Genomic DNA, 57,671 nt, shown 5'->3' on the forward strand with positions numbered 1-57,671 from the left:
GCAGATAAAAATGCTGATGATATGGATTTTCTTTCCGTTGCCAGAGATAATAAAACCAAGGGCGGTAAGGTCAAATTCGACCTAGACTTACCGGCAGAATCAATGGATGAAGTGATCCTTGAAAGTGATGTGCTGTTGCCTGAATGGGACTACAAAAAACAACTCATGCTAAAAGATTATTGTTCTGTCATAAACTATATGCACAATACGGGGGAAGCGGGTGAGTTACCGGAAAACCTGCGTCGCACAGCAAAAAAACTGCGCCATCAGTTGGAAGCTTTAACCAGTAAACGCGTCTGGCATCGGCATCAAAGTGAAGGCAGTGAATTGGATTTGGATGCCTATATCAATTATGTCGGCGAACGTTTCAGCGGACATAAAGTGGAACAACCGGATTTATATCAGCAATTGCGCTCTTCAGAAAGAGACTTATCGTGTTTATTATTAGCGGATCTTTCATTATCTACCGATACCTGGCTATCCAATGAAGCACGTATTATTGATGTGATCCGAGATTCCTTGTTTTTATTCAGTGAAAGTTTGCGTAATACTGGCGATCAATTTTCTATCTATGGTTTTTCATCCAAAAATCATGGTCATATTCGTTTTAATACCCTGAAAACCTTTAAAGAAAAATACAATGGCATCGTGCGCTCGCGTATCCAGGCGATTAAACCCGGATTTTATACCCGCATGGGAGCCGCAATACGTTATGCTTCGGTGAAATTGGAACAACAAGATACCCAACAGCGCTTATTGCTTATCCTCACTGATGGCAAGCCTAACGATTTAGATCGTTATGAAGGACGCTATGGTGTCGAAGATACTCGCCGTGCTATCCATGAAGCCAAAGCAAAAGGTTTACAAACCTTCTGCATCACCATTGACGATCAGGGTGGGGAATACCTGCCGCACATCTTTGGCACAAATGGTTATACGATTATTAGAAAACCAGAGCATTTACCGCAGAAATTACCGTTATTGTATGCGAATTTAACCACTAATCCCAGCTAGTGCCCATCCGTTTATTGCATTCGATAGAGCTCCCCCTAAAGAAGGGGGGAAGCTAAAAGCGGAATAAACGGATGAACACCAGCTAAGATGTCATTACTTTTTTAGCAATCATGCTAGAAGTAATGAATAATACTTGACTGTTATGGTCAAGTATTATTAAATGTCTCTAAAATTATTATGTTTGATAAAGTTTAGAGACATTTAATGCAAGAAATGAATCCCCAAGAAGTTCAAGAACACCTGAAAAATAGTAGTACCAAACCCTTATTGCTGGATGTACGTGAGCCATGGGAGTATGACGTTTGCCATATCGAAGGCGCACAGCTAGTCCCCATGAATAGTATTCCTGCTCAGATGAGCAAGCTGGATCCTGAACAAGAAATTATCATTATTTGCCATCATGGTGTCCGTAGTCGTATGGTTGGACGCTTTTTAGAAGCAGCAAAATTCAGCAATCTTATTAACCTGACCGGTGGTGTTGCAGCCTGGGCTCAGTCAGTCGATTCTGAAATGGCAACATATTAAGCTAAATAAATCAGTTTGAACCTACTGATTCATTTAGGCTAATGCATGTTTCTTTATTTTGCGCCATAAAGAAACCCTGTCAATGCCTAATATGGCTGCTGCTTTAGTCCGGTTGCCACCACATTTATCCAATACCCACTTAATGTATTCAATTTCTTGTTCATCTAATGTGGGAAGTTTATTTTTATTGAAACGCATCACTGAAATTGAATGTTCGGTCAGAGAAGTAGGAAGTTGACTTAGAGTGATTTTCTTTTCCGTTGACAGCACAATGGCGCGCTCAATGATATTTTCTAGCTCTCGTATATTTCCCGGAAAACCATATTGGTTTAAAATATCCATAACTTGAGGATCAAAATCTTCGATTTTTTTATGCATATTTTGTGTATGCTTTTTTAAAAAATAATAGGCCAGTAGGGGGATGTCATCAATACGTTCCGATAAAGGAGTCAAATGAATTTGAATGACATTGAGGCGATAAAATAAATCCTGGCGGAAATGCCCCTCAGATACTTCGAGTTCTAAATCGCGGTTGGTTGCAGCCAAAAAGCGCACATTAATGGGATAAGTTTTTGTACCACCTAGGCGTTGAATTTCATTTTCCTGTAAGACTCTTAATAATTTAACCTGCATCCCCAAGGACATTTCGGCAATTTCATCAAGAAATAAAGTACCACCTTCTGCTGCTTCAACCAGGCCCTGCTGTGAACTATTTGCGCCGGTATAAGCACCTTTTTCATGACCAAATAATTCATTGGCTAATAACTCTTCTTGCAATGCGCCACAATTAATTGCGACAAAGGGCTTATTGGAACGCTGGCTATGGGTATGAATAAATCGAGCCGCTAATTCTTTGCCAGTACCACTTTCACCGGAGATAATCACCGAACAATCAGATGGTGCAATCTGTTTCATTGTATCGAGAAGACGTAATGTGGGCGGATCCTGAGTAATGATAGGGTGTGAATTATGGTCTTCGATGAGATTCGATTTGAGCTTTTTATTTTCTCGTTTTAAGGTCACTAATTCTAAAGCGTGTTTAACTATTTCCCTGATTTCATCTAATTGATAGGGCTTGCTTAAATAATGATAAGCCCCCATTTTCATGGCTTGTACAACCGAGTCATAAGAGCCATGACCTGTTAGCATGATAACGGGTAGGTCAGGATCAACTGCCTGGGCTTTTTTTAGAATTCCCATGCCATCTACTTTGTCCATTTTCAAATCTGTAATCACGACATCAAAATTTTTCTCTTCAAGCATTTTAAAACCACCCGTTCCGGTACTTCTGGCGGTGACTTGAAAACCCTGTTTGCTAAATAAATGGGTCAGATTTTTTACTGCAATAGGCTCGTCATCAATGATTAATAAATGGGGCATTAATTTATCTTCTTCTTTTGTTGATGTTGATAGGGTCGATGTTGTTGGTGAATTAACTTCTATCATCATGATTGTAATGCTTGGGTGCAGGGTAGGCGAATAATAAATTCTGCTCCCTTATCGGGCTGGCTGATGACGCCAATTTCTCCGGCATGTTCACGAATAATTTCTTGCACAATGTAGAGACCAATTCCCATGCCTTTGCCCGGTGCTTTGGTGGTGTAAAAGGGATCGAATATATGCACAATACTTTGTTCATCAATACCGACACCAGTATCCTTAATACTCAAACTGGTATAGGCCATGTCTGGAATGCTCGCTTGTAAAGGCTTTTTGACATCACCAATGATATAGGCATTATCCGGAAGGGCATTGGAATTGTCCCAGCAGAAACTGGCTTTAAGCTCAATTTGGTTATGTGAATCACCGGCATCGGTAGCATTGTTAATTAGATTAATTAACACTTGCTGAAAACGTTGTCTATCGACATTGATAAATAATTTGTCGGGGATATCCGTTAAAATAGGCGGTAGATGCTTTAATTCATTGGCGAGTAATAATAGTGTATTATCAACTAACTCGACTAATTGAACCGGCTCAATAATAAAATCCCGGTGGCGACCAAAGTCTTTTAAAGCGTTGACAATTTTATGGGCACGCATGGTTTCGCTATCAATTTGTTCTAACCAGCTTATTAATAATTGACGATCAGTACTATCAATTTCTTCTTTTAACAATTGGCAGGAAGAGAGAATGTTTCCCAATGGGTTATTCAGCTCATGGGCTACTCCGGAGATTAAAACGCCTAATGAGGCAAGTTTTTCCGTGTGTAATAATCTTTTTTTTCGTAAATCCAGCTCATAGAGCATTTTATTGAAAGCATTGGTAAAATTGATGATTTCCTGTTCATCGCTGATGATTTCTAATTGTTCAAACTGACCCTGAGCAATAGGCTGTAAGCGATTTTCAAGTTCTCGCAGAGGCCTAACAACCAAGCGGCTCAGTCGGTAGCCGATAACTAAGGTGATTAATGCAGTAATAAATATGGCACTGACTAAGGTCCATTGTGTGGTGTTTAGAGATTGTAAGAGGGATTTTCTTTCTTGTGAGGCAAAATGATCGGCTATCGTTGAGAGTTGATGGCCTAAAGGACGAATTTTCCCCGATAAGTTTTCATTTTTTTGTTGCTCCCATTGAGACCAGTAGCGAGTTAGTAATACTTGGTATTCAGCTAATAAGGTTTGCAAATTATTCAGATCAATTTTTGACCATAGACTGGCATAACTAGCATGGTTTTGTTCGAGGTTATGGATGGCTTCGCGGGTAAAAACGAGGATGCTCTCCAGTTCCTCTTTATTATGATAGAGAAAAAGGTTTTTTTCATGGCGGCGCATTTCAAGAATATCATCTTTAAAATTGCCTATTACCACGCCTTCTCTCACCTGTTGTTGTAAATATAACAAATTAAAAAATGCGAATAGGCAAAGCAATACAATAAAAGTAGCCAATAGATAAAAGGCTCTGGATGTTTTGTGGCGTATGCTATTCATTGATTTATTCGAAAAAGGGTTTGGTGGTGTTTGATGCGTATTGTAACATAAATGAAACATTTGCGATGCAAATTGCAACACTTTGTGAGGCTATGGTATTAGTAGTTTAGAATAAAATTCTATTTATGTGTTGCAATATGTAACGATAGCTATTATTTTGCATTTCTGCTTTCAATAAAATCAATGACTTAGTTGTTATTGTTGTTGGCCTAATTTTTGCTAAAACAAGGGCAATACAATAATTTAGTTATATTCTATATCGTTACATTAGGGTCATTTTAAATGATAGAAAGCTTAAAAAAAGTAATGGATGGTTTGTCAGCACAATATGTGAATGACAACCTGTCAACTGTCAATAAAATAGAAGTGTTGAATCATCGCAAGCCCAGAATCATTAAGCGTCCTGCTAAACTATCCGTTGATCTTAATCTTGAAAAGGATTTACAGCAAAGTCAGCCTACTTTATGCACTAAGAGACATATCGCCTTATTATGTGATGATACGACAAATCATAACGTTTTGAGCTATGTTTTGGGTAATTCAAGTGACTGTAATGTTGATATCCTATATCATGGTGCTCATAAGAATACACAAGCCGATTCTTTCTATAAGCAGGCACGTTTAAGTTTTCTGGAAAATAATGTGGATATCCGTTTAGTTAAACTCATTAATGACTCCATTGCTGAGGTTAAAGACTATTTGGTTCAGCAACGTTCTCTACAATACTTAGTCAGTGATTCCCATGATGCATTAATTAAAGATTTTTTAAATAATAAATTATTTAAAAATCAAATTAATGTGCCTATCGTGTTAATTAACTAGTGTTCATTCGTTTATTCTAGAATTACTTGATAGTTGTGACTGTAGGGTGGGCATGGCTTTATTTGCCCACGCTGAAAGTGTGCATAATAAACTCCTGAGTCAGCGTAGCAAATAAAGCCATGCTCACCCTACTATTTTATGCAGATAAAGAACTCTGACTCACGCTGGTAATGCCAAAGAGTTTAAAACAAAAAAATTTAAAATAAAAGTGGATTAAAAATTTAAAAGAGAGCTCTATGAAAGATAAATTAAAACTACAAAAAAAGAAAATTATTGCCGGGATCATCTTCCTGATTGCGGCATTCTTTATGGCGACTATTGTACCGACGGTGCAAATGTCATGGGTTATGGGCTTGTTGTTACTGACCATATACTTGTTTGCTTTTGAGGTGTTAGAAGTCGATGTAACGGCGATTTCAATTATGGTACTGCTGGGCTTATCGACTTTATTTGCTCCCCTTATGGGTCTGGAAGCGGGGCTGGTTTCAACCGACAGACTCTTTGATGGTTTCTCCAGTAATGCGGTGATGTCAATTATCGCTGTCATGATTATTGGTGCAGGTCTGGATAAAACCGGCATTATGTCAAAAGTAGCTTCTTTTATTCTGGATGTGGGTGGTACATCAGAAAAACGCATTATTCCTATCGTTTCCAGTACTGTCGGCTTTATCTCTTCTTTTATGCAAAACGTTGGTGCAGCAGCCTTGTTTATTCCTGTCGTGAGTCGGATTTCTGCTCGTTCAGGTTTGCCGATGTCGCGCTTATTAATGCCTATGGGCTTTTGTGCGATTTTAGGTGGTACAGTCACCATGGTGGGTTCATCACCTTTGATTCTGTTAAATGACTTGATTCTGACTACCAACCATTCGTTGCCAGAAGCGCAACAGATGGAAACATGGGGCTTGTTCTCAGTGACGCCAGTGGGTATCGCATTAGTCTTAACGGGTATTCTTTACTTTGTAATAGCAGGGCGCTTTGTTTTGCCAAAAGGTACCGGCAAGATTGATGCAAATACTGCAACCAATACCATGGACTATTTCCAAAATATTTATGGCATTGACTATGCAATGTTCGAAGTAGTCGTACCCGCAGACAGTCCTTTGGTGGGTCATGTTCTGAATGATATTGAGCATGAGGGGCATATACGAATCATTGCCGCTATTAAAGGTAATACCAAAGATGTGACCATTGGTGCCAATGGCGTGGCTCGTGACTATACCATTGATGCCAACACTGTATTGGGTATTTTAGGTTCAGAAAAACACATTACGCACTTTGCCGATGATTATAAATTAGACGTTAAAGATGATTTAGAATTTTTTCAGGACACCTTATCTTCAGCCCGTTCAGGTGTTGCAGAAGTGGTTATTCCACCCGGCTCACAATTAATTGATAAGTCAGCCCGTGATGTTTGGCTGAGAAAAACCTATGGTTTGGCCATGGTTGCCTTGCATCGTGATGGTGATACTTTAGGCGCTGGTGAAGGTATTCGTGATTTACCTTTTCAGGCGGGTGATACATTAGTCGTACATACCTTATGGACTAATTTGGATCGCATTACTAAAGACAAAAACTTTGTTGTAGTAACAACAGAATATCCACATGAAGAAACCCGTCCCCATAAACAAGCCGATAAATAAAGGTGTTGATAAATGCGATAAATTAAGCTATTATTCTTGTAAAATCAACATTTAAGGGGATATCTAAATGGATAAAATATCTTCTGATATAAAACAACCAAGAATTCCAGTTGAAATTAACGATATTCAGGTTAATTTTTGCAAAAATCCATTGTGCCAAAATTATGGTGTTCCTGCCAGCACAGAAAGCCAAGTTAAACTCCATAAATCACAAAAAGACTGCTACAAATTATCAAGTGGTAGTCGAAAGCCAGTTACTAAACTGATTTGCAAGTCTTGTAATGAGTTATTCCCAGTTAAGAGCAATCAAGGAATTTGGGATGAATTACAGCGAATTGAAGAATATTTAAAAGAAACTCCAGAGGTGTCATGCCCTGATAATGATGTGTCAACACTTTTCCGGACAGTTTTCTAAATATTTTTTTGGCTGTTTCAAGTGATTTTTGTCATTTTGTATTTCCTATCATTTTAGTTTCTCATGTTAACTTTAAACAGATGAAGAGAAAGGGCTTTGCCCTCTGGAACGATAGAGCCGTTCCATTCACCCAAGGTATTTTCACAACGGTAATGATCCTGTTACAATATCTTCACGGCACAGGCTGAGGAGCCGATGGCCGTCAACGGTAATGGGCGGCATTTATGTCGCCTTTTACCCCTCTTCAATCAATCGATTTAAGCTATTTCCTGCTGTATTTCATAATCGACTGGTGACAAATAATCATTAGCCGAATGAAGTCGCTCCCGATTATAAAATACCTCAATATATTCAAATATTGCCTGCTTTGCTTCTACTCTGGTTTTGAATCGACAATGGTGCGTCAATTCAGTTTTCAAACTATGAAAGAAGCTCTCTGATACAGCATTGTCCCAGCAATTTCCTTTGCGGCTCATAGACTGAATTATGTTATGATCCGACAATATTTTTCTATGACTATCAGAGGCATATTGGCTACCTCGGTCAGTATGCCAAAGCAATCCATCCATTGGTTTACGCTTCCATATGGCCATCAGTAAAGCATCATTGACTAGCTTGGCTTTCATTCGCTCATCCATCGACCAGCCAACAATTTGCCTAGAGAATAAGTCAATGACAACCGCTAAATATAACCAGCCTTCCTTGGTGGCAATATAGGTAATATCACCCACATAGTAGCGATCAGGTTGAGAGACAGTAAACTCTCTTTCCAGTAAATTTGGAGATATACGCTTATTATTATTTGGAATTAGTCGTCGCTTTAAAGCGTCTCTTCGTTTTACAAAACAAACCGGCTTTTTTCATTAATCGACCAATTCTCCGGCGGCTTATATGAACGCCTTTTTCAGCCAGTTTTCTTTTTAAGACGACGGGTTCCATAAGTCTTGCGACTGTCTTCAAACAGTTTTTTAGCTGCTCAGTAAGCGCTTCATTTTCTTTCTCTCTATCCGTTTTAGGAGAGCTAACCCAATCATAATAGCAACTACGGGAAACATCCATAAAACGGCACAGAATCGTTACCGGGTAATCTTTAGCCTGATCAGTTATCCATGCGTACTTCACAAAGTTTCCCTTGCAAAGTACGCTGTGGCCTTTTTAATAAATCACGCTCCTGAATCACTTTTGCCAATTCTTTTTTCAGACGTTTTACTTCATCATAAATGTGTTCATCACTTCTATTGGCTACCGTCTTCACCGGTTTGGAATATTTACTGATCCAGGTATGTAGAGTATTTACATTAACACCTAGCTCCCTGGCAGTCTGAGAAACGGGTTGATCCGTCTCATTAGCTAATTTGACAGCTGATTCTTTAAATTCTGATGTATAGCTTTTATTCGGTTTTTTTGTTTGATCATTCATTTTAGGTCACATTTTTTAGTTATTTTAAGTTGTGTGTCCGGTTAAGTATAGCCACATTATAATTCATGTAAAAATAATCTCATTAGTATTAAGTTAGGAAAAGAATTTTACCAGTCTTTTGGGAAAACAAAATCAGGTTCTAGTCGTTATCGATGCAAGTCTTGTAAGAAAACATTTTCAGTTAAACAATCTACAACTGGTCAAAAACAGCCTCATAAAAACAATCTTATTTTCAAACTTCTAATGAATAAATCCCCTTTAAGGCGAATCTGTGAAGTTGCTGATGTTGGTATGGCGACTGTTTATGCAAAAATTGATTTTCTGCATAAACAGTGCATGACCTTTGTATCAGAAAGAGAACAGAGGTTAATTAAAAGCAATATAAAGCGACTTTATGTTAGCGTGGATAGACAGGAATATATTGTTAATTGGACAAGACGAGAAGATAAACGAAATATTAAACTTTCAGCAATCGGTAGTGCTGACAATGAAACGGGCTACGTATTTCAAAATGAATTTAAACTATGATCCTTGTATTAGCCCTATTGAAATAGAAGAAAATGCTTTATCTGTTAATGATTATAATGCCCAATACGCCTATCGAAAACATGCAAGATTCTGGTTGAATGGTGATTATAAAGAGAGTGTGAAAAATTCAAGATCCAAAAAGACAAATGGATCATCTTTAAGTGCCGATATATCAGCAACATACAAGGATGCAATTTCTCGTGATGATATAGAAGAATCAGAAGCTCTCTATCAAGTACAAAAATTGCCTCAAAATGGAATGCAGATCCATTCTGAATATACGATGTATGGACATTTCTTTTTTATACATAAATTGTTCAGTGGTGTTGAAAAAATCAGATTCTTTTAGATCAAGATTCTGGAATGAGAGCAACCTGCTTAACAGCTTTCCATAACGAAATAAAAAATAGAAGCTGTGATGCTTTTTATGTTCGAATAACAAAGGATTTAACTGTTGATGAAAAGCGGAGAACTTAATGATTCCAGGAACTATTTTTCAGATCAGCAAAAAAGAACACCCTGATTTATCAAAAAATAAAATAAAATTAAAAATAATAAAAGATCGATTAGAAAACATGCAGGAAATTGGAAACTGGAAAGATAAATGGCTTTTACACCCTTTTCCTAATATGTCTGAACCAGAAAAAGCGATTTGTTATCTTACTGATTATGGTGACTATAATGTATATACTTAACCGGACACACAACTTAAAATAACTAAAAGATAAAAAGTGTGACCTAAAATGAATGATCAAACAAAAAAACCGAATAAAAGCTATACATCAGAATTTAAAGAATCAGCTGTCAAATTAGCTAATGAGACGGATCAACCCGTTTCTCAGACTGCCAGGGAGCTAGGTGTTAATGTAAATACTCTACATACCTGGATCAGTAAATATTCCAAACCGGTGAAGACGGTAGCCAATAGAAGTGATGAACACATTTATGATGAAGTAAAACGTCTGAAAAAAGAATTGGCAAAAGTGATTCAGGAGCGTGATTTATTAAAAAGGCCACAGCGTACTTTGCAAGGGAAACTTTGTGAAGTACGCATGGATAACTGATCAGGCTAAAGATTACCCGGTAACGATTCTGTGCCGTTTTATGGATGTTTCCCGTAGTTGCTATTATGATTGGGTTAGCTCTCCTAAAACGGATAGAGAGAAAGAAAATGAAGCGCTTACTGAGCAGCTAAAAAACTGTTTGAAGACAGTCGCAAGACTTATGGAACCCGTCGTCTTAAAAAAAAAACTGGCTGAAAAAGGCGTTCATATAAGCCGCCGGAGAATTGGTCGATTAATGAAAAAAGCCGGTTTGTTTTGTAAAACGAAGAGACGCTTTAAAGCGACGACTAATTCCAAGCATAATAAGCGTATATCTCCAAATTTACTGGAAAGAGAGTTTACTGTCTCTCAACCTGATCGCTACTATGTGGGTGATATTACCTATATTGCCACCAAGGAAGGCTGGTTATATTTAGCGGTTGTCATTGACTTATTCTCTAGGCAAATTGTTGGCTGGTCGATGGATGAGCGAATGAAAGCCAAGCTAGTCAATGATGCTTTACTGATGGCCATATGGAAGCGTAAACCAATGGATGGATTGCTTTGGCATACTGACCGAGGTAGCCAATATGCCTCTGATAGTCATAGAAAAATATTGTCGGATCATAACATAATTCAGTCTATGAGCCGCAAAGGAAATTGCTGGGACAATGCTGTATCAGAGAGCTTCTTTCATAGTTTGAAAACTGAATTGACGCACCATTGTCGATTCAAAACCAGAGTAGAAGCAAAGCAGGCAACATTTGAATATATTGAGGTATTTTATAATCGGGAGCGACTTCATTCGGCTAATGATTATTTGTCACCAGTCGATTATGAAATACAGCAGGAAATAGCTTAAATCGATTGATTGAAGAGGGGTAAAAGGCGACATAAATGCCGCCCATTACCGTTGACGGCCATCGGCTCCTCAGCCTGTGCCGTGAAGATATTGTAACAGGATCATTACCGTTGTGAAAATACCTTGGGTGAATGGAACGGCTCTATCGTTCCAGAGGGCAAAGCCCTTTCTCTTCATCTGTTTAAAGTTAACATGAGAAACTAAAATGATAGGAAATACAAAATGACAAAAATCACTTGAAACAGCCAAAAAATATTTAGAAAACTGTCCGGAAAAGTGTTGACACATCACTATGATGAAGACCATCAGGCATGGTTATATAACAAAGCCTCCATGCATGGGATTGATAATTTTTTTTATGCAGGTTAGACGTAGATTATCATTATTAGAGCGAGTTATTTCATCTGCCAGCAGTTCTGGCAGAAGGTGGTATGGGTATTCTGCTTACAACCCAAAGAACATTGTTAAGTTACTCGATATATTCCGAGTTTATTATAATTATTGTATTGCAGGAAAAGACAAAAAAACACCCGCTATGCGTTTAGGTCTGGCAAAAGGCATTGTTAGTCCAGAAGACATCATTTATTTTTCACCTAATTAACTATGAGCCATTATGAATAAAACAATTTTCAAACAACTTAAGAAAGACAAAGGTAACTGGCTCAATGAAACAGAAGTACGCCAGGGATGGATAAAGATTATTGGTGATGTATAGTGGACCCGAAAACTGGACAATAGGTTAAGATATAAGAGCTAACCTAACGGGGAACAAAAAATGAGCACAAAAAGAAAAACATTCAACAACAAATTTAAAGCAAAAGTAGCCATTGAGGCTTTGAAAGGTCAAAAACAGTCGCAGAAATTGCGTCAGAATTTGAAGTGCACACCACCCAGGTCAATAGCTGGAAAAAGCAGATGCTTGATGGTGCAGCCGATACTTTTTCAAAAAAATTAGAGAATAAAGATGCTGAACATGAAAAGGAAAAAGAACACCTGTACAGCCAAATAGGTCAACTAAAAGTAGAGGCTGACTGGCTGTCAAAAAAGTTGAAGATGTTCAACTGAGTAGAGCAGAAAAGCGGTGTTGCATAGAAAAAGAGCACCCTCAGTTGAGCATCAAAAAACAATGTGAGCTTATCGGCCTGAACCGTTCAAGCTATTACTATCAACCTAAAAAGCCTCTGCAAAATAAAGATTTAACATTAATGAATTTGATGATGAGTTGTACATAAAACATCCATTCTATGGCAGTCGTCAAATTCGTAATGCATTAAGATTGAAATGTTATAAAATTAATCGTAAAAAGTTCAACGGCTTATGCGGATCATGGGATTGGTTTCAGTGGCACCAAAACCCAATACCAGCAAGCCTTGCAAAGTAAATAACCTCTATCCATATTTGCTCAAAGGAATTGATATTAATAGGAATAACCAGGTTTGGTGCACAGATATCACGTATTTACGGATGCCACATGGATTTGTCTACCTAAGTGCTGTTATGGACTGGAGTAGCCGTTTTGTGCTGTCCTGGGAAGTGTCAACCAGCATGGAAGAAAGCTTTTGTATCAGTAGTCTGGAAACAGCACTGCGACGATATGGAAAGCCAGAAATCTTCAATACGGATCAAGGTGCTCAATATACTAGCAGAGCATTTACAGGTGTTCTAAAGGCCAATGATATAAAAATCAGCATGGACGGCAAAGGCAGAGCAATGGAAACATTATGATTGAACGACTCTGGCGAAGTGTAAAATATGAGGAAATTTACCTCAAGGATTACCAAAGTATTGATGAGCTAAAGAGCTCATTAAAGGAATATTTTGAGTTTTACAACCATGAACGACCACACAGTACACACGGTGGAAAAACGCCTGCAGAGATCTATGGCGTGATGAAAGAAGTTGTTCCAGACTTAAAACGGGCAGCATGATGAGAGGATAATCAACTTTACTGGCAACCGCCTTGTCCACATATCCACAGGCCAAGCCAGTAGCCCTGAGATATATCGCAAGCGTCTCTGGACTACTGGCAGACCTGTGGATATGTGGATAAGACTAATACTATAAATAACCAACAGAATTATATCTTAATATTTGAGAAAGCTGTCTTGACAATGGGGTCCACTGTAATGCTTTAAATATTCCTTTTCAAATGGAGAGGCAAAGAGTTGATGCCAGTTATAACAGAGTTATTATTGAATTTAAGGATAAGGGCTTATTTAATGGCAGTACTTCCAGTTCTGCATTTAAAAATGCGGTGTTTGATCGCTTAAAAAATATATCCCGACTCGTGCTAAACTCGAATCCCTCGACAATGAGGATTATATTGGAATAGTTACCGATGCAGAGCATATTGCATTTGCACGGTACAGCCGAGGAAAAATAGTTCATGATGCATTATTACCATTAAGTGAATCCAGTGTATCTTTGATAGTTAAGGCTCTGACTGATTGTAAATGGGTTCCTGTTACATCAGAAAATCTAATCACTGATTTTGGTCATAGTTCTGATGCTGGCTGTAATATGTTACAGGCTTTATCTGACGCATTATCAGAGCGACTGGAAAAGAAAAATAATAATAAAATAAAAATGATCTTTGAAGAGTGGAAAGCTCTTTATGGACAAACATCAAATCTTTCCATCAGCCAAGTGAATGGGATTCTTGATAATATTGGATTTCAAGTCAATTTCTCTGAACAAAAAAAGTCTGAAGAATTGAAGATCCCTGTTGCACTTTTTGTCATACATACTTACAACTCTCTTTTGATAAAAATTCTTGGTGCAGAAGTTGTTGCCGAACATGCACTAACCACTTATAAAGGATTTATCAGAGAAACAGTCAGCCTTGATGGTCAATTATTAATTGACCGAATGGAATATGAAATTGAACAGGGTAATTTCTTTTCTGGTGCTGGAATAAATGGGTTTGGAGAAGAAGTTATTTTCAGTTGGTATCTTGATGTTGCAAGATTGAAACAACATCAAGCCAAAATAATTGATGGATTAAAAGGTATTTTGCTTTCATTCTCCATGTATAGAGCGGATAAATTAACTTCCGCACGTTCAAAAGATGTTCTTAAGTCGTTTTATCAAGATCTCGTGCCAAATGAGCTACGAAAAAGTCTGGGTGAATTTTATACACCAGAATGGTTGGTTGAAGTCACTCTGGATAGAATCAATGTAAAAAATTTTTTAACTCAACGATTTCTTGATCCAACATGTGGTTCAGCTTCTTTCTTACTGGCTTTAATCAGGAAAATAAAAATACAAGCAACAGATGATGGGTGGGGTGATTTAGAAGTGTTAAAACACATCATAAACAATGTCTGGGGCTTTGATTTAAATCCTTTAGCAGTCCAGACTGCCCGAGTGAATATATTAATCGCTATTTCTGATTTATTAGACAATAACAAAGGAACAGATATAGAAATACCGATTCTTTTAGCGGATGCAGTGTATTCCCCAGCTCGAAATCCTAAAAAGATGAATTGATTGTCTCTTATAAAATTGGTAGTGAAGTAGCCGATCTTGAAATTTTATTGCCTTCAGAATTGGCTTTTGATAGAAGTCGTTTAGATTCCGTATTTTTACTAATGGATAATTTAGTTTCAAAAAGTACTCAGTGGCGTGAGACAGAAAAAAAAATTAATACAAAAAAATTAATTACATCCAATGAAATGAAAGAATGGAGATCACCACTCAAGCATACTTATGAAAAAAATTCTGGATTTACATGAAAGAAACTGGAATGGTATCTGGTTTCGTATAGTGCGTAATTTCTTCTGGTCTGCTATTGCAGGAAAGTTTGATGTGGTTGTTGGTAATCCACCTTGGGTCAGATGGTCAAAATTACCCGAATTATACCGTGAACGTATAAAGCCAACCTGTGATCATTATGGAATTTTCTCAAAAACAAAATTTCATGGTGGAAATGAACTTGATATATCAGGAATGATCACCTATACCGTTGCAGATAAATGGCTCAAAGATGAAGACGGAATTTTAGCATTTGTTATCACGCAAACTCATTTTCAATCACCATCTTCAGCAGGTTTTCGATCATTTTATATCGGAAATAATCAGATCATTCAACCTGTAGGGATTGATGATCTAAAAGCTTTAAAGCCATTTCCTGATGCAGCCAATAAAACAGCTATTTTTATTGCTAAAAAATGCAAAGGTAACACAATAAAATATCCTATACCCTATGCTATATGGGAAGCGGCTAAAGGAAATAAAAAAGCAATCCCTGCTCACCTCACAAAACAAGAAGCTCTTGATTCAGTTGACATTGATAAGTGTGAGGCAACCCCTGTTACGGGAGGTGATTCACCATGGGCTATTACACCGAAAGGTGGTTTTAAAGCATTTAAAAGATCACTGGTGCAAGCACTTGGGTTAACGGCAGAAAAGGAGTAACCACAGAATTAAATGGTATTTATTTTGTAAAAATTATTGATACAAATAAAAATAATAATTTGGTGCAAATTGAAACCTGCCCTGACTTTGGAAGAAATGAAAAAGTAAAACCAGCAAGAAAGTTTTGGATAGAACCTGATTTTCTATATCCTTTAGTTAAGGGGGCTGGAGATATACAGGAATGTTATGTCTCAATCAAAAAAGATTTATATGTACTGGTGCCTAATAAGGGGATCACAAAACAGTTATTAGAAGATTGTGAAAATGACATGGAAGACAAACCAAAGTGTGAAGGATTTTTAGCACCTATCAAGACCAGCTTATTTTAAGATCAACATATAGCAAACGAATGACAGAACACGCACCTTATTTCTGTATTTCAAATGTTGGCAGTTATACTTTCGCACCATTTAAAGTGGTATGGCCTGAACAGCCTGGCAATAAATCATTTAGAGCGGCAGTCATTACAAAAGGTAACGATCCTATCAGTGGTCAAAAAGTTTTTGTTCCCGACCACAAATTGTTTTTTGTTGATTTTTATGATTCAGAGCCAGCCTATTATCTTTGTGGTTTACTAAACAGCTCTACAGTACAAGCTTTTATTGATAGTCATAATATTTCAATTCAAGTGGGTAATGTGTTTAAACACATGAATTTACCAGAATTTGATGCAGATAATAAGAAACATAAAGAGTTATCAGCATTAAGTGAAGTAGCACATAATGAAGATAACAAAATCAAAAGACAAGCATTGTTAAAAACTATTTCTAAACTTGGAAATTCATTACTTTGAGCAAATATGGGTGTTTTTATACAAAAATATCAACACCTTTGTTTATCGGCTTGCGATCATTTCTGGGGTTTCTATAGGCGTTGCCTCGACGGTAAACAGCGTAGTGAGTATCTGTTGATTCTTGGGGAATGCCAACGACATAAACAGAATCCCCGGCACCCGCAGCGCTACGATCATCGGTCATGCCCGCGATATAAGGTAAATTGGCAAATTCACCGAAGTTAAGCACTCTATTTTTGGTTAAAAAGGGAGCGATTATATCCAGAGGGATAGTGGGAATGGCATTGTCCAAAGCTTCAATTCGAGTTTCAGGACTTAAACGAACGGTACGTTTGCCATGTTTGTTACGTGTGATATAAGGCTTGCCATCAATATAAACCAGATACAAAACATCTCCGGGATAAATCAGGTGAGGATTTTTAACTTGCGGGTTGATTTGCCAGATTTCTGGCCATAGCCAGGGCTCGCTGAGAAATTTCCCGGAGATGTCCCATAAAGTGTCGCCTTTGACCACGACGTATTCTTCTGGGTGTCCAGGTTTTAGTTTTATTTTTTCTGCCTGAGCGGATACAAATAATGCACTGCTCAATAATAAAATGGCAAGTGTCTGAGTAAGAAAACGTTTATTGTTTTTCATATGAATCCCTAAATTCATTGGAAATATTGATCGAATTAAACAGTCAAACCTGTCATTCAGAGTATTGCGCCCGAAATATTACAGTCTGAACTTGTATCCCTGAGATTATTCTAGTCAAGAGTCTAAAATAAAACCATTAAATTATTAAAAAAATATAATAAAATCCAAAGATTAGCTTAAATTTATAATGTTTATTGTTAAATATAAAGTGTTTTATCAAAAATTACCAACCTGGTTAACACTTTTTCTATCAAAAGAGGGGTATTTTTTGATAAAATCGCTGTTTTAGTACGAAACAGAAGTGAATTATTGGTTTTCAGGCTTCGCGAGGTAACATTGCAAAGCACGGGTATAATAATTTTTAGAAAAAAGAGTTAGATTATATGGCATTATTAGATATTCTTTGTTTTCCTGATGATCGTTTGCGCACAAGGGCAAAAAAAATCAGCAAAATTACGACCAAACATCAGCAATTAATCGATGATATGCTGGAAACCATGTATGCTGCCCCGGGTATTGGCTTGGCGGCCACGCAGGTTGATTTTCATGAGCAAATTATTGTTATTGATATTTCAGAAGATAAAAGTGATCCTTATTGTCTGATCAATCCTCAAGTGATTTCTCATTCGGGCAAGGAAAAAATGGAAGAAGGCTGTCTTTCTGTGCCTGAAACCTATGCCGAAGTCGAACGTGCTGATGCTGTTGTGGTGCAATATCTGGACAGGGATGGCAAAGAAGTTGAACTTGAAGCAGATGGTTTGTTAGCCGTGTGTCTACAGCATGAAATTGACCACCTGCAAGGCAAGTTGTTCGTGGATTACCTGTCTCGTCTCAAGCGTGATCGTATTGGTAAAAAACTCGCTAAACAGCAAAAAATGATGTGATGAGGAACTGATAGTGAAAATAATTTTTGCCGGTACGCCGGAATTTTCGGTCATTGCGTTACAAGCCGTATTAGAATCTGAACATGAAATTGTTGCTGTCTATACTCAACCCGATCGCCCTGCAGGGCGAGGACGCAAGTTAACCGCTAGTCCGGTGAAAGCTTTGGCCTTGGAACACAATGTTCCCGTCTATCAGCCACTTAGTCTCAAAGATGCTGAGGCGCAGGCTGAATTGGCGCAATTACAAGCGGATGTGATGATCGTGGTGGCCTATGGTTTGATTTTGCCCCCGGCAGTTTTAAGTGCACCCAAATACGGTTGCTTAAATATTCATGCTTCGATTTTACCACGCTGGCGCGGTGCTGCCCCGATTCAACGGGCAATTCTGGCCGGTGATGCCCAAAGTGGTGTTACCATCATGCAAATGGATGAAGGTCTGGATACGGGTGATATGCTGAACATAAAAACCTGCCCGATTACTGCCGAAGATACAGGCAGTCGTTTACATGACCGTCTGGCAGACATCGGTGCGCTTGCGCTGATGCAAACCTTGCAGCAAATTGAAAATGATCAATTGGATGCTCGGAAGCAAGATGATTCACTGGCAATCTATGCCCATAAACTCGATAAGAAAGAAGCCAAAATTAATTGGCAGCAAGATGCTGCGACCATTGTGAGAACAATTCAGGCATTTAATAGCTGGCCAGTGGCCTATACTGATTTTAAGGGTAAATCCTTACGTTTATGGCAGGCTCGTCTAATTGCTAAAGATACTAGCGGACTGGTTTGCGGCGAAGTGATAGATGAATCTTCAGCCGGTATTGATATTGTGGCTATTAATGGGGTGGTGCGTATATTAGAGTTGCAAATGCCGGGTAAGAAACGGATCATGGTTAAAGATTTTATTAATGGTCAAAGTTTGCTGGGTGTCTGTTTTTAATCAAGTGAAAAAGTGCCTGTCTATGTCAGTGCTAGGGTGGGCATTTTGTGCCCACGCTGAAAGTGTGAATATAAGGTGTTGAATCAGCGTGGGCAGATAAAGCCGTGCCCACCCTACGGATCTGTCAAAATGTTTTTGGAAAGTCTTGAAGATTCAGCGCATTGGATGCTAGTAGTAGGCCAAGAGATTTATTTAGATTTAAAGTGCCTGTCTGCATCAGTATGTATGAATGAGTGAGTCAATATGAGTGTGAAAATAACAACGACATGAAGCAAAAAAAGCGCCACCAGAGTTCCTCTCAAACAAAATCAAAGCAAGCTCATTCAGGGGCAAGTGACTTATCTTCACGGGCCGTGGCGGTAAAAATAGTGCAGGACTGTATCGAATCAGGTCAGTCATTATCAAACTTGCTACCCCGTTATTTAGAGCCACTCAAGTTAGAAGCACGTCCCTTGGCTCAGGAAATCAGTTTTGGTGTCCTACGTTGGTATTATCGCCTCAACCCTTTATTGGCTTCCATGTTGAGCAAGCCGCTACGAGGAAAAAAGAAGTCGATTCATTATCTTTTATTAGCGGGTCTTTATCAGCTCATTTATCTGGATAAAGTTGACTATGCAATAGTCGATGAAACCGTTAATGCCTGTGATGAATTACAGCAATCCTGGGCCAAAGGCTTGGTCAATGCCATTTTGCGTCGTTTTCTTAGAGAAAAAGACAGTTTGATAGCTGAACTGGATAAGTCCTATGCCAGTCGGTTTGCCTATCCTGACTGGTTGATTAATGCCATCAAGAATTCCTGGAAAAAAAGCATTGCACCGAGCAATATCATGTCCTTAGATGAAATATTGACAGCCGGTAATCAACGTCCCCCCATGACCCTGAGAATTAATCAGCAATTTGATTTGAGTGATTATTTACAGCGCCTTGCTGCTAGTGATATTGCTTTTTCTAGTATGGATTCAGATGCCTATCATCGTCATACTGTGATTTTAGATAAGCCTATTGCCGTTGATAAACTACCCTTGTTTGCCGAGGGGGGAGTCAGTGTTCAAGATGCGGCACCACAATTAGCGGCACAACTCTTATCGCCACAGCCAGGGGATCGTATTCTCGATGCCTGTGCAGCGCCAGGTGGCAAAACCATGCACTTGTTTGAGCAGCAAGCCTTGTTGTCCGAGGTCGTTGCACTGGATGTTAGTCAGGAACGATTAAGCCGCGTGAGCGAAAACAGTCAGCGTCTGAAAGTCCCCGCTGAAAAATTACGCTTAATCAGCGGGGACGCCAGTCAGCAGGATTGGTGGGATGGTGAAATGTTTGAGCGAATTTTATTAGACGCACCCTGTTCAGCCACGGGGGTTATTCGTCGCCATCCAGATATTAAAGTCTTGCGCCGTGAAGAAGACATTGCTGCGTTGGTATTATTACAAGGGCAGATTTTACGCAATCTCTGGTCAATGCTGAAACCTGGGGGGGTGTTACTTTATGCAACCTGCTCTATTTTAAGAGATGAAAATGATCGTCAAATACAGGCTTTTCTTGCCCAGCAGGACGATGCGAGTGAAATAAATATTATTGCTGACTGGGGCTATGCCATGCCGGTAGGTCGGCAAATATTGCCGGATTCTCAGCGTGTGGAAAATAATGATGTTGAAAGTCAGAATATGGATGGTTTTTATTATGCCTTGTTGAGCAAGCAGGCTGAAAAATGATACCTGAACGGACGGAGATTAATAATAATGATGATGCTGAAACTCAACAGCCACTATTGTCTTTATCTGTCAGAGAACGTAGAAAGCGAAAAAGTTGTCCGAAATGTCAGTTTTTTATCGCGCTGAGCTTATTTCTCGTCAGTTCAATCATTCTCTCCTTTTTTTTTAATGTCTTTCCTGGCCTAGTCAATCAAGGGAGTTTTCAAGTGACAAGTGCAAGTTCTTTTAAGCGGGGTGATAGTATTGCCATTGATGCAGATTTAAAAATCAGCTTTCCTGAAGTGGTGGTTGAAGCGTTAGAAAATGGTATTCCATTGACGATTGCAGTCGATGTGCAGGTTTTGCGTGAGAGAAAATGGTGGCGCAATGTCATTATCAAAGAATCGACACAATTATTTGAATTGCGCTATCATCCCTTGACCAATGTGCATGAAATCAAAAATATAGCCAGTGATGATCGATATACCTTCAATAGTCGCCAGGATGCAATGGCCGTTTTGGGCACCATTAGAGGAGCGTATTTGATTGAGCAAAAAGATTTAAGTAAAAATCATCATTACTTAGTGCAGATGCGCCTATTGCTGGATATTAGTCGCTTACCCCCTGCGTTAAGGCAAATTGCCTCGCTCTCTCCCGATTGGCGTTTGGAAAGTGCCTGGTATCGCTGGGATATCCGACAGCAAAACAAACGTCAAGTTGGTCCCGCTATTGATAATGAAAACATAGCAATATCACCTAACTGGGCGCAGACACTGGATAAAATTTTTCAGCAATTGACCAATAAACCCACGCAAGAGTCAGCAAAATGATCAGAAAAATATTTAATGGGCCGGTGGCGATTTTTGTGATGTTACTGGTGTTATTTTTCTCCTTGAAAATGATCAGTAGTTCTACCATGGATGCGGAAGAGTTCCAGCAATTGTATTATTTATTGTTGACTGTGAATCTGGTCATTCTGCTGATGCTGGTATTCCTGATTGCCCGGCAGGCATGGCGCTTATCATCCCAACTACGCCAACATGTAGCTGGTGCCAAACTAACCCTGAGAATGGTGATTATCTTTGTCAGTCTGGCAGTGCTTCCGGCGCTAGTCGTTTACAGTTTTTCCATTCAGTTTATTCATCGAAGTATTGATAGTTGGTTTGATGTCACCGTTGAGCAAGCGCTAGAAGATGCCATGGACTTAAGTCGTTCTGCGGTGGATGAAAAGAAGAAAGCATTATTGCGTCAAATTCGTCGTTTGAGTGATGAGATCCTGACCGATATCAATACAATTTCAGTGGTGTCCTTGAGTGAAATTAGAGAAAAAAGTGGAGTGGATGAAGTCACATTAATGACCTCCAGAGGACGAATTCTGGGTTCTAGTTCCGTTGAAGAGGGGGATATTGTCCCCGACATCCCCAGTTCTGATCTATTATTACCTCTGCAACAAGGGCGTGACCATGTGGTTCTGGACTTAAGTGAAAAATCAGATCGGATGATTCGGGTGCTGGTGCGTATTACCTTTGAGGGTGAAAAAGGCTTCTTAATCTTGCAGGCAATGGTGCCCTTAAGTGGTCGTCAGTATCGTCTGGCAGCCAGTGTGCAACAAGCTTTTTCTGAATACAAAGGTTTGGTCTATCTGCGTAAACCACTCAAAATCAGCTTCACTTTGACCTTATCTCTGGTGTTGTTGTTGGGGATTTTAAGTGCCGTTTGGGCTGCCTTTTATTCAGCACGGCGGATTGCAGCGCCGATTCGTGATTTGGCTGAAGGTACCAAGGCCGTGGCAGAGGGCGAATACCACAAGCCGATCCCCTTGTTAAATGATGATGATTTTGGTTTATTGATCCAGTCATTCAATAAAATGGTGAGGCGTTTATCACAAACCCACAATGCCCTCGAAGAAAGTCACCAACAGGCAAAAAGTCAGCGTGATTACCTTGAGGTGGTGCTGAATAATTTGTCTTCCGGCATTATTAGTTTGACGCAAAACAAAGAAATCCGCACCAGCAACCCAGAAGCCAGTGTTATTTTGGGCGTGAACGTCAATGATTTCCATGGTCTGTCTTTGTTTCAACTCACCAGAGAAAAACCCGAGCTGGAATCATTGATTCGTTGGATTATGACCACCGTGCAAAATAAGGTTAAACACTGGAGTGAAGAAGTGACCCTGATGGAAGCCGATGGGCGAAAAAACTTATTGTGTCGGGGCAATGCTTTGGCTGATGGTGGCTATGTTATTGTCATTGAAAATATCACTTCACTGGTACAGGCACAAAGAGATGCCGCCTGGGGTGAAGTGGCCAGACGGTTGGCACATGAGATAAAAAACCCTTTAACGCCTATTCAACTGTCTGCTGAACGTCTGCGTCATAAATATTTAAAAACTATGAATGCCAAGGATGCAGAAACCATGGATCGATTGACATCGACAATTATTAATCAGGTTGATAGTATGAAAGAAATGGTTAAGGCCTTTTCTGAATATGCGAAAATGCCGGAATTAAGAATGCAGCCCGTTGATATTGAAAAATTATTAATGGACGTGGTCGAATTATATCGTGGTAGTGATAAACTGACGATTTATTCGGAGTTGTCTATTAGCGGCACGATGGTTGAAGCAGATTCCGGCCGCTTGCGTCAGGTGTTTCACAATGTGATTAAAAATGCGGTGGAAGCTTCGGTTGAACAGGAAAAACGCTGTTTTCTAGTGCGAACGCAGTTAATGGAAAGCAATAGTCAGCAATGGTGTGTGTTAATCCTTACCGACAATGGCCCAGGTTTCCCTGAAGATATGCTGGCTAATATTTTTGAGCCTTATGTGACCAATAAACCTAAGGGCACCGGGCTGGGTTTGGCGATTGTGAAAAAAATTATTGAAGAACATGGTGGTACGATTGTGGCAGAAAATGCCGCAGAAGGTGGGGCAAAAGTGGTCATTCAATTGCCAGTAGTGTAATCGCTAAATAATACGATAAGTCCGTATCGATAAAAGCTTAGCTATATAAAAAATTGTTCAGTGAGAGGAAACAAAATGGCGTCAAGCTATATACTTGTTGTTGATGATGAGCCTGATATTCGAGGTTTGGTACAAGAAATCCTTCAAGATGAAGGCTACGAAGTTGAAACCGCTAAAAATGGTGGTACGGCTCGTGACAGTTGCCGTCAAAGACGTCCGGATTTAGTCTTATTAGATATTTGGATGCCGGATATTGATGGCATTAGCCTGCTTAAAGAGTGGAAAGAAAATACTGATAATAGCACCATGGGTAATTTCCCGGTTATTATGATGTCAGGTCATGGCAGTGTCGAAACAGCGGTTGAAGCCACCCGCCTAGGTGCCTATGATTTTCTGGAAAAACCCCTCTCTCTGGCAAAGTTATTATTAACAGTAGAACATGCCTTGCAGGCGCATAAACTGGATAAGGAAAATCAGGGCATGCGTCAGCAATTATCCATTGCCGATGAGCCCGTGGGTAAGAGTCAGGCCAATCAAGATCTGGCACAAGAGATTAAGCAAATTGCCCAGCATGATTCACGGGTATTATTTGTGGGAGAGCCGGGCAGCGGCAAGAGTAAATATTCACGCTTATTACACCGTTTAAGTAAGCGCTCAGAGCAACCCTATATCGAATTAGGCGTCGCCACACTGGATGTAGAAAACTCCGCACGTGAACTCTTTGGCTCGGAAGTCGATGGCAAAATATATTACGGCTTATTAGAACAGGCCGGTTTGGGTACTTTGTATATTGATGATATTGGTGAAATGGATATGGCGACTCAGGGACGTTTGTTAAGCACCCTTGAAACCGGTTGCTTTCATCGTCTGGGTGGCTCAGAATCTATCGATCTCATGTGTCGCATTATTACTGCTACGCATTATTCCATGGAGCAATTAATCGCTCAGGAGCAGTTTAAATCGGAGCTTTATTTTCAATTAAATGTGTTACAGGTCAAATTTCCTCCGCTGCGAGAGCATTGCGAAGATGTGCCTGATTTACTGAATTACTATCGTGACCGTTTTGTGCAACAAGAACAATTTAACTATCGTAACTTTTCCATTGCGGCACTGAACAAATTACGCAATTACCCTTGGCCGGGTAATTTATTAGAATTAAAAAACTTAGTGCAGCGCTTATTGATTGTTTCTGATGAAGAAAATATTACTCTGGAAGAAGTTGAGAGTAGTATCGAATACGAAACACAACGATTAGACAAACAGGATGATTCATTGCCGGGAAATAGTGCTCTAAAAACTTTATTTGAACACCCGCTGAAAGAAGCCCGGGAATTATTTGAAAAAGCTTATCTGGAAGAAAAGCTGATGGCTGTTGGTGGCAGTGTGGGCAAGGTTGCTCAGTTGGCTGGTGTTGAACGCACACACTTGTATCGGAAAATGAAGGTACTTGGCATTGATGCCAAGAAAATTTCTAAAAAGGCAAAAGAGTAATGCATTTTTTTAATCACTTGCTAAACTCTAATGATTCTTTTACATATTTTACATAAGGGTAATATTCCTGCGCTATGAAAATATTAATTTTAGGTGCTGGTCAGGTAGGTTCTTCACTGGCTGAAAATTTGGCCAGTGAAGATAATGATATTACCGTTGTCGATGTTGACGGCCGCAAATTAGCTATTTTACAAGACCGTTTGGATATTCGCACTGTCAGAGGTCGAGGCTCACATCCTGATGTGCTGAACAAGGCTGGCTGTGATGATGCCGACATGATCATTGCGGTCACCAATAGTGATGAAACCAATATGATCGCCTGTCAGGTGGCTTATACTATTTTTCATACCCCCATGAAAATTGCTCGTGTACGCTCCAATCAATACCTGAGTCGCCCGGAACTTTTTTCTCATGAAGCTCTGCCGGTTGATGTACTGATTAGCCCTGAGCAATTAGTGACCGATTATATCAAGCGCTTGATTGCCTACCCCGGTGCCTTACAGGTACTGGATTTTGCTGGTGGTCAAGTGCAGCTCGTTGCAGTGAGAGCTTTTCAGGGCGGCCCTTTATTAGGGCATGAGCTACAAGAATTGCGTGATCACATGCCCAATGTTGATACTCGGGTGGCGGCTATTTATCGCAAGGGCCATCCTATTACACCGATGGGTGATACCATTATTGAGGAAAATGATGAAGTGTTCTTCATTGTTGACCGTCGTAATACCCGCAAGGTGATGTCAGAATTACGCCGGGTTGATAAGCCCTATAAGCGCATTATGATAGCCGGAGGCGGTAATATTGGCCAGCGTTTAGCTCGAGCATTGGAAAACCGTCTGCATGTCAAAATCATCGATCATAATCCTGCCAATGCCCGTATGCTGTCAGAAGAGTTGGAAAAAACCATTGTCCTTTTGGGTGATGCCTCCGATGAAGAATTATTGATTGAAGAAAATATCGAAGGCACCGATGTATTTTGTGCCTTGACCAATGATGATGAGGCTAATATTATGTCGGCCTTACTGGCCAAGCGACTAGGGGCTCGAAAAGTGATGGCGCTGATCAATCGGGCAGCCTATGTTGATTTAGTCGAAAGTGGTGATATTGATATTGCGATTTCACCACAGGAAGCAACCATTGGTAGCTTGCTCGCTCATGTGCGTCGTGGCGATGTTGAGATGGTACATTCACTACGCAAAGGCGCTGCAGAGGCTATTGAAGCCATTGCTCATGGTGATAAAAAGACTTCTAAAGTGGTGGGACGTGCGATTGAAGAAATTTCCCTGCCACCGGGTACCAATATTGGTGCTATTGTTCGTGCGGGTGAAGTTATTATTGCCCATCATGATACGGTGATTGAATCCGATGATCATATTATTTTATTTCTCGTGGACAAGCGTCATATTATTGATGTGGAACGTCTTTTTCAGGTCGCAGTGACCTTTATATAACACCAATACTAATGCCAATACCAATAAAATCAACAAAATATTTAAACTGAGTTAGTTTATGCAACCACTGGTTATTCTTCGCATCGTCGGTCTGCTACTGATGATTTTCAGTTCCACCGTGATACCCTCATTGATTATTTCATGGTGGTATGACGAGGGTGAAACGACCGCATTTTTAAATGCTTTTTTAGTCATTCTCCTGAGTGGCTTTCTCATCTGGATCCCGGTCAAAGATCTTCGACGAGAACTTAGAATCCGAGATGGTTTTATTGTTGTGGTGTTATTCTGGTTTGTCTTTGGCCTCGTCGGTTCATTGCCACTGTATTTATCCCAGAGTCTGGACGCCTCATTTACCGATGCCTTATTTGAATCCATTTCAGCCTTGACTACCACGGGGGCGACCGTCTTCACCGGTCTTGATGACTTGCCCCGCTCAATTCTCTATTACCGACAACAACTACAGTGGCTAGGTGGTATGGGTATTATCGTTTTGGCGGTTGCCGTGTTACCGATGCTGGGCATTGGTGGTATGCAATTGTATCGTGCTGAAACACCCGGGCCGATTAAAGACAATAAACTGACCCCACGTATTACAGAAACCGCCAAGGCACTTTGGTATATTTATTTAGGCCTTACCATTTCTTGTGCCTTGGCTTATTGGATTGCAGGCATGACACCCTTTGATGCCTTGGCACATAGCTTCTCCACTGTTGCTATCGGTGGCTTTTCGACCCATGATGCTTCGATAGGCTTTTTTAATAACCGCTTGATTGAAGTGATTGCGGGCTTTTTCATGCTGCTGTCGGGGATTAATTTTGCGCTACATTTTAGTTCCTTGCGTATGCAAAGCTTAAAACCCTATTGGTTTGATGTTGAGTTTCGTGTGTATTTAGCGATTCTGGGCTTCGCTTCAATGATTTCAGTTCTCTACCTGTATTTTACCGAAACCTTTTTGACCTGGAGTGATGCCTTGCATCATGGTATTTTCCAGACGATTTCAATTGGTACAACTGCCGGCTTTACTACCTCAGATTACTATAACTGGCCGGGCTTTCTCCCGGTCATGTTGTTATTTATTAGTTTTGTTGGTGGCTGTGCTGGCTCGACCGGTGGTGGCATGAAAGTCATTCGCTTTATTTTATTGTTTAAACAAGGCATACGGGAAATTTTCCGTTTGATTCATCCTAGTGCGCAAATTCCCGTTAAAATTGGTGGCAAAGTGATGCCTGAAAATGTCAGTAATGCCATTTGGGGATTTTTCGCCCTCTATGTCGCCAGTTTTAGCGTTATGATGTTATTACTCATGGCATCCGGTCTGGATCAGGTGACGGCGTTTTCAGCATTAGCGGCCTGTTTAAATAACCTAGGCCCAGGCTTAGGTGATGTGGGGGCGAACTATAAGGGGATTAATGACTTTTCCAAATGGGTACTCTGCTTTGCCATGTTGCTAGGGCGTCTGGAGATTTTCACCTTGTTGGTTATCCTAACCCCGGCTTTCTGGCGCAGGTAATAAAGATAATAAAAATATAAAAATGCTGAATTAATAAAAAAGAGATATAGTAAAAACGATGCAAGCAATAAGAAAAAAATGGAACGAGCGTTATGAGCAAGTCTATGCGCCCAATCAAGTCATCGATGTTTTAGAATTAAATGGTCACTTACTACCCAAACAGGGCAAGTCACTCGACCTAGCTTGTGGCTTAGGAGGTAATGCCCTAAGGCTTGCAGAGCTGGGCTTAGAAAGTCATGCCTGGGATATCTCAGATGCAGCCGTTGAAAAAGTGCAAGAGTTTGCCCGTGAACGGCATTTAACAATTGCTACCCGACAATGTGATATTAGCCAATACGATGTTCAGCAAACGCTGCACAATGAAGGCTTTGATGTCATAGTGGTGGGACATTTTTTACTCAGAGGCGTGATCCCCTCATTGATTTCAGCCTTAAAGCCCGGCGGCTTAATTTTTTATCAAACTTTTATAGAAGAACAAATAGACAGCGAGCAGCCTATCCGTAGTGGGCCAACAAATAAAAGCTTTCGCCTCAAAAAAAATGAACTGCTACAATTGTTTCCTGGCCTGACACTGCGTTATTATCGTGAAGACGGTATTTTAGGTAATCAGGATAAAGGTGTGCGCAATGAGGCTTTGCTGGTAGCAGAAAAATAAACCAACTCATCAATGTCCCACTAGAAAAACATAAACGGCATCACAGAATGCTGTAAACAATGATTTTTTTAGGTTTATTACAATATCGTGTGAGTGGTTTTTATGCGGGCTGTGTTCGGCTGGTGAAACAGCAGCCTAAGAATGATTCCGATTTTTTATTTCCTTATGAACAATGTCGCTTTGATTCTATCTATCTTGATGAATTACGTTTTTTTTCCTAATTTTTGTTTCCAGAGCGCTGCTTTTTCAAGCGCATATTTTTGCATATCTTCAACTTTATCCACTTCATCAATAATTTCTCTCCCCAAAAGTGTTTCAATGACATCTTCAAGGGTGACAATGCCGGCATATTGACGATATGAATCATGGACAAGAAATAAATGCTCTTTGCGTTTGATAAATTTATCTACAAGAAAATAAACAGGCATATCTTCCGGTACTCGATAAATTGAGTTCATAAAGTTTTTTATTGGTTCATGGATTTGTTTGTTTTTAGAGGCTGACTTAAGTATCGTCCTAGCATAAACAAGTCCGATTATATTATCGCTGGTATTTTCAAAAACAGGTATACGGGAATAGATGTACAGATCATCATTGAGTAAAACACTTTCAATACTATCTTCTCTATCCAGTGAAAAGACAACACTGCGTGGTGTGAGAATATCTTTAACCTTGATCTGTTTCAATTTAAGTAAGTTTTCAATCAGATGACTTTCATCTTCTTCCAGAATCCCGCTTTCTTCACCTATTTCTGCCATAGCAACAATTTCCGCTCGTGTAGGCCTGTTATCAGAACCCTTTTTAATATGATGAGTGATCAAACTGGAAAACCATAAGAAGGGTAAAAGAATGCGAGTAAGGAATTTAATGATATAAGCAGTAGGTTTAGCGAGTTCACGCCAATAGGTGGCACCGATAGTTTTGGGAATGATTTCTGAGAAATAAAGAATGAGCAGAGTTAAAATGACTGCAATAAGGCTTTGCCACTGGACACCAAAAATTCGAACAGCTTCAGCGCCTACCCCAGCAGCGCCCATAGTATGTGCAATCGTATTTAAGATTAGAATGGATGAAATGGATGTATCTATATCAGATTTGAGTCCACTGAGAATTTTCTTAAAGCGGGAATTATCATCGAGTGAAACAATATAAGTCTGGCTAATCGAAAGCAAAACAGCTTCGAGTACTGAACATAAAAATGACACAAAAAGTGCTAGTGATAGATAGAAAAAGAGTAAACCCATTGACATTTAACCAGAGTGTAAGTTGAGAGATCATTATAAGCAAAATTTTCTGATTTATTCTACTTAATTTGAGTCGAAGACCTTATTGGTCCAATTAACGGCTTCAATACTTTTTTAGTGTCTATCCGTAAATAGTTTTTTTATATAAATAATCGTAGGGTGGGCATGGCTTTATCTGCCCACGCTGACTCAAGCGCTTATTATGTACACTTTCAGCGTGGGCACAAAAAGCGTGCCCACCCTACGGTCAAAATTATCAAATAATTCTAGAATAAACGGATGGACACTAGTTAGGAAATTCAGGTGAGCATGATGGTGTATTTTTAATTATCAGCATTTTTTTAGCGACAGATAGACGGGTAATAATACCTTTGTAATCACAATGAGATTTGTCTACATTATCAGCGCAGTCAGCGACAAAGATGAAGCTGCTATTATGCTGCTCCATCAGTGCAACAGCGCGGATCAATATGGTGTTAGAAGCGACGAAACGAAAAGGTTTTTCGATATAATCATCGACAGGTTTGTGGAGTAAGGTATTAATTTTCTCCATTGCCTGGGTAGTGCAGTTCATATCATTGCTCAGTAGGCCTGCAAGCTCTACTAAATAGTTGGGCAGACAATCTTTGCCCATCACTCGTTTTAGCGAAACAAAACCCTGTATCAGACCTTCTTTATCACGAAAGGGCAGCGCCGGTACATTCGCTTCAATACAGGATTCAAACATATCTTTGACAGTCTCTCCGCTGTTCACGGTTGCTGTGGAGATAATGATCTCTTTAATATCTGTATTTACTATCATTTGCTTATCCTAAAGAAAGCGCCAGGTAATGTAAACATGGCTGATGGCAATACTTACCAGCATCAGAGGGAAAGCATAAGCCATAAATTTTAAAAATGCGATGGGAAAGCCTGCCCGCTCAGCATATCCTGCAACAATCAGGTTGGCACTGGCACCGATCAGGGAGCCATTACCGCCGAGACAAGCACCTAAAGCCAATGACCACCAGAGAGGCATTAATGCCTCTGTTCCGCCAAATGCCGGTGCCATGGACTTAATCATGGGGATCATGGTGGCAACAAAAGGAATGTTGTCTACTAGAGCAGAAATGATGGCTGACATCCATAAGATGGCCAGTGTGGTGGTGTTAAAATCACCCTCGGTTAAGTGCAGCATTTTTTCGGCCAGTAAACTCAGTACACCAGAATGCTCGACACCAGCGACTATAATAAACAGACCGACAAAAAAGAAAATAGTGATCCATTCTGCTTCTTTAAAGCACTTGTCGACATTGATAGTTTGTTCCTCTGAAGTTCGGCCTATATTATCCAGCAACATTAACAGTGCAGCGCCGCCCATGGCAATGGTTGCAGGTTCTAAATTCAGGCTATGGGCATTCATAAACAGTACCAGCACCAGAAATAGAACAAAAAGAGAGCGTTTCAATAATGGAATATCCTGTAAAGCCTTGCGCTCATCAAAGCTCATGACATGCTGGCGTTTGTCGTCAGAGGCAGTTAGTTTTCTTCCCCAGATAAGATAAATCATTCCTAGGTTAATGAGCATGATGAAAATAGTAATAGGTGCCAGATTATAAACAAAATCATTAAAGCCTAAACCAACAGCCGAGCCGATCATTATATTGGGTGGATCGCCAATAAGAGTAGAAGCACCACCAATATTAGAGGCAAAAATTTCAGAAAACAAGAATGGGAAGGGAGGAATCTGAAGTTCCTGAGTGATTAATAGTGTAATGGGTGCGATTAATAAGACGGTGGTGACATTATCAAGCAAGGCTGAAAATATAGCTGTGACCACCGATAACATGAGCATAATGCCCCAGGGGGAGGCTTTGACTTTTTTTGCTGACCAGATGGCAATATACTGAAAAATTCCGCTGCGCTGGGTAATGGCAACAATGACCATCATACCGGTGAGCAAGCCGATGGTATTAAAATCAACACCATTAACCGCTGCTTCCTGGGTCAGTACACCGAGCATTATCATCAGAGAAGCACCCAATAGTGCAATAATTGCACGATTTACTTTTTCACTAATGACAACTAGGTAAGTACCAATAAAGAGGACCGTTGAAACCCAGAAAGGATCCCAGCCAAAAATAACTTGTGATGCCAGTTCTGTTTGATGCATAGCAATACAACTTCTTTTTTTAGAGTTGTTCTAACTATAGGATATTATAGCTAATAATCCTAGAAACCTCAGTTGAATCCTAGCGAGAGCGATCAAAGTGCTGGAGGCTTTTAGTTAAAATAACGAAGTTTGCATTTCCAAGTGTCATGGGTATAGACTTAAATTGTCTTCGGTGGCTGAGTCGCTTGTTGTTGTTTTTGTCGTTGTTGCTCAATTTCCTGATTTAAGTCTTCTAAGGTTTCATTTAAAGAGTGTTCCAATTGTTGTAGTTCATCCTTCACTGATTCGCCCATCACCTTAACGCCTTTATCAATGGTTTCGCGCATAGTGTTGGTCAGTTGATCAATGACCGATTGTAGTTCACTGCCCAGCATTGAATCTCGGGTGGCATTAAAATCGACTAGCCACTGGCCATTTTGATTAAGCAATATCGTGCGCAATGCCGTGGTGTTTTTTTCGGTGCCTTCATGACGGGTTATTTGTGTGAGTATTTCTGCCTTGGAAAGAGTCAGGCTTTGTTCGCCCAGTTCAACGAAATCTTTAGCATCATGTAAAATGATTTTAAAGCTGGCCATACTTTGGGGGGTAATTAACTGTTTGGCTGCTTCAGTATCACCTTTTAAACTAGCAGCCCAAAAGGCTTCGGCAACGGTTTGTGGGGTATTGGGTTTAACCGGCGTGCAGGCAGAAAGCAAAAATACTGCAATCAGGCTAATTAATAATAAAAAATGGCTGAAAATAGCTATTGGTTTCATAAAAAATCTCAAAATAGTTGACGATATAGTGGCTATCATACTACAAAATTTGAGTATAAAAAATTAGACAGAGAGGGAAAAGGTGACCGGGCCATCGTTGACTAAGGAGATTTGCATATCAGCACCAAATTGACCGGCTTCTACATGCTCGTATTGAGTTTTTGCCTGCTTCAATAGATGGTTAAATAAGATTTCAGCTTCAGCAGGTGGTTTTGCAGTACTGAAGCTGGGACGCAGACCTTTTTTGGTATCAGCGGCCAAGGTGAATTGAGGTACCAGGAGCAAGCCACCCTGAATATCGCTGACGCTTAAATTCATTTTATCGTCTGCATCGGCAAAGAGACGATAATTGAGTAGGCGATGTAATAACTTGTCAGCTTGTTCAATTTGATCGTTTTTTTGCATGCCGACCAAAACAAGCAGTCCCTGCTCGATTTGGCCAATGCTTTGCTTATCGACCTGAACTTCTGCCCGGATAACTCGCTGAATAAGGCCTATCATTATGCGCGTATTGCAGTGACATTATTGGGCATTTCTTTCTTATGAGCAACTGCAGGCATCGGGCTATTAATGGTGGTGAGCATCTTATTGACATCAAAGATGTTCTTTTGCAATACCTTGGCTTCTTTCTTAAGTCCGCTAACACGATCGGCAATCGTATCTCTGGACTGTCCGGCCTTTTTCAGTTGTTCAAGGCGTAATTGCAGCTCTTTTTTATGTGCCTTAACCTGACGAATAAGGGGGGTCAGAGCGCGCTTGCCCCAGTCATCCGCATCTTTATTAAGCTGGTAGTAAAGGTTTCTTGCCCGGCTAACCAGTGAAATAAAGAATTTCTTGATCACAAAGCTTTGCTCCGTCATTGTAGAATAAACACTGGTGCGATATTCTTCGGCATCTTCATACAATGTTTCAATTTCCTGCTTATAAGAGGCAATAGAAAATAGCTTGGGTTGCACGTCGGCATCTTCATTTTCATTTTGAAAACGATTATAAATAGACTTAACCAGGCGATTAGTGAGTTCTGTTTGTTTGGCCGCTTCGTTCATGGTGTTGCTGATGCCATCAAACAAAGTTTTCATGGCGCGTTTCATGCCATTGGTGTCCAACTACCTTTCATAGAGTTACGGGCTTCATTGACTTGCTTATCTAAACGATCCAAATCAATAATACTTTTCAGACGATTATGCTGCCCCGAGAGAATTTGTCGGCTGGATTGCAGACTTTCAGCATTGCGATGGAAAACAGTTTGTTCAGCACGCGTGGCTTCTAATAGCTGTTGAATCACATTCTCATTTTTGCCACCCAGACCACTAAAAGCATTGATGGATTTTTTCTTGGCATTAAATTCACTCAATAAAATACTTTTGGATTCCTGCATCATTTCATTGATGTCTGCAATCAGCGTATTGCGCACTAATAATTCTTTTTGCGGCAAAATTTCATTGGAAAGCACATTTTCCATAGCCGCTAGATTACTGGCTTTGACTAGTTTGGGATCGTTTCTAACGCGGCCAATTAAGCCTTTCTGTGCTGATACTGCAAATACGCGTTTATCGGCAATGCCCAGTGTTTTTGCCGTTTCCAGACATTGTCGCTGGATACTGGCTTTGATTTCCTCTTCGCTTTTCAGATCATCCCATAGGGTGTCAATTTTGTTTAGAGCGACAACCAGACCATTATTATGGTTACGGCGAAAGCTTTTTAAGTGGCGACGCCAGATATCCATATCAGAACGAGTCACACCGGTATCGGCTGCGAGTACAAAAATAGCTGCCTGAGCATTGGGTAGCATATTCAGGGTGAGTTCCGGCTCGTTACCAAGAGAATTCAGTCCCGGGGTGTCAAGAATTGTTAAGCCCTGTTCGAGAAAAGGGTGGGGGAAATTAATCAGCGCATGCCGCCACATGGGAATTTCAACAATGGCATCATCGGATATTTCGGTGCCATTATCATCGGTAATAATGTCATAAAGACCTAGGCGTTTAGCTTCAACGGCTTTGACTTTTTTGGTGTTAGTTATTTGTGCAAAGGAGCTGGCCATGCTGGCTGGTGATGAAATATCCAGTTGGATATGGGTCCAATTGACGGTATTTTGCTTGTGCTCAGTAATGCTGGCATCTTCCATACGGCTTTCAATCGGCAGGAGACGCATATAAGAGCGGGGCTCATCAACATCATAAAAGAGTTCGGTGGGACACATGGTGGTGCGACCGGCTTCACTGGGCAATAAACGACGCTTAAACTGAGAGAAAAAGATGGCATTAATGAGTTCAGTTTTACCCCGGGAAAATTCGCCGACAAAAGCGAGGGTAATACGGTCGTGTTTGAGTGTTTGTAGCGTTTCATAGATTTTTAGACTTTGTTCGCTTTCTTCAAGGCCGGTTGTGTCCAGCCAATCCTGAAAGGATTCAATGGCACTGACAAGGTCGCTTTTCCATTTTCCATAGGCGTGGATGTTTTCGAAAAAGTTTTCATTGGTCATAGTCTTATCTTCGTCTTATCTTTTGGTGAAGTGTTTTAGTTCTTAGTTTAAAGTGTCGGGGTATTGCTGTGCTAAATCATCACTTTGAACTAATTTATTTAGAATACTCCTTTATCCAAGTCTAGCAAAAATTATCACAAAAAGTGTGATAGGTGTCCAATTGTTAACCAAATATAACCGGAACAAACATAATTAATAGGTTTAATACGATAAAAACCAGTATGGGCGACAGGTCAAAGCCGGAAAATGGGGGTAATAAACGTCGTGCCGGACGCATAACAGGCTCGGTGATGTGGTGAATCAGTGCTGTAGCCGGGTTATAAGTGCCGGGGTTGATCCAACTTATAATCACTTGCACCAGAATTGCGAAAAAGTAAATATACAAAACCAACGTCAGCAAGGAGCCGATGCTATACCAAAGTAGAAAAATAGGGTTGACGGCAATACCTTTGATGGCAAAGAGTAATATATTTTCAATATACTGTAGCGAATAAGCCAGAATAATGGAGGCAACATCAATCCCGAATAAGCCGGGAATCAGTCGACGCATGGGGTTTAGTACCGGCGTAGTGGCTTTGACAATAAATTGTGACAGCGGATTATAGAAATCAGCACGCACTAATTGTAATAGAAAACGCAGCAATATGATGATGATATACAACCCAAAAACGGTACTGATGACATAAGCACCGGCACTGACTAGAAAATTATCCATCGTTAATTACCTAATATTTTAGCGAGTTCAATCGAGCGATCCCGTGCACCCTCAAGTGCCTTAGCAAAAAGAGTTTCTAACTGACCTTCTTGTAGGATGCCAATGGCTTTTTCAGTCGTGCCGCCGGGAGAGGTGACTTTTTTGCGCAAGGTTTCTGGGGAATCATCACTTTCTAAGGCCATTTTAGAAGCACCAAAAGCGGTTTGAATGGCTAATAGGTGTGCGGTTTTTTCATCCAAACCCAACTGAACCCCGGCTTTTTCCATGGCATCGATGACTAAAAAGAAATAAGCGGGGCCACTGCCGGATAAAGCTGTGACCGCATCCATATCATTCTCATTGTCCAGCCATAGTGTTAGTCCCGCTGCGCGTAAAATGGACTCTGCCAGAGTTTTTTGCTCATCACTGACATGACTATTCGCATAGAGCGCTGTAGCACCACTTTGTACTAAAGAGGGAGTGTTGGGCATACACCGAACCAATGCTAATGCGTTATTTATGGAGTCGTTATTAAGCCAGATTTCAATATCCTTGCTCAATACCCCAGCTGCAATTGAGATCATAAGTGGCTTGTTCTGCTGTACATCCTCGGATATATCTTTGCAGACCTGTGCTAATTGCTGAGGCTTGACTGCGAGTATGACAATATCGACGGATTGCACTAATGCATTATTACTCTGGCAGACATTGACGCCAAAGTTATCAGCCATTTGGGTCATTTTATCGGCACTGGGATCACTGACCCAGATATTTTCCCCAGAGACACCCGTTGCAGTGAGCCCTCCGACTAGACTATAAGCCATATTACCAGCGCCAATAAAGCCAATTTTTTTGTTAATCATTAATTTCCCTATCCCAAGAATTTAATTACATTGTGTTTCTAAGATGAAACTATTATACCCCAGTTTAGAGCTTGCCATAAGCCACTAATATTCTCGTGGACCAAAAAGTGCCGTACCAATACGAATAATGCTTGCACCCTCAGCAATGGCTGCTTCTAAATCACCGGACATGCCCATTGAAAGTGTATCCATCTGGAGATTAAATCGTTGATTTAATTGCTGCATCAACTCCCGTAATTGTTTAAAAGCCAACTTTTGTTCTGCAGGAGCTTTACTCGGCTTGGGGATGGCCATGAGGCCGCGAAGCTTTAAATGGGGCAATGTCATTATTTCTGCTATGGCAGTAAAAATTTCATCAGTGGAAAAACCTGATTTTTGTGGCTCCTGACTAATATTGATTTGTAGACAGATATTCAATGGTTTACTTAGTGTCTCATGCGTTGTTCTCTGTGCACTTAGGCGGCGGGCAATTTTAAGCCGATCAACTGAATGTACCCAGTGAAAATTAGGGGCAATATCCTTGGTTTTATTGGATTGAATAGGGCCAATAAAATGCCAGATAATGTCCTTATGGGGTGATTGCTTCATTTTTTCCAGTGCTTCTTGCACATAACTCTCACCAAATTCCCGCTGTCCCAACTCATAGAGGGCTTGAATTTTGTCCCATGAATGACGCTTACTGACAGCTAATAATGTCACAGGAGAGTCAGCAGAGCGCTGACTATTTTGCATTGCCTCAGCTATACGTTGATTAATGTGATCGAATCGCTTTCTTGTCATGCTCATTTTAGTCTATACTGATTATAAATCGTTGGAAGCACTGGGAAAATCATCAAAAGCTTATATTTCTTTGCAGTAGTAATTGATGCTTTGCCAGACATTATAACAATTGTACTTTTTTAAGCTATTTTCAAGTAGATAAGTATAACTTTATCTTTTAAAAATAGCGTTTAAATAAAACCTGAATTTAAGTAAAGTTTGAATTTAAGTAAAAAGCACAACATAAAAATAGAGAATAGCGATAAACATGGATATAACAGAACTGCTTGCTTTTAGTGCCAAAAATAATGCCTCGGACTTACACCTGTCAGCTGGTTTACCACCGATGATCCGGGTTGATGGTGATATTCGTCGAATCAATGTGCCGCCACTGGAACATCGTGAAGTGCATGACATGGTGTATGACATCATGAACGATAAGCAACGCAAAGACTATGAAGAATTTCTAGAAACTGATTTCTCGTTTGAAGTCCCCGGCCTTGCCCGTTTTCGTGTGAATGCTTTTAACCAGAACCGGGGTGCGGGTGCAGTATTTCGTACCATTCCATCAAATGTTTTATCTCTGGAAGAACTCGGTTGTCCGTCTATTTTTAAAGAAATTTGTGAAAATAAACGTGGCATTGTGTTGGTCACAGGACCAACAGGCTCAGGTAAGTCAACCACATTAGCCGCCATGATGGATCATTTAAACGATACCATTTACGAACATATCCTCACCGTTGAAGACCCTATCGAATTCGTACATGAAAGTAAAAAATGTCTGGTCAACCAACGTGAAGTGCATCGTGATACGCTAGGCTTCAATGAAGCATTACGCTCTGCACTACGTGAAGATCCGGATATTATTCTCGTGGGTGAATTACGTGATTTAGAAACCATTCGTTTAGCGCTGACTGCAGCAGAAACAGGTCACTTAGTTTTCGGTACTCTACATACCAGTTCTGCGGCCAAAACCATTGACCGGATCATCGACGTATTCCCCGCCGCAGAAAAAGATATGGTGCGGGCAATGTTATCAGAATCATTGCGTGCAGTTATTTCCCAGACACTATTAAAGAAAAATGGCGGCGGTCGTATTGCAGCGCATGAAATTATGATTGGTACACCGGCGATTCGAAATCTGATCCGTGAGGCTAAGATTGCGCAAATGTATTCCGCTATTCAGACCGGCCAAAATATTGGTATGCAGACATTGGATCAAAACCTGAAAGTACTGCTCTCTCAGGGCATGATTTCAAAAGCTGATGCCATAAGTTATGCTGCTCAGAAAGAAGATTTCCTATAAGGGCAAGCTATTTAATCGAATCGGTTAATTACACTGAACAGCGACTAATATAACAAGGTAAAAAATAAGATGGACTTTGATTCATTACTGAAATTAATGGTGCACAAAAAAGCATCAGATTTATTTATTACTGTTGGTACTGCGCCATCCATGAAAGTGAATGGTAAAATATCACCAGTAACCAAAAAAGCACTCAACTCAACGCAGGTACATCAAATTGTCACCGGCGTCATGACAGATAAATTGCGTGCCGAATTTGAAGAGGCTCATGAATGTAATTTTGCTATCAGCCGCTCAGGTGTGGGTCGTTTTCGTGTCAGTGCTTTTATGCAACGCAGTCAAGTGGGGATGGTTTTACGCCGTATTGAAACGACTATTCCGACCTATAAGGAATTAAAATTACCAGAAACCATCAAAGATTTGGCGATGACTAAACGTGGTTTAATTATCTTTGTTGGTGCGACGGGATCCGGCAAATCAACCTCATTGGCATCAATGATTGGCTATCGCAATCAAAATGGTAGTGGCCATATTATTACTATCGAAGACCCGATCGAATTTGTGCATAACCATGATGGTTGTATTATTACTCAGCGAGAAGTGGGCATTGATACGGATTCATTTGAAGTGGCACTAAAAAATAGCCTGCGCCAAGCGCCAGATGTTATTTTGATTGGCGAAATTCGTACCCGCGAAACCATGGATCATGCTATCGCTTTTGCTGAAACGGGACATTTATGTTTGGCGACCTTGCATGCCAACAATGCTAACCAAGCATTGGATCGTATTATCAACTTCTTCCCTGAAGATCGTAAACGCCAACTATTAATGGATTTATCCTTAAACGTGCGCGCTTTGGTTGCTCAACAATTAATCCCAACGCCTGATGGTAAGGGGCGCAGAGCCGCAGTAGAAATTCTCCTGAATAGCCCGTTGATTTCAGACTATATTCGTGAAGGTGAAGTACATAAGCTCAAAGAAATCATGAAAAAATCCCGAGAAGAAGGTATGCAGACGTTTGATCAGGCGCTCTATGATCTCTATCGCACCGAAGCCATTACCTATGAAGATGCGTTACACCATGCAGACTCACCCAATGACTTGCGCCTGATGATCAAACTCGGTGATGAAGAAGCATCAGAATCGATGGGCTCATCACTTGAAGGGGTAAGTTTTACTAATACCAATGATGACCGGGATGGTGGTTTTGGTAGTATGGGACTCCGATAAAGCATTAATTATGTAGGAAGAATGTGCGTAGGCTGCGGATTGAGGCACCAAGCGCACTATCAATCCACCAAGGTTTCAGTAGCAAACACCACTTCACCTGACTTAATAGTATAAGTCACCTTACCTTTGAGTTCCCAACCGTGGAAAGGGGTATTTTTCCCCTGACTCAAGAGCTTTTCACGATCAACCACCCAATACGCTTCCGGATCAAAAATACAGACATCAGCATCAGCACCGAGACCTAAAGTCCCTTCGGGTAGATTGAGGGTGTTTGCTGGCTGAACGGTTAAACGTGTAATGACTTCACTCAGACTCATATCATGTGAATCAATCATCTTTAAGGCCAGTGGCAGTAAGGTTTCCACACCACTAATACCAGCCTCTGTTTCTGCGAAGGGGGCAAGTTTAGCATCACTGCTATGAGGCTGGTGATCAGAGACGATACTACTGATAACACCGGACTTAACCGCTTGTCGCAAAGCCTCTTGATCACGCTGAGTTCTAAGTGGGGGCATGACATGACAATTACTGTCAAAATAACCGATATCCATTTCCGTGAGATGCAAGTGATGTGCGGTCACATCCGCACTGACGGGTAAGCCATCTTGTTGAGCTTGCTGAATGAGTTGTACTGCCTTAGCACTGGAAAGCTGGCAAAAATGTGCCTTAGCACCGCTTAATTCAATGAGTTGTAAATCTCTGGCAATGGCAATTGTTTCAGCACTGACGGGGATTCCAGCGAGTCCTAAACGGGTGCTGACAGCGCCCTCATGGGCGCAACCATCACTGAGCCAGGGATCAAAAGCCTGAATAAAGACGGTAATGTCATGACTGGCGGCATATTCCAAAGCGCGGCGCATGACTAGGGTGCTTTTGACTGGCTTTAAGGCATTGGTGGTGCCCACACAGCCAGCATCTTTTAACTCCCGCATTTCACTGAGCTTTTCGCCTTTTAATTGCTGGGTTAAAGCACTTAGGGTATAAACTTTCGCAACCCCTTCGGTTTCAGCCTTAAGACGAATGAGCTTAACCATTGCGGCATTATCAATGATCGGATCGGTATCGGGTGGACAACATAAAGCGGTTACACCACCGGCAACCGCAGCACGGGTTTCTGTGGCAATCGTGCCCCGGGTTTCATAACCCGGCTCGCGCAGGCGAAAGCGCAGATCAATTAAGCCGGGGCAGACAACTTTCCCTTTGGCATCGATCACCTGCTCGGCAATAAAATCATCGGGGGCATTGCCCAGTGCAACAATTTTGCCATTTTTTAGGTGTAGATCCATGTTTTGATCAATGTCATTGGCCGGATCAATCAAGCGGCCATTAATAATGCTGATAGCCGGACTCTTGGCTGCTAAGATAGAGGAAATCTGGTTAATATCAGACATTATGCTGTACCTCCACTGGCGCGACCTAGGGTTTGAGACATGATCGCCATGCGTACAGCGATACCATTGGTGACTTGTTCCAGAATCACGGATTGTGGGCCATCGGCAATACTGGAGGCAATTTCAACACCCCGATTAATCGGTCCTGGATGCATCACAATGGCGTCGGGTTTTGCCAGTGTTAGCTTTTGCTCGGTTAGGCCATACTGATGATAATATTCACTTTCACTGGGTAGCAATGCACCTTGCATACGTTCTTTTTGCAAGCGCAACATGATGATCACATCTGCACCGATAAGTGCGGCACTTAAATCATGATAGACATGCACACCCAAGGTTTCAATTTGAGTGGGAATTAAGGTTTTCGGACCCACCACTCTGACTTCACTGACTCCCAGAGTGGTGAGTGCATGAATTTGTGAACGGGCGACGCGAGAATGTAAAATATCACCGACAATAACGACTTTTAAATCCGCAAAATCTTTTTTATGGCGGCGAATAGTAAACATATCCAACATCGCCTGAGTAGGATGTGAATGGCAACCGTCACCGGCATTAATCACACTGATATGCGGTGATACGTGCTGAGCAATCAAGTGTGCCGCACCACTTTGCTTATGACGCACAATAAACATATCACAGTGCATGGCTTCTAAGTTGTGCAACATATCGAGCAGACTTTCACCCTTAGTGGTGGCTGAGGTATTGATATTAATATTTAACACATCAGCCGAAAGACGTTTAGCGGCGAGTTCAAAGGTGGTGCGGGTTCGGGTACTTGCTTCAAAAAATAAATTAACAATCGTTTTGCCCCGTAGCAAGGGGACTTTTTTTACAGCTTGTTCATGCACATTGGCAAAGGGTTCAGCGGCATCGAGCAAGTTAACCAAATCTTGACGCTTAAAACCTTCAATGGAAAGAAAATGTCTTAAGCGACCCTGCTCGTCAAGTTGAATGTTTTTTGCAATCATGGCTTGGCCTTTATTTTTGTGTAATAAGTGCTGAGAGTATGATGAGTGCTATTTAGCATCGATTTTTTACCAGTTTTAATGGCTCAGGGCCACAGAGCTTGATTTGTTGTCCTGCATCTAAAGTAATTTTTTGCCCAATGATTTCTGCGTGCACAGGTAATTCACGGCCGCCTCGATCCAATAATACCGCAAGGGTGACGGATGCGGGTCGTCCATAATCAAAAATTTCATTTAAGGCGGCACGCACCGTGCGCCCGGTGTAAAGCACATCATCAATTAGAATAATATGCTTATCATCTAGGGCGGTGGGTAAGTGTGAGGGTTTTACTTCAGGGTGCAGACCTATTTTAGTAAAGTCATCACGGTAAAATGAAATGTTCAGACTCCCCAGCGGTGATGGGATATTAAGTCGCTGATAGAGTTTTTCTGCCACCCAGAAACCGCCGGTATGAATGCCGATGACAATCACATCATCTTTGTTCAAGCCCTGAATTTTTCGCGCAATGGCCTGATACATCGTATCCAGTAATTGCTGTAAATCAATTGCGGGAGTGAACTCTTGCGAGCCTGATTCAACGCTACTAGTCGTCGTCATTTATTTGTTTACCTGTATTCGTGCTAAAAATAAGAATATTCTTAAATATTTTCATTCAGCCAGCTCTGTAATATAAGCTGTGCTGCTACCTGATCAATGTCATGACCCTGTTGTTTCTTTTTTTTCACTTTTTTCCCCGGCTTGCTATGTCGTCGAGGAGAAGTCAGACCATCATAGCCCAGTAAATAACTGGCTTCACGGGAAGTCAGTCGTTCATCCATATAATGGATAGGAAGATTGTAACGTTCATTGAGCTGTTTGCCAAAAATTTTTACCGCTGCGGTGGTTTCCTGTTCTTCGCCATCCATGGTTAAAGGTAGACCCACAATAAAAGCCACCGGACGCCATTGTTTTAATAGTTCTTCTATGCCGACCCAGTCAATTTTTTTATTACGAGAAATTAGTGTAGTCAATGAGCTGGCGGTACCCGTTAGACGTTGACCAACGGCGATGCCAATTTTATTTTGACTATAGTCAAAGCCCAGAAAAGTGCTGGCTAAAGGGTAATCAGGCATGACCTACATCACCGGAGATTAAATTAATATCAATACCGAGTTTCATGGCAGCACTTTCCCAACGTAGCTCGTTAGGTGTATGAAAAATAATGTCATCATCGGCCAGTACATTAAGCCAGGAGTTTTCAGTCATCTCATGTTCAATTTGCCCCTTGCTCCAACCGGCATAACCCAGAGTGATGAGAAAGTTGGACGGACCCTCACCATTGGCAATGGCAATTAAAATATCTTTTGAAGAACTGAGGGATAAATTATCATTAATTTTCAGGGTTTGTGACCAGCGAGCAGCGTCACCATCATTTGAATGCAAGATAAAACCATGGCCTATTTCCATTGGACCACCCTGATACACAGGCAGTGAAGCCAAGCTTTTAAGTTGTAAAGGAATGTCGAGCTGTTCGAGTAATTCGGCAAAACTGATGTTTGTTGGACGATTAATGGTCAGACCCATAGCGCCATGTTCATTATGCTGGCAGATATAACTGACGCTTTTTTCAAACAGGGGATCAGCGAGTCCGGGCATGGCAATAATTAAGTTGTTGGTCAGATTCATGGTTTCTTTCCAGCCTGATAAAAATTTTTTAGGCACATTTATTTATGTGAAAAGCCCTTGCCTGTATGGTGTGAAAACTGCCAGGTTCGGGTGATCACTAAGCGATTATTACCCTGTAATACATCCTTGGGAATAGCGGCAAAAGGGGCTGCTAGTTTTACAATACGGATAGCGGCATCATCGAGAATTTTGTGTCCTGATGAAGTCCCGATATGGATATCAATAATATAGCCTTCAGGATTGAGGGCAACGGATAGCACTAATTGGCCTTCTAATTTCCCACGTCGCGCTTTATCCGGGTAGTTGAGATTACCAAAGCGTTCGATTTTCTTTGTCCAGGATTTGAGGTACATGGCATCGGGTGTACGCCGGGTTGATGCGGTAATATAAGTCGCCTTAGGACGCTTGGCATACATTTTGGTTTGTTCATCAAATTCTGCTTCCATATCAATAATCTGCTGTTGCAAATTAGCAATATAATCAGCCGCCATGATGGGGGCTTTTTTCTTCTTCGGTGGTTTTTTCTTGGTGAGCTTTTGGGCTTTATGCTCACTGGGTTTTTGCGCAGATAAGATAGATTTTTTTTCTTTTACTTCAGGCTCGGGCAGGGGGGTTACTTCGGGCTTGTTTTCCAAAGCATTGCCTTCTGTGGGTGTTTCACCGGGATTTTTACTGGTGGGTTTGGCCTTTTCTTTTAAGTTACCACCGCCCATTTGGTCAGCCTGAGCTAGATAATCGGGATCTTCTGGGGCTTTTTCAGCTTCTGTTTTGACTAAAACAATATCTAAAGTTTGTTGACTGGCTGGTTTGGGTGGTGTTGGAATGCCAAAGGTGACACCAAAAATGATGGCACTATGTACCAGCACGGTAATAAAAAATGCAGTGATAAGGCTTTCATTACTCTGCAGTGATGTGGGTGGCATCCTGGTATTGATCGAGTGAGATGTTTGTTTGCTACGTTTTGCCATAGGGCCTTATTATTCCAAAATCACTTGCGAGCATTATCACTTGAGTATCCATTGTTTGTTGATAGTGAATCTGATGATAACGGGCTCGATGATAATTGCTTGATTGTTAGTTGGGTGATTATACCGCTAACAATACCAAGTATCACGGCAAAAGTGATGAAAATGGGCAATAGTTTGAATATTCCCGGATGTGGGATAAAAAAGTACCAGGCGACAATGAATTGTCCCATCATGTGACTCATGGCAGCAATGATTGCATAACCGATTGCTCCGGGTTCATAGTTGTTACGATGGCCTGTTGGCTTATGGGTTAATAGGCTAAGTAAATAGCTTGATAAAGGCTCTCCAATACGAAAAATCTGCTGAACAAAGATAAGGCTAGCCAAACTGAGTAATGCGCCACTGAGACTGAGTAAGAAAGTAGGTGATAAAAACGTACCCAGCAATAAACTGCTGATCACGACTCTCAATAAACTCACTTGTAAGGCTGTTCGCCAGCCATATTGTATAAAGCAAAACAAGGTGATGACATTAGCCAAGCCGGGTTTCACTCCGGGCAGAGGGCTGGGAAAGGCCGATTCAAGGATATGAATACTGATAGCTAAAGCAGCCAATAAAGCGACTTTATGATCTTCTGAGGTGGTCTTAAAGTGAATTTTCATTGCCCACCTGCGATGGCATCATAAGTATTGTTCGAGCCTTTTAATGTCATGCTGATCCGGTTAGGTAAACAGGCTGTGGTATCACCTGTGAGCGTGAGCCAACCATGAAATACACAGAGTTGATTACGACAGGATGAATGGATAAAACGGGCTTTACCCTGTTTGATTTCAATGATACTGGGGCCAAGATGACCATCAATGGTGATGCTTTTACCTTCATCAAGTTCATATTCTGTGGGAGGATTATCTGCATACTGTATCAGTAAGCGTTCCGCTGTACCTTGTTGGGAATTATCAAACCACAATAGAGTATATAGCCAGATGGAAAGGGTGCTGGCGAGTACTAAGATCACAATATCGGCGGGATTAAATAAGGTCGATATTGTTGTTTTGAATTTTTGATTCATGATTTATTTTTAGGGTTTGGTCGTGTCATGTTTCTCTCTAGTGGTAGAAAATCAAAAGATAAAAGCAGCCTTGTTGTTTTTTCTTTTCTCTTACGTGAGATACATACTACTGGTAAGAGGGTGATGAGGTAGTTATTGCTTGTTATGGGGGCTTTTCGAGGCATGGATGCCGAGGGTAGAGCGAGCCCCTTGAAGCGTCCCCTAGAAGAAGTAATAACTATCTCATTAGCCTCTGGATTAAAAAACTCTAATTTGATGATACAAGCCTGTGCTAATTCTGTAAATGAAATCCTTACTCTACAATAATCGGCCTTATATCCGTCAATAACTCAATCCGTTCAGCCATAGCCGGTGTTAAGTAGATTTTATTATCATCCGTCATAAGCATCACATATTGAATGTGCATTTTTTTAGCAATTTCTGACCATAACTCGGGACCAGCAATGAATAGCGCCGTAGAAGCAGCATCTGCCAAAGCGGCATCTTCGCTAAGTACGGTAACAGAGAGTGTACCTTGTGCCGGGTAGCCTGTGCGAGGGTCGATAATATGGTGGTAGTGTTTACCCTGAAACTCAAAAAAACGTTCGTAGCTACCGGAGGTAAATAGTGCTTCATTATTTTTTAATTCAATAGCAGCAATAATCGCTTTAGTGCTTGAATCTTGAGTTTTTAAAGGATTTTTTATGCCGATCCGCCAAGGCTTGCCATTTTTATCACCTAGCACTTTCAGGTCGCCACCGGCATTGATTAAAGCATTTTTTATGGAATTTTTTTTCAATAATTTAATGGCTTTTTCAATGGCCACCCCTTTTGCAAAAGCACCAAAATCCAGTGCGATTTCCATCTTAGTCGCACTGACCTCATTATTGTGAATTTGAATGTTCTGCATTTGAGGTTTGACTGAGACTAATTGTTGTATGGCTTGTGGGTCAGGTAGTTTAAATGCGTGTTTCTCATCTTCAAGTTGATCAAATTGCCAGAGCTGAATCAGTCGGCCAATGGCAGGGTTAAATAAGCCATTACTTTGCTCAGATAATAATTGGCTGTCTTGAATAAGCTTTATAATATCAGGTGTTGTTTGGCTATTGGCTGATTGACTGAAATGTTGATTGAGCAGAGCCAAAGCGCCATAATTCCAAGGATGCCATCGCGTATGTAACTGCTCAAATTCACGACTAATGTCAGCAATGGCTTGTTTGGCATGGTGCTTATCATTGCTGAGAATATTGATGTCAATGAGCGTCCCAAAGCTAAACAGTTGCTGTTGGTACATGGACTGTTGCGGGGTATTAGACGATGGCTGGCAAGCGCTGAGCAAGATGACACTGAGCAGGGCAAAGAGTGGCAATAATAAATACTTGCAATAAAAATCACCATGCAATAAATGAAGTCGCCTGTTCAAACTTAATTTGACTTGTTATCGTGAATAATTGCTTCAATACTATCCATTAATAAAGCACTGATATTCAAGTCATAAAGCGAATCTAATTCTCTGATACAGGTTGGGCTGGTGACATTGATTTCTGTAATATAGTCACCGATCACATCCATGCCAACAAAAATAAGCCCCATTGCTTTTAATTTGGGGGCAACTTGTTCACATAACCAATAATCCCGTTCTGTGAGAGGAATACCGACTCCCTTACCTCCGGCAGCTAAGTTACCCCGTGTTTCGCCTTTGGGTGGAATTCTCGCCAAAGCATAATCAACGGGTATGCCATTAATGATTAAAATACGTTTATCGCCCTGAGTAATTTCCGGGATAAAGCGTTGTGCCATAATATACAGCGTGCCATGTTCAGTCATGGTTTCTAGAATGACGTTTAAATTGGGGTCATTCTCTTTGATACGGAAAATAGAATGACCGCCCATGCCACCCAAAGGTTTGACAATAATATCCTTATGACGAATTAAAAATTGCTTAAATTGTTTAATGTTACGGCTGACTAAAGTGGGTGTTGTGCAATTCGGAAATTGATGGGTAAAGAGTTTTTCATTAGCATCGCGTAGAGAACGTGGCTTATTAACGACCAAAGTACCGGATTGATCGGCCAGTTCCAGAATATAAGTGGCGTAAATATATTCCATATCAAAGGGCGGATCTTTGCGCATTAAAATAACATCAAGATCAGCTAAAAATATTTCTGTTGGTGCTGAGTCACTCACATCAATAAATTCATACCAGTGGGCAGATTTATCAGATACTTTTAATTGTCTGGTATAGGCTTTTGCCTGATTATCATCAATGAATAAATCAGCCATTTCCATATAATACAGTTCATAATTTCTACTTTGTGCTTCAAGCAACATTGCAAAACTACTGTCTTTTTTGATATTTATGGATTGGATAGGATCCATAACAATGCCAAGTTTTAGAGCCATTTTATTCTCGGTTGAATGATATTAATTCGTTTATTATAGCGGTTTAATCGTTTAAATGAAGCAAATTAAAGAGTGAAAGAAAAAGATAATAGTTAAATATAAGAATGTAGTGAAATATTGATATTCAGAGTGCTTTAAATTAAGCACAAAAATTAAAGTCAATATTTTTTATATGATTATTGTTATTTTATAATGTGTTACACAAATTTGTTAAAATAATCATTAAAATGGGTGGTATGTGTGCGAAAGTTATGCTAAAAATACGATCTAATTGTATTTTTTATAGTTTGAGCTAAAGTATATATATTAAAGTATAGATTGTGTAAGTGCTTTAATAAATTATTTAGAATAAAACTGTATTAATTACAAGAGTAAGCTATAAGTGAGTTAACAGGGATGTGGTAAAAAAGGCTATAAAATGAGTAAGATTGATGGAATCAAATCTGCTTAAATTTATGATTAAAAAATAAGCCTAACAAATTATTCACACACATTATTTACCTGTCTGCTTGAGGAATTGTCTACCCGACGAAATTTCCTCTGCTTTGGCAACTATCATTTTTTTTGGGGGATAAGTGGGAAATTCAGATTCAACTATTTTAGATGGCTTAAAAGTAATGGTCATCGATGACAGTAAAACTATTCGTCGTACTGCTGAAACACTATTAAAAAAATCCGGTTGCGAAGTTGTGACGGCAACAGATGGTTTTGAAGCACTGTCAAAAATACTGGAGCACCGTCCCAATATTATTTTTGTCGATATTATGATGCCTCGATTAGATGGCTATCAAACCTGTGCGCTGATCAAAAATAACAAAATGTTTAAAGAGACCCCCGTTATCATGCTATCCAGCAAAGACGGCTTATTTGATCGTGCTCGTGGCAGAATAGTGGGCTCAGAACAATACCTGACCAAACCTTTTACTAAAGATGAACTACTTGGTGCAATTACAAAATACGTTACTAAAACAGCTTAACCCAGACTGTTGATTCATTGCCTTATAAAATGATATTTAAGTTTTCATAGTATTTTAAAAACGCATTTTTAAGAAGAACAAATAAAAATAACTATAATAATTACTGCGATAAAGAGAGATTTTTAACATGGCACATATACTCGTTGTTGATGATTCACCCACAGAAACACACATTATATCAACTGCACTAGAAAAACAGGGACACCGCGTTTCTGTTGCGGTTGATGGTAAAGATGGTGTAGAAAAGGCCACACAAACATTGCCTGATTTAATTTTAATGGATGTTGTGATGCCAGAGTTGAATGGCTTTCAAGCTACACGTCAACTCACCAAACAAACTGAAGCTGAGAATATTCCTGTCATTATGGTGACCACTAAAGATCAGAAGACCGATAGAATGTGGGCCGAACGTCAGGGAGCCAAGGGTTATATTACCAAGCCCTTCGTTGAAGATGAACTGATTCAGGAAGTGAATCGTTTGTTATTGGCATAAGTCAATAATACTTAATTGTTAGCCTTATGTCTCAGGAAATAAAATGAGTTTTGAACCACAAAATTCACTACAAATTGTCCAGTTGCTACAACAGATGGAGGATTACAGCAGAAAAAATGCTGCGCCTCTACCCATGGAAGAGCGGATCAAATCATTATGGTCTGGCATTGGTTTTCGCATTGCCAAACACAAATTTGTTGTGCCAATGGGCTTTGTTCGTGAAATAATGAAATACCCCAGCACTTCGCAAGTGCCCGGAAGTAAGGACTGGGTACGTGGAATCGCTAATGTTCGCGGTAATTTATTGCCCGTTTTTGATCTGCAAGGGTTTCTGGGGAAAAAAACAACACCCATCAGACGCGAAACACGTGTTTTATCTATAGCGAAAGATAAACTCAGTGCTGGTTTGATTGTTGATGAAATCTACGGCATGAAATATTTTGATCAGACTCATTTTGATGCAAAAATGGGCCATGACGTAAAATGGAAGAATTATTTTAGTGGCGGATATGAGTTAGATGGCGAAAATTGGGTGGTCTTTAATATGCAACAGCTCGTTGAGAGTAGGGAGTTTCTTAATGTTGCCAATTAATAGAAAGTACCAGATGAAGTGCTAATACTGTCAATAAATACTGGGCTTTAACTTTGTGCGGATGACAAGCAAAGTTAAGGATTTGCGTTTAATCAATTTTTATACGAAATAATAAAAAATAACATAAAATCTCTGCAAGTGATGATTTAGGAGCTTATAAAAAATGCAAGGTGAAACTACTAACAAAAAGAGCGTCTACCTGCCCTTTACACTTCTGATAATATTCGTGGTCGCCATGGTTGTCGTTTATTGGTTGGCCTTTACGAAAGAAAATCATGATACCCAGTATTTGTCCCTGGTTGTTGAACAACGTGTCTTGTCACAGGGTTTGGCCAAGTCAGCAACCTTGGCTGCTGCAGGTAATGAGGATGCTTTTACTACCCTGAAACAATACCAGAAAGAATTTGGTCGGAACATGCTCGCACTGGCAGAAATTGACCCAGTGAGCAACGAAAGTATCCTGCCGGAAAGTGCCCAAAATGTTTATAATATTCTCAATAATAGTTGGAAAGAATATAACGAGCACATTAAAATTATTTTGGACAGTCAGGAAACTATTCTGATTTTATCCGAAGACATTAAAGTCATTAATGAACAGATGCCTGACATGTTAAATGCATCCAATGAAGTGGCTGAAATTTTAGTAGACAGCAACTCACCGACTCGTCAGGTTTACTTGGCCACACAGCAGTTGATGTTTATTGAGCGAATTACCGGCAATATTTCTGTCATGATGTCAGGTAATAATGATGCAGCACAAAGTGCGCAACGATTTGGTTTAGACACGGCAACCTTCAAACGGGTATTAGACTCCCTAATCAATGGTAGTAAAATGTTGGGTGTAGGCAAGGTGGAAGACCCAGATGCCTCAGAATTATTGAGTGAAATTGCGCAAATTTATGATGGTATCAAAACCAAAATAGCGGATATTTTAGAGCGTTCACCTGAAACCTTTGAAATTAATAATAGTGCCATGTCTCTGTACAATAAATCAGAAATTTTACTGCAACAAATTGGTTCACTGGGCAACACTTATCAAGAAGCAGTTGCAGATGATACCACTCTCTCTCTGACAGGTAATGCCTTAGCGGGTGCGACCGTAGTGATGTTCTTTATGATTGGTGCTTTACTGATTTCTCAAGAAAAACGGGTTGCGCGTGAAACCGAAGAACAACGTAATGAAGTTGAAGCTCAGAACAACAAAAACGAAGCGGCCATTATGCGCCTACTGGATGAAATGGGCGCACTGGCAGACGGTGACTTAACCGCCCACGCAACGGTGACAGAAGATATTACTGGCGCTATTGCTGATTCCATTAACTATACCATTGATGCTTTACGTAATCTGGTCACCCAGATTAATGATACTACCGTTCAAGTATCCTCGGCAGCTCATGAAACACAGGCAACAGCAATGCATCTTGCTGAAGCGAGTGATCAGCAAGCGACTCAGATTACCACGGCAAGTACTGCGGTCAATCAAATGGCAACATCGATTGAAGAAGTCTCCGCCAATGCGAATGACCTTGCAAACGAAGCAAGTACATCGGTTGAAATTGCTAATAAAGGTTCCATGATTGTACAGGATGCCATTAGCGGAATGGATACCATTCGTGAGCAGATTCAAGAAACATCAAAGCGCATCAAGCGACTGGGTGAATCATCACAGGAAATTGGTGATATCGTTGAAATTATTAACGACATCTCAGAACAAACCAATATTTTAGCATTAAACGCGGCCATTCAGGCGGCCATGGCCGGTGATGCAGGTCGTGGTTTCGCGGTGGTTGCGGATGAAGTTCAGCGTCTTGCAGAACGTTCAGGTAATGCAACCAAGCAGATTGAAGCGCTGGTTAAAACCATTCAGGCAGATACCAATGAAGCGGTTATCTCCATGGAACGAAGCACTTCAGAAGTGGTACAAGGTGCGCGCCTAGCACAAAATGCGGGTGGTGCTTTGGAAGAAATCGAGCATGTATCCTCCTCTCTGGCAAAATTAATTCAGGCCATTTCAGACACCACCAAGCAGCAATCGATTGCTGCGGTGAGCATTTCGGATTCAATGAATGTGGTACAGGAAATTACCACGCAGACTTCTGCAGGTACTAACGAAACAGCAGCATCTATTGGTAATCTGGCTGAATTAGCAAATGACTTGAGACAGTCGGTTGCTGGTTTTACCTTGCCTGAATAATACAAGTATAGAAACAGTAATACTCTATCGGTTTTAAAGGGATTTCTAAACTAATGGCTGTACTCAATGGCTCCCTCTCATGCTTTGAGCAAATGGATGATGTCCAATTTAGTCATTGGACTTCTTTGCTGGAACAAAGAACGGGTATGCACTTACCCCGGGAAAGACGTTCATTTCTTGAGACTAGCTTGGGCTTAAGAATGAAGGAAATAGGCATACCAGACTTTACCGCCTATTATCATCATTTACAATCTGAGAAAAATGGTCAGCAAGAATGGTTGACGCTAGTTGATCGTTTAACGATTCATGAAACACGATTTTTTCGCCATCAGCCATCATTGGACTTTTTAGAAGAAATTATTTTACCTGAGTTGTTCAAATCTGAACCGGATAGAAAGAAATTACAAATATGGAGTGCTGGTTGTTCGACAGGAGAAGAAGTTTACACCCTGGGCATGTTATGCCAGCAGTTTTTAAAACAGCATAATAATCGTGCTGTTAGTAAACCCTGTTATTTAGCGATCACAGGAATGGACATTAGTGTGCCGGCCTTAGTGACTGCACGTAAAGCACTCTATGACCAATATAAGGTGCGCCATGTGCCAGAGCAATATCTTGAAGAATATTTTGTTGCGCAACACAATGGCCGTTATCAGATTGTTGAGGCATTGAAAAAAAGAGTGTGTTTTGTTCCGTTTAATATTATTGATATGAAGAAAACACTGCTGGAACCAATGGATATTATCTTTTGCCAGAACGTGCTGATTTATTTCAATCGTGATAGACGTAAACAAATTATACAGCATCTGGTTAAACGTCTAAAACCGGGTGGATTTCTGGTTTTAGGGGCGGGGGAATCGTTAAATAATCCCCATCCTGAGTTGGAACAAATAAGTTATCCTAATGCACTGGCTTTTAGACGCAGTGAGTTAGTCAGTTAGCGCATTGATAAATTACTACGATATACAAGCTCTATGATTTACAGCTCTAGGATTTACAGTTCTAGGATTTACAGTTCTAGGATTTACAGTTCTAGGATTTACAGTTCTACGATATACAGTAAGACAGCATAAAGAGAGTTAAGTGGCCTTAGACATTTTATCGGGCTTTGCAACGCTCAGTGAAAATAAAAAATGATACGTAAGCCAAATTGATGTATCAAAGAATAAGACTGTGGAGAAAAAATGGCGACCAATTTTGAACATGGCGGCCTGAAATGGGTAATTGAAGAGATATACGAAACTCTCAAGCAGGCACGTATACATTTTGAATCCTTTGTTGAGGATGAAGAAGATAGTTCACAATTACAATTTTGTACCAGTTACTTACACCAAGTAGCAGGTAGCCTTAATATGCTGGAACTTGGGGGAGCAACCTTGCTCGCCGAAGAAATGGAATTATTGGCGCAAGCCATTTATGACGATAATGTCGTCCAGCGTCAAGAGAGCTTTGAAGTCCTGATGAGGGCCTTAATACAGCTACCGGACTATCTCGAACGATTGAACCGTGGTGCGCGTGATTTACCTATGGTTCTGCTGCCTTTACTCAATGATTTACGCGCCACTCGTGGTGAAAAATTACTCACAGAAGGTGCGGTATTTTCTGTTGATTTGACTGCCGATGATATTGTGCCTGAGTCTGATAATGGTATTGATCCGGGACAACTAGCAGCTAAAATTCGCCATCATTATCACTTGGGTTTACTAGGCTGGTATCGTAATAGTGAGAGTATTAGTAGCCTTAATAAAATCAAAAAAGTTGTTTTCAAACTAAAAGAAAGTGTTAAAACAGCTAATTTCTACCAGCTCTTTAGCTTAATGGAAGCTTTTATTGAAGGGCTTATGGATCAGTGCATTGATTCCAGTGCATCCACTAAATTATTACTCGGACAGGCGGATCGCTATTTAAAGCAGTTAATTGACACGGGTGAATCGACTGAGCTTTATTCACAAAATGATGAGCAAGAACTACAGAGCTTAAAGAAAAATTTATTATTTTATATCGCTTATAGTCAGAATTCGGATGCACTTGAAAATTCCGCTATTAGTCAGGTTAAATCTTTGTACAAGCTTTCCAGTATTATTCCTGATGAAAACGAACTTGAAGATGCACGTGCCAGTATGGGTGGCGCTAATGCCGATTTAATGGAAACAGTGACGGGTGTTATTTTAGGTGATTTAGGAAATATAAAAGAACAATTAGATGTGTTTGTTCGTAATATAAGTGAAAGCTCGAACGGTGATTCACTAGCTGAAGGCTCCTTACTCGCTGAAGGCTCCGCACACAGAGAAAGTCTACAAGCAATCATTGATACCATGACTCAGGTTTCTGATACTCTGGCGATGCTGGGGCAAAATGTGCCAAGAGGAGTTTTGCAGGAAAATATTGAACAATTAAAGGCGGGTTTAACCGGCTCAGAAGCACTTGAACGTCACATGTTAATGGATGTGGCCAGTGCTCTATTATATGTCGAGTCAGCGGTTTCTAAACTGGCTCATGGTGGTTTGTTTAATCATACGGATGAAGACGAAAATTTTGATTTATCAAAAATCAAAATGACCGATCAAGAGCAAAAAGAACTCCTATATGATGTTATTTCTGAAGCTAAAAAAGAATTACTGAAAGCTAAAGAAGGTATCGTTACCCTCATTGATGTCTTTGCTAATAATATTCAAAATCCGGAACAAAATAAACAAAGTATGCAGCAAGTACAAAATAGCTTGCACAGTATCAGTGGCGTTTTGGAGATTCTTAATAAAGATCAGGGTGCCGAAATTGTAAAAGATTGTACGCTTTTTGTGAGTCAGGACATTATTGTTGATAATGTCTTAGTGGATGAAACAAGTTTGCATTATCTTGCTGATACCATTACCGCTTTAGAATATTATTTAGATGCTATCGCGCAAAACCAGCAAGACCTGTCCATTATTGAAAGTGTGGCGCAGTCAAGTGTTGACCAATTACTTGGGCGCGAAAGCAATGTACCAAGCTATGACTCTGAACTGAGTGAGGCATTGGCAATCTGGATGCAGGATGTATCGGTATCAGCTGCTAAGGATAATTTACTGAAAGTAGTTGTTTCAGTGGCGGAGCAAGTTAAGCTAATTCGAAATGAAAAGGCAGAAGAAATTGCTCATCAGATGAAATCAATGATTAGTCTGGTTGGCGATCAGCAAGATTCCCTGAGTAGTGATATCTCCAGCACCCTGCGTTGGGCGACTGAAACCATTAATCGTATTATCTGTAGCACAATAGAATTAAACAATGCTACTGAAACGCTTGAATTAGAACAAGAACTGCCTCAGATTGAACCGGCTGCTGTAGACGATGTAGAGAGCGCGTTAAGTCATGATAATAATTCGCCTGCTGTTGAAGATGCTAGCAGTGAAGCTGAAACGTTAGAAGTAGAGCCCTTAGAAACGCAGTCTCAAGCGCAAAGTGAAAGTCATGCAGAAGAAGTATTAAGTGTTCCAATAAGTGGTTATCCTGATATCAAAAGGCTGGAAACATCAGATGATGTCGATCCGGAAATCATGGAAATTTTTATTGAAGAAGCCCAGGAAGAAATTGGCAAAGTAGCGACTTTATTTCCACAATGGCAATCCAACACCAACTCCAACACCAATAGCGTAGAAATATTGACCGAAATGCGTCGTTCGTTTCATACCTTAAAAGGAAGTGGACGACTAGTAGGTGCAATTGAAATGGGTGAGTTCTCATGGGCTTTTGAGAACATGCTCAATCGTATCATTGATGAGACGATTATCGCTGTTGAAGCACATTACGCGATTGTTGAAAAAGCCTTAGAACTACTGCCGGAAATCATCAAAGCATTTGAAGAACAACGGTTGTCCGATGTGGATTCCTCTATTGTTGCAGCGTATGCCGAACTTTTAAGTCGGGGTGAATTATTTGATCCGCTTCTGCTGACACTGATTGGAACGGATGAAGGAGAGACTTCTTCAGAAGAGAGTTTAGAGATTGATTCATTATCTGATTTAGATGATGAAGATTCAGCTTCTAGTGAAGATGTGTTAGAAATTGAAGGGGCTTCATCCGCTGAAGACTCTTTACAAGTTGAGGATTCTTTGCCCGCTGAGGACTCTTTACAAGTTGAGGACTCTTTACAAGTTGAGGACTCTTTACAAGTTGAGGACTCTTTACAAGTTGAGGACTCCTCACTTGCTGAAGGCTCTATACCCGCCGAAAGCTCTTCCACTCAAGAAGAAAACGAATCCGAGCTGGAAGAAGGGATTGATCCTATCTTATTGGATATTTTTACCAATGAGGCCAATGGACATATTGACAACATAGATCAATATTTAGAGCAATGCCAGGCTCAGGAAGAAGCTTGTACTCCGGATGATATTTTAATCAGAAGCCTGCATACCCTGCGTGGCAGTTCACACATGGCTAATATTCATGCACTGGGTAATGTCAGTGAACAGATGGAACGATTGGTTAAAGTCGTTGCTGAAAAGGGACAGACTTTGGATGCAGAGGTGCTTGAGCTAATACAAGCGCTGACAATTTATAGTTCAGTAGTACTGAAAGAACTCAATGAAAGCAGCGAACTACCGGCTGAAAATATTGAATTACAAGATGCTATTTTAGAAAAACATGAACAGATTTTGCAGCTTGAAAATCTACTGGATGCAGGAGAACTCAGTGAAGAAATTAGCATCAGTGAGGAACGTCTTAATGAAGAAATGCTCTCTGAAGCAGCTCTCAATGAGGATGATGCAAATACTTTAATTGCAGAACAAAATGATTCAGAGAGTAGTGACTATGACGATGAATTATTACAAATCTTTGTTGAAGAGGGTGAAGAATTACTAGAGTCCAGTGACCATGCATTACAAA

The 57,671-nt window shown here is 40.5% G+C and carries 55 protein-coding genes and 2 pseudogenes (2 of these 57 running past the window's edge); 33 read left to right on the plus strand and 24 right to left on the minus strand.

Annotated features, from left to right (window positions below; genetic code table 11):
• On the plus strand, window positions 1-1,014 hold the 3' portion of the coding sequence (locus JEU79_RS07545) for a nitric oxide reductase activation protein NorD (RefSeq protein ID WP_198263607.1). It extends 870 nt beyond the left edge of the window; only the last 1,014 of its 1,884 coding nucleotides appear in the window; its start codon lies beyond the left edge, outside the window; the stop codon is at window positions 1,012-1,014.
• 204 nt (window positions 1,015-1,218) lie between these two features.
• Window positions 1,219-1,539: a rhodanese-like domain-containing protein gene (locus JEU79_RS07550; RefSeq protein WP_198263608.1), complete on the plus strand. Its 321-nt coding sequence runs from the start codon at window positions 1,219-1,221 to the stop codon at window positions 1,537-1,539.
• Window positions 1,540-1,572: 33 nt separating this feature from the next.
• Here JEU79_RS07550 and JEU79_RS07555 read toward each other — a convergent pair whose 3' ends face one another.
• Window positions 1,573-2,985, minus strand: a complete 1,413-nt coding sequence (locus JEU79_RS07555) for a sigma-54-dependent transcriptional regulator (RefSeq protein WP_343074951.1) — start codon at window positions 2,983-2,985, stop codon at window positions 1,573-1,575.
• Window positions 2,985-4,469 (minus strand): sensor histidine kinase, encoded by a 1,485-nt coding sequence (locus JEU79_RS07560; RefSeq protein WP_198263609.1) that lies wholly within the window; start codon window positions 4,467-4,469, stop codon window positions 2,985-2,987. Before JEU79_RS07560 ends, JEU79_RS07555 begins: the two co-directional genes overlap by 1 nt.
• 282 nt (window positions 4,470-4,751) lie before the next feature.
• Here JEU79_RS07560 and JEU79_RS07565 point away from each other — a divergent pair, with 282 nt between their 5' ends.
• From JEU79_RS07565 to JEU79_RS07575, 3 genes are all read left to right on the plus strand, one after another.
• On the plus strand, window positions 4,752-5,291 hold the full coding sequence (locus JEU79_RS07565) for a hypothetical protein (protein WP_198263610.1): 540 nt from the start codon (window positions 4,752-4,754) through the stop codon (window positions 5,289-5,291).
• A 236-nt stretch (window positions 5,292-5,527) separates the two neighbouring features.
• Entirely contained in the window at window positions 5,528-6,931 is a 1,404-nt protein-coding gene (locus JEU79_RS07570) for an SLC13 family permease (protein WP_198263611.1), read from the plus strand.
• A 67-nt stretch (window positions 6,932-6,998) separates the two neighbouring features.
• The gene (locus JEU79_RS07575; RefSeq protein ID WP_198262487.1) at window positions 6,999-7,346 is read left to right on the plus strand and encodes a hypothetical protein; all 348 of its coding nucleotides are present in this window, start codon (window positions 6,999-7,001) and stop codon (window positions 7,344-7,346) included.
• A gap of 257 nt (window positions 7,347-7,603) precedes the next feature.
• Here JEU79_RS07575 and JEU79_RS07580 read toward each other — a convergent pair.
• A pseudogene (locus tag JEU79_RS07580) lies at window positions 7,604-8,766 on the minus strand (IS3 family transposase).
• A 243-nt stretch (window positions 8,767-9,009) separates the two neighbouring features.
• Between JEU79_RS07580 and JEU79_RS07585 the strand changes: the two are divergent.
• From JEU79_RS07585 to JEU79_RS07645, 11 genes and pseudogenes are all read left to right on the plus strand, one after another.
• Window positions 9,010-9,294, plus strand: a complete 285-nt coding sequence (locus JEU79_RS07585; RefSeq protein WP_198263612.1) for a hypothetical protein — start codon at window positions 9,010-9,012, stop codon at window positions 9,292-9,294.
• Window positions 9,278-9,643 (plus strand): hypothetical protein, encoded by a 366-nt coding sequence (locus tag JEU79_RS07590; RefSeq protein WP_198263613.1) that lies wholly within the window; start codon window positions 9,278-9,280, stop codon window positions 9,641-9,643. The genes JEU79_RS07585 and JEU79_RS07590 overlap by 17 nt, the downstream gene beginning before the upstream one ends.
• A 127-nt stretch (window positions 9,644-9,770) precedes the next feature.
• Window positions 9,771-9,989 carry a hypothetical protein gene (locus tag JEU79_RS07595; RefSeq protein WP_198263614.1) on the plus strand — a complete coding sequence of 73 codons (219 nt, stop codon included), beginning with the start codon at window positions 9,771-9,773 and terminating at the stop codon, window positions 9,987-9,989.
• Window positions 9,990-10,037: 48 nt separating this feature from the next.
• A complete protein-coding gene (locus JEU79_RS26245; protein ID WP_198263033.1) occupies window positions 10,038-10,358 on the plus strand; it encodes a transposase in 321 nt (106 codons plus the stop codon).
• A complete protein-coding gene (locus JEU79_RS07600; protein ID WP_246540100.1) occupies window positions 10,336-11,199 on the plus strand; it encodes an IS3 family transposase in 864 nt (287 codons plus the stop codon). Before JEU79_RS26245 ends, JEU79_RS07600 begins: the two co-directional genes overlap by 23 nt.
• 775 nt (window positions 11,200-11,974) lie before the next feature.
• Window positions 11,975-13,127, plus strand: a pseudogene (locus JEU79_RS28440) (IS3 family transposase).
• A gap of 496 nt (window positions 13,128-13,623) precedes the next feature.
• The gene (locus JEU79_RS07625) at window positions 13,624-14,688 is read left to right on the plus strand and encodes an N-6 DNA methylase (RefSeq protein WP_198263618.1); all 1,065 of its coding nucleotides are present in this window, start codon (window positions 13,624-13,626) and stop codon (window positions 14,686-14,688) included.
• Entirely contained in the window at window positions 14,685-14,933 is a 249-nt protein-coding gene (locus JEU79_RS07630) for a hypothetical protein (protein ID WP_198263619.1), read from the plus strand. Before JEU79_RS07625 ends, JEU79_RS07630 begins: the two co-directional genes overlap by 4 nt.
• Window positions 14,908-15,615: an Eco57I restriction-modification methylase domain-containing protein gene (locus JEU79_RS07635; protein ID WP_198263620.1), complete on the plus strand. Its 708-nt coding sequence runs from the start codon at window positions 14,908-14,910 to the stop codon at window positions 15,613-15,615. Before JEU79_RS07630 ends, JEU79_RS07635 begins: the two co-directional genes overlap by 26 nt.
• Window positions 15,616-15,674: 59 nt before the next feature.
• A complete protein-coding gene (locus JEU79_RS07640; RefSeq protein ID WP_214660520.1) occupies window positions 15,675-15,944 on the plus strand; it encodes a hypothetical protein in 270 nt (89 codons plus the stop codon).
• A gap of 20 nt (window positions 15,945-15,964) precedes the next feature.
• Window positions 15,965-16,408, plus strand: coding sequence for a hypothetical protein (locus JEU79_RS07645; RefSeq protein WP_198263622.1), 444 nt, complete (start codon window positions 15,965-15,967; stop codon window positions 16,406-16,408).
• Window positions 16,409-16,424: 16 nt separating this feature from the next.
• Here JEU79_RS07645 and JEU79_RS07650 read toward each other — a convergent pair whose 3' ends face one another.
• Window positions 16,425-17,045 (minus strand): LysM peptidoglycan-binding domain-containing protein, encoded by a 621-nt coding sequence (locus tag JEU79_RS07650; RefSeq protein ID WP_198263623.1) that lies wholly within the window; start codon window positions 17,043-17,045, stop codon window positions 16,425-16,427.
• Between the two features lie 383 nt (window positions 17,046-17,428).
• Between JEU79_RS07650 and def the strand changes: the two genes are divergently transcribed.
• The 9 genes from def (at window position 17,429) to JEU79_RS07695 (ending at window position 28,623) form a co-directional block, all read left to right on the plus strand.
• Entirely contained in the window at window positions 17,429-17,929 is a 501-nt protein-coding gene (def, locus tag JEU79_RS07655) for a peptide deformylase (RefSeq protein ID WP_198263624.1), read from the plus strand.
• Window positions 17,930-17,942: 13 nt separating this feature from the next.
• A complete protein-coding gene (gene fmt, locus JEU79_RS07660) occupies window positions 17,943-18,869 on the plus strand; it encodes a methionyl-tRNA formyltransferase (RefSeq protein ID WP_198263625.1) in 927 nt (308 codons plus the stop codon).
• Between the two features lie 266 nt (window positions 18,870-19,135).
• Window positions 19,136-20,578, plus strand: coding sequence for a 16S rRNA (cytosine(967)-C(5))-methyltransferase RsmB (gene rsmB / locus JEU79_RS07665; protein WP_198263626.1), 1,443 nt, complete (start codon window positions 19,136-19,138; stop codon window positions 20,576-20,578).
• A gap of 206 nt (window positions 20,579-20,784) precedes the next feature.
• On the plus strand, window positions 20,785-21,387 hold the full coding sequence (locus JEU79_RS07670) for a DUF4390 domain-containing protein (protein ID WP_198263627.1): 603 nt from the start codon (window positions 20,785-20,787) through the stop codon (window positions 21,385-21,387).
• Window positions 21,384-23,519, plus strand: coding sequence for a sensor histidine kinase (locus JEU79_RS07675; RefSeq protein WP_198263628.1), 2,136 nt, complete (start codon window positions 21,384-21,386; stop codon window positions 23,517-23,519). Before JEU79_RS07670 ends, JEU79_RS07675 begins: the two co-directional genes overlap by 4 nt.
• Window positions 23,520-23,594: 75 nt before the next feature.
• Window positions 23,595-25,010, plus strand: a complete 1,416-nt coding sequence (locus tag JEU79_RS07680; protein ID WP_198263629.1) for a sigma-54-dependent transcriptional regulator — start codon at window positions 23,595-23,597, stop codon at window positions 25,008-25,010.
• 74 nt (window positions 25,011-25,084) lie between these two features.
• Window positions 25,085-26,458: a Trk system potassium transporter TrkA gene (gene trkA, locus JEU79_RS07685; RefSeq protein ID WP_198263630.1), complete on the plus strand. Its 1,374-nt coding sequence runs from the start codon at window positions 25,085-25,087 to the stop codon at window positions 26,456-26,458.
• A 58-nt stretch (window positions 26,459-26,516) separates the two neighbouring features.
• The gene (locus JEU79_RS07690; RefSeq protein WP_198263631.1) at window positions 26,517-27,968 is read left to right on the plus strand and encodes a TrkH family potassium uptake protein; all 1,452 of its coding nucleotides are present in this window, start codon (window positions 26,517-26,519) and stop codon (window positions 27,966-27,968) included.
• Between the two features lie 58 nt (window positions 27,969-28,026).
• Window positions 28,027-28,623: a class I SAM-dependent methyltransferase gene (locus JEU79_RS07695; protein WP_198263632.1), complete on the plus strand. Its 597-nt coding sequence runs from the start codon at window positions 28,027-28,029 to the stop codon at window positions 28,621-28,623.
• 203 nt (window positions 28,624-28,826) lie between these two features.
• Here the strand turns inward: JEU79_RS07695 and JEU79_RS07705 are convergent, their stop codons facing one another.
• The 10 genes from JEU79_RS07705 to JEU79_RS07750 form a co-directional block, all read right to left on the minus strand.
• Window positions 28,827-29,873, minus strand: coding sequence for a CNNM domain-containing protein (locus tag JEU79_RS07705; RefSeq protein WP_343074952.1), 1,047 nt, complete (start codon window positions 29,871-29,873; stop codon window positions 28,827-28,829).
• A gap of 280 nt (window positions 29,874-30,153) precedes the next feature.
• Window positions 30,154-30,669 (minus strand): CBS domain-containing protein, encoded by a 516-nt coding sequence (locus tag JEU79_RS07710; RefSeq protein WP_198263635.1) that lies wholly within the window; start codon window positions 30,667-30,669, stop codon window positions 30,154-30,156.
• A gap of 9 nt (window positions 30,670-30,678) precedes the next feature.
• Window positions 30,679-32,019: an ArsB/NhaD family transporter gene (locus JEU79_RS07715; RefSeq protein ID WP_198263636.1), complete on the minus strand. Its 1,341-nt coding sequence runs from the start codon at window positions 32,017-32,019 to the stop codon at window positions 30,679-30,681.
• Between the two features lie 158 nt (window positions 32,020-32,177).
• Window positions 32,178-32,774, minus strand: coding sequence for a hypothetical protein (locus JEU79_RS07720; RefSeq protein WP_198263637.1), 597 nt, complete (start codon window positions 32,772-32,774; stop codon window positions 32,178-32,180).
• A 63-nt stretch (window positions 32,775-32,837) separates the two neighbouring features.
• Entirely contained in the window at window positions 32,838-33,275 is a 438-nt protein-coding gene (gene dtd / locus JEU79_RS07725; RefSeq protein WP_198263638.1) for a D-aminoacyl-tRNA deacylase, read from the minus strand.
• Window positions 33,275-33,865, minus strand: a complete 591-nt coding sequence (locus JEU79_RS07730; RefSeq protein ID WP_198263639.1) for a hypothetical protein — start codon at window positions 33,863-33,865, stop codon at window positions 33,275-33,277. The genes dtd and JEU79_RS07730 overlap by 1 nt, the downstream gene beginning before the upstream one ends.
• Window positions 33,862-35,256 (minus strand): dynamin family protein, encoded by a 1,395-nt coding sequence (locus JEU79_RS07735; RefSeq protein WP_198263640.1) that lies wholly within the window; start codon window positions 35,254-35,256, stop codon window positions 33,862-33,864. The genes JEU79_RS07730 and JEU79_RS07735 overlap by 4 nt, the downstream gene beginning before the upstream one ends.
• A 163-nt stretch (window positions 35,257-35,419) precedes the next feature.
• Window positions 35,420-35,971, minus strand: coding sequence for a YggT family protein (locus JEU79_RS07740; RefSeq protein ID WP_198263641.1), 552 nt, complete (start codon window positions 35,969-35,971; stop codon window positions 35,420-35,422).
• 2 nt (window positions 35,972-35,973) lie between these two features.
• Window positions 35,974-36,813 carry a pyrroline-5-carboxylate reductase gene (proC, locus tag JEU79_RS07745; RefSeq protein ID WP_198263642.1) on the minus strand — a complete coding sequence of 280 codons (840 nt, stop codon included), beginning with the start codon at window positions 36,811-36,813 and terminating at the stop codon, window positions 35,974-35,976.
• An 84-nt stretch (window positions 36,814-36,897) separates the two neighbouring features.
• Window positions 36,898-37,599, minus strand: a complete 702-nt coding sequence (locus tag JEU79_RS07750; protein ID WP_198263643.1) for a YggS family pyridoxal phosphate-dependent enzyme — start codon at window positions 37,597-37,599, stop codon at window positions 36,898-36,900.
• A 241-nt stretch (window positions 37,600-37,840) separates the two neighbouring features.
• On the opposite strand from JEU79_RS07750, the gene JEU79_RS07755 reads away from it, so the two are divergent.
• Together JEU79_RS07755 and JEU79_RS07760 are read left to right on the plus strand one after the other, a co-directional pair.
• Complete coding sequence (locus tag JEU79_RS07755) at window positions 37,841-38,878, plus strand: type IV pilus twitching motility protein PilT (protein WP_198263644.1); 1,038 nt, start codon at window positions 37,841-37,843, stop codon at window positions 38,876-38,878.
• 69 nt (window positions 38,879-38,947) lie between these two features.
• On the plus strand, window positions 38,948-40,108 hold the full coding sequence (locus JEU79_RS07760; protein ID WP_198263645.1) for a PilT/PilU family type 4a pilus ATPase: 1,161 nt from the start codon (window positions 38,948-38,950) through the stop codon (window positions 40,106-40,108).
• A 59-nt stretch (window positions 40,109-40,167) separates the two neighbouring features.
• Here the strand turns inward: JEU79_RS07760 and JEU79_RS07765 are convergent, their stop codons facing one another.
• The 10 genes from JEU79_RS07765 to gshB all read right to left on the minus strand — a co-directional run bounded on the left by JEU79_RS07765 (window position 40,168) and on the right by gshB (window position 48,552).
• On the minus strand, window positions 40,168-41,499 hold the full coding sequence (locus tag JEU79_RS07765; protein WP_198263646.1) for a dihydroorotase: 1,332 nt from the start codon (window positions 41,497-41,499) through the stop codon (window positions 40,168-40,170).
• Window positions 41,499-42,470, minus strand: coding sequence for an aspartate carbamoyltransferase catalytic subunit (locus tag JEU79_RS07770; protein WP_198263647.1), 972 nt, complete (start codon window positions 42,468-42,470; stop codon window positions 41,499-41,501). Before JEU79_RS07770 ends, JEU79_RS07765 begins: the two co-directional genes overlap by 1 nt.
• Before the next feature lie 52 nt (window positions 42,471-42,522).
• Window positions 42,523-43,065 carry a bifunctional pyr operon transcriptional regulator/uracil phosphoribosyltransferase PyrR gene (pyrR, locus tag JEU79_RS07775; protein WP_198263648.1) on the minus strand — a complete coding sequence of 181 codons (543 nt, stop codon included), beginning with the start codon at window positions 43,063-43,065 and terminating at the stop codon, window positions 42,523-42,525.
• A gap of 41 nt (window positions 43,066-43,106) precedes the next feature.
• Window positions 43,107-43,580: a Holliday junction resolvase RuvX gene (gene ruvX, locus JEU79_RS07780; protein WP_198263649.1), complete on the minus strand. Its 474-nt coding sequence runs from the start codon at window positions 43,578-43,580 to the stop codon at window positions 43,107-43,109.
• Complete coding sequence (locus JEU79_RS07785; protein WP_198265908.1) at window positions 43,573-44,133, minus strand: YqgE/AlgH family protein; 561 nt, start codon at window positions 44,131-44,133, stop codon at window positions 43,573-43,575. The genes ruvX and JEU79_RS07785 overlap by 8 nt, the downstream gene beginning before the upstream one ends.
• A 38-nt stretch (window positions 44,134-44,171) precedes the next feature.
• Entirely contained in the window at window positions 44,172-45,056 is an 885-nt protein-coding gene (locus JEU79_RS07790; RefSeq protein WP_198263650.1) for an energy transducer TonB, read from the minus strand.
• 65 nt (window positions 45,057-45,121) lie between these two features.
• On the minus strand, window positions 45,122-45,763 hold the full coding sequence (locus JEU79_RS07795) for a Gx transporter family protein (RefSeq protein ID WP_343074953.1): 642 nt from the start codon (window positions 45,761-45,763) through the stop codon (window positions 45,122-45,124).
• Entirely contained in the window at window positions 45,760-46,170 is a 411-nt protein-coding gene (locus tag JEU79_RS07800; RefSeq protein WP_198263651.1) for a NusG domain II-containing protein, read from the minus strand. The genes JEU79_RS07795 and JEU79_RS07800 overlap by 4 nt, the downstream gene beginning before the upstream one ends.
• Before the next feature lie 292 nt (window positions 46,171-46,462).
• Window positions 46,463-47,551, minus strand: a complete 1,089-nt coding sequence (locus JEU79_RS07805; protein ID WP_214660521.1) for an FAD:protein FMN transferase — start codon at window positions 47,549-47,551, stop codon at window positions 46,463-46,465.
• A gap of 23 nt (window positions 47,552-47,574) precedes the next feature.
• Entirely contained in the window at window positions 47,575-48,552 is a 978-nt protein-coding gene (gshB, locus tag JEU79_RS07810; RefSeq protein WP_198263653.1) for a glutathione synthase, read from the minus strand.
• 617 nt (window positions 48,553-49,169) lie between these two features.
• On the opposite strand from gshB, the gene JEU79_RS07815 reads away from it, so the two are divergent.
• The 6 genes from JEU79_RS07815 to JEU79_RS07840 all read left to right on the plus strand — a co-directional run.
• A complete protein-coding gene (locus tag JEU79_RS07815; protein ID WP_198265910.1) occupies window positions 49,170-49,529 on the plus strand; it encodes a response regulator in 360 nt (119 codons plus the stop codon).
• Window positions 49,530-49,656: 127 nt separating this feature from the next.
• Entirely contained in the window at window positions 49,657-50,022 is a 366-nt protein-coding gene (locus tag JEU79_RS07820; protein WP_198263654.1) for a response regulator, read from the plus strand.
• 43 nt (window positions 50,023-50,065) lie between these two features.
• The gene (locus tag JEU79_RS07825) at window positions 50,066-50,614 is read left to right on the plus strand and encodes a chemotaxis protein CheW (protein ID WP_198263655.1); all 549 of its coding nucleotides are present in this window, start codon (window positions 50,066-50,068) and stop codon (window positions 50,612-50,614) included.
• A gap of 253 nt (window positions 50,615-50,867) precedes the next feature.
• On the plus strand, window positions 50,868-52,808 hold the full coding sequence (locus tag JEU79_RS07830) for a methyl-accepting chemotaxis protein (protein ID WP_214660522.1): 1,941 nt from the start codon (window positions 50,868-50,870) through the stop codon (window positions 52,806-52,808).
• A gap of 53 nt (window positions 52,809-52,861) precedes the next feature.
• Window positions 52,862-53,749: a CheR family methyltransferase gene (locus JEU79_RS07835; protein ID WP_198263657.1), complete on the plus strand. Its 888-nt coding sequence runs from the start codon at window positions 52,862-52,864 to the stop codon at window positions 53,747-53,749.
• A gap of 243 nt (window positions 53,750-53,992) precedes the next feature.
• A protein-coding gene (locus JEU79_RS07840; protein ID WP_198263658.1) for an Hpt domain-containing protein crosses the window boundary here: on the plus strand, window positions 53,993-57,671 show its 5' portion. It continues 2,966 nt past the right edge of the window; 3,679 of the gene's 6,645 nt are visible here — the first part of the coding sequence; it begins with the start codon at window positions 53,993-53,995; the stop codon falls past the right edge of the window.

The organism is sulfur-oxidizing endosymbiont of Gigantopelta aegis (assembly GCF_016097415.1).
Taxonomy (GTDB): Bacteria; Pseudomonadota; Gammaproteobacteria; order GRL18; family GRL18; genus GRL18.

Excerpts from the sequence above, each read along its gene's own strand:
- gshB (WP_198263653.1), bottom strand. The coding sequence starts at position 48,552 with ATGGCTCTAAAACTTGGCATTGTTATGGATCCTATCCAATCCATAAAT.
- JEU79_RS07835 (WP_198263657.1), top strand. The coding sequence starts at position 52,862 with ATGGCTGTACTCAATGGCTCCCTCTCATGCTTTGAGCAAATGGATGAT.
- def (WP_198263624.1), top strand. The coding sequence starts at position 17,429 with ATGGCATTATTAGATATTCTTTGTTTTCCTGATGATCGTTTGCGCACA.
- JEU79_RS07550 (WP_198263608.1), top strand. The coding sequence starts at position 1,219 with ATGCAAGAAATGAATCCCCAAGAAGTTCAAGAACACCTGAAAAATAGT.
- JEU79_RS07635 (WP_198263620.1), top strand. The coding sequence starts at position 14,908 with ATGAAAAAAATTCTGGATTTACATGAAAGAAACTGGAATGGTATCTGG.
- JEU79_RS07575 (WP_198262487.1), top strand. The coding sequence starts at position 6,999 with ATGGATAAAATATCTTCTGATATAAAACAACCAAGAATTCCAGTTGAA.
- JEU79_RS07680 (WP_198263629.1), top strand. The coding sequence starts at position 23,595 with ATGGCGTCAAGCTATATACTTGTTGTTGATGATGAGCCTGATATTCGA.
- JEU79_RS07825 (WP_198263655.1), top strand. The coding sequence starts at position 50,066 with ATGAGTTTTGAACCACAAAATTCACTACAAATTGTCCAGTTGCTACAA.
- JEU79_RS07650 (WP_198263623.1), bottom strand. The coding sequence starts at position 17,045 with ATGAAAAACAATAAACGTTTTCTTACTCAGACACTTGCCATTTTATTA.
- JEU79_RS07815 (WP_198265910.1), top strand. The coding sequence starts at position 49,170 with ATGGTCATCGATGACAGTAAAACTATTCGTCGTACTGCTGAAACACTA.
- JEU79_RS07645 (WP_198263622.1), top strand. The coding sequence starts at position 15,965 with ATGACAGAACACGCACCTTATTTCTGTATTTCAAATGTTGGCAGTTAT.
- JEU79_RS07800 (WP_198263651.1), bottom strand. The coding sequence starts at position 46,170 with ATGAATCAAAAATTCAAAACAACAATATCGACCTTATTTAATCCCGCC.
- JEU79_RS07735 (WP_198263640.1), bottom strand. The coding sequence starts at position 35,256 with ATGACCAATGAAAACTTTTTCGAAAACATCCACGCCTATGGAAAATGG.
- ruvX (WP_198263649.1), bottom strand. The coding sequence starts at position 43,580 with ATGCCTGATTACCCTTTAGCCAGCACTTTTCTGGGCTTTGACTATAGT.
- JEU79_RS07720 (WP_198263637.1), bottom strand. The coding sequence starts at position 32,774 with ATGAAACCAATAGCTATTTTCAGCCATTTTTTATTATTAATTAGCCTG.
- JEU79_RS07770 (WP_198263647.1), bottom strand. The coding sequence starts at position 42,470 with ATGATTGCAAAAAACATTCAACTTGACGAGCAGGGTCGCTTAAGACAT.
- JEU79_RS07565 (WP_198263610.1), top strand. The coding sequence starts at position 4,752 with ATGATAGAAAGCTTAAAAAAAGTAATGGATGGTTTGTCAGCACAATAT.
- JEU79_RS07750 (WP_198263643.1), bottom strand. The coding sequence starts at position 37,599 with ATGAGCATGACAAGAAAGCGATTCGATCACATTAATCAACGTATAGCT.
- JEU79_RS07795 (WP_343074953.1), bottom strand. The coding sequence starts at position 45,763 with ATGAAAATTCACTTTAAGACCACCTCAGAAGATCATAAAGTCGCTTTA.
- JEU79_RS07785 (WP_198265908.1), bottom strand. The coding sequence starts at position 44,133 with ATGAATCTGACCAACAACTTAATTATTGCCATGCCCGGACTCGCTGAT.
- JEU79_RS07730 (WP_198263639.1), bottom strand. The coding sequence starts at position 33,865 with ATGAAACGCGCCATGAAAACTTTGTTTGATGGCATCAGCAACACCATG.
- JEU79_RS07760 (WP_198263645.1), top strand. The coding sequence starts at position 38,948 with ATGGACTTTGATTCATTACTGAAATTAATGGTGCACAAAAAAGCATCA.
- JEU79_RS07705 (WP_343074952.1), bottom strand. The coding sequence starts at position 29,873 with ATGTCAATGGGTTTACTCTTTTTCTATCTATCACTAGCACTTTTTGTG.
- JEU79_RS07710 (WP_198263635.1), bottom strand. The coding sequence starts at position 30,669 with ATGATAGTAAATACAGATATTAAAGAGATCATTATCTCCACAGCAACC.
- JEU79_RS07570 (WP_198263611.1), top strand. The coding sequence starts at position 5,528 with ATGAAAGATAAATTAAAACTACAAAAAAAGAAAATTATTGCCGGGATC.
- JEU79_RS07790 (WP_198263650.1), bottom strand. The coding sequence starts at position 45,056 with ATGCCACCCACATCACTGCAGAGTAATGAAAGCCTTATCACTGCATTT.
- JEU79_RS07595 (WP_198263614.1), top strand. The coding sequence starts at position 9,771 with ATGATTCCAGGAACTATTTTTCAGATCAGCAAAAAAGAACACCCTGAT.
- JEU79_RS07690 (WP_198263631.1), top strand. The coding sequence starts at position 26,517 with ATGCAACCACTGGTTATTCTTCGCATCGTCGGTCTGCTACTGATGATT.
- JEU79_RS07715 (WP_198263636.1), bottom strand. The coding sequence starts at position 32,019 with ATGCATCAAACAGAACTGGCATCACAAGTTATTTTTGGCTGGGATCCT.
- dtd (WP_198263638.1), bottom strand. The coding sequence starts at position 33,275 with ATGATAGGCCTTATTCAGCGAGTTATCCGGGCAGAAGTTCAGGTCGAT.
- JEU79_RS07820 (WP_198263654.1), top strand. The coding sequence starts at position 49,657 with ATGGCACATATACTCGTTGTTGATGATTCACCCACAGAAACACACATT.
- JEU79_RS07590 (WP_198263613.1), top strand. The coding sequence starts at position 9,278 with ATGAATTTAAACTATGATCCTTGTATTAGCCCTATTGAAATAGAAGAA.
- JEU79_RS07695 (WP_198263632.1), top strand. The coding sequence starts at position 28,027 with ATGCAAGCAATAAGAAAAAAATGGAACGAGCGTTATGAGCAAGTCTAT.
- JEU79_RS26245 (WP_198263033.1), top strand. The coding sequence starts at position 10,038 with ATGAATGATCAAACAAAAAAACCGAATAAAAGCTATACATCAGAATTT.
- JEU79_RS07560 (WP_198263609.1), bottom strand. The coding sequence starts at position 4,469 with ATGAATAGCATACGCCACAAAACATCCAGAGCCTTTTATCTATTGGCT.
- rsmB (WP_198263626.1), top strand. The coding sequence starts at position 19,136 with ATGAAGCAAAAAAAGCGCCACCAGAGTTCCTCTCAAACAAAATCAAAG.
- proC (WP_198263642.1), bottom strand. The coding sequence starts at position 36,813 with ATGATTAACAAAAAAATTGGCTTTATTGGCGCTGGTAATATGGCTTAT.
- JEU79_RS07765 (WP_198263646.1), bottom strand. The coding sequence starts at position 41,499 with ATGTCTGATATTAACCAGATTTCCTCTATCTTAGCAGCCAAGAGTCCG.
- pyrR (WP_198263648.1), bottom strand. The coding sequence starts at position 43,065 with ATGACGACGACTAGTAGCGTTGAATCAGGCTCGCAAGAGTTCACTCCC.
- JEU79_RS07585 (WP_198263612.1), top strand. The coding sequence starts at position 9,010 with ATGAATAAATCCCCTTTAAGGCGAATCTGTGAAGTTGCTGATGTTGGT.
- JEU79_RS07675 (WP_198263628.1), top strand. The coding sequence starts at position 21,384 with ATGATCAGAAAAATATTTAATGGGCCGGTGGCGATTTTTGTGATGTTA.
- JEU79_RS07755 (WP_198263644.1), top strand. The coding sequence starts at position 37,841 with ATGGATATAACAGAACTGCTTGCTTTTAGTGCCAAAAATAATGCCTCG.
- JEU79_RS07555 (WP_343074951.1), bottom strand. The coding sequence starts at position 2,985 with ATGATAGAAGTTAATTCACCAACAACATCGACCCTATCAACATCAACA.
- trkA (WP_198263630.1), top strand. The coding sequence starts at position 25,085 with ATGAAAATATTAATTTTAGGTGCTGGTCAGGTAGGTTCTTCACTGGCT.
- JEU79_RS07740 (WP_198263641.1), bottom strand. The coding sequence starts at position 35,971 with ATGGATAATTTTCTAGTCAGTGCCGGTGCTTATGTCATCAGTACCGTT.